The sequence below is a fragment of the Cupriavidus sp. GW821-FHT07C08 genome (assembly GCF_059419025.1).
Genome location: NZ_JBWKQZ010000027.1, coordinates 1 through 55,980 on the forward strand (window position 1 = coordinate 1; position 55,980 = coordinate 55,980).

Here is a 55,980-nt window from a genome sequence, read left to right on the forward strand (position 1 = left end):
ATATGCCTGCGACTGAAATCCAATACTGAAGGGGCTTGACAACCTCGCCCCCATAGAAGAACCCGTTTCAGAATGAAGCGGGTTCTTATTGCCCGGCCAGCCTGAGGCTCCTGGCAATGCGGGTCAGCTTGGCGTGTTCGTTGCTCAGGAAAGCTTGCGCCTGGGCCATGGTCATCGGCTCGATCGCGCGCTGGAGATTGACGGCGCGCCGGGTACGGTTTTCCGGGCTGCCCACCCACGCATTCATGGCCTCCACCACCCGTGCCGTCACGGCATCCGGTGTATTCGGCGGAGCCAGCACGCCCGCCCACTGGCTGTACTCGAAGTCGGCCAGGTCCTTGTATTCCGACAGCGCCGGCACATCGGGCAACGACGGATGCCGGGCCTTGCTGGCGACACCGATCGGCCGGAAGCGGCCGGCCTTGATCATCCCGTAAGTCGGACCTCCCATGGGAATGAAAGTCAGGTCTACCTGTGCACCGGCGATGTCGCTGGTGACCGGCGCCGCGCCTTTGTAGGGGACTTCCAGGAAGCGCACGCCGGTGCGGGCCTGGAAGTCGGCACCGACCAGGTGGGGTGCCGAGCCGGGGCCCCAATGCGCCAGCGACAGCGGGCGGTTCTTCGGGTTCTTCGCGTAGGCAATGACCTCGTCGACGTTCTTGAACGACAACGAGGGATTCGAGACCAGGATGAAGTCCGAAATCCCGCTGAAGCCCGCCAGCCTGAACTTCTCCGGCGAATACTTCGCCGATGCGATGGTAAGTGGCGCGACCAGGAAATCGATGCCGGTCGTGCCCAGCAAGGTGTAGCCATCGTTGGCGCCGCGCAGCACGTTCATGGCGCAGATCGATCCGCTCGCGCCGGGAAGGTTGTCGGCAATGACGTTCTGCCCCAGGCTCCTCTTCATCACAACAGCCGCAGCGCGAATCGAATCGTCCGCCGGGCCGCCAGCGGGAAATGCGACCTTGACGACAATCGGCTTGCCCGGATAGGGCGCTTCAGCCCGCAGCAAGGATGGCACAAGCATTGCCGGCACGGCGCCGCACGCCGCCTGCAGCAGGCGCCGGCGCGAAAGCTGGATAGTCATGGTTGTCTCCATTATTGGTTCTGCAAGCCGGCAGCTCATACCCGTGGTGACGGATACGTCGGGGTGAGGCGCTGCCGGCCTGCACTGCCTCTGGCGAGGCCCTGCTTCGGTGAACGGGCTATTCGTAGACCACCGCGTATTTGATGGTCAGCGTCGAGAACGCCTTGCCGATGGTTGCCACCGCGATCTCCCGATCTTCGTTGCTCAGGGTGGCGGGCAGCACCAGCGTGGACAGGATGCCCTGGTCGCCCCGGTCTTCGATACGGATATCAACCAGGGGCACCGGCGTATCCGCGTTGACCTCGGCAAGCATCTGCCGCTGCGCCCGCAGTACTGCGTCGCTGCGCAGCGTGTTCTTCTGGATCTTGCCGACGGCAGTCTTGGGGATGGCGTCGACCAGGTAGAACTGCTTGGGCACGGCGGCGCGTTCCGGGATCACCTCGTAGGCGTAGTGCTTGATGCGGCCGAGCGGGAAGGTGCTGCCCGGCCTGAGCGCGATATACGCGACCGGCAGTTCACCGGCATGCGCGTCAGGCAGGCCGACCGCGGCGGCATCGAACACCTCGGGGTGCCGATACAGCGCCTCTTCGATCATGCGCGGATCGATATTGTTGCCGCCGCGGATGATCAGGTCCTTGGCCCGGCCGGTCAGCCAGAAGTAGCCATCCTCGTCCACATAGCCCAGGTCGCCCGTATTGAACCAGCCGCCTTCGAACCAGATGCTCTTGTTCTGCTCGGGGTTCAGGTAGCCGCCGAAGACGTTGGGACCGCGCACCACCACGATGCCAGGTTCGCCCGGCTCGCATTCGCGCTGGATGTGTCCGGCGGCGACCTTGACGACCTTCATCTCCTGGTAGGCCATGGGCAGGCCAATCGAGCCGATGCGCCGCTGGCCATAGCGCGGGTTGGTTGCACTGAGCGCGGTGCCTTCAGTCAGCCCGTATCCCTCGAAGATCATCGCGCCGGTCTTCTGCTCGAACGCCTCGGCGACGGCCACCGACAGCGGCGCCGTACCGCAGCTGGCCGCCTTGAGGGAGCTGATGTCGGCGTCGCCGATCGGAATATTCAGCGCCATGTTGACCACGCTGGGGACCATGCCCAGCGCGGTGACCCCGAAGTGATCGACGATCTGCCAGAGATTGCGGATCACCGAGGGATCACGCCAGCCGCTGGACGTCAGCAGCACCACCGATGCGCCGCGGGCCAGCGGCATCAGGCAATTGGTAAGCACCCCTGTCACGTGGAACATCGGCACCCCGCAGACGCGTACGTCCTCAGGCTGCACGTCGATCTGCATCGCGCTGACCCATGCCATCGACACTTCGTTGCCATGCGTGTGCAGCGCAAGCTTGGGCGTGCCGGTGGTGCCCCCGGTATGGAACATCGAAGCCGTATCCTGCGGCGAGAACACCCGTCTGCTGTCAAGCGCCTCGTCATCGAAACGGTCAACGCTGGCGTCGAGGTCGAAGATACCTTCCTCGCTTGCCTTACCGCCGCCGGCCTTGATCCAGTGCTTCACGTCAGGCAGTTCACGCCGTACCAGCATGGCCTTGTTCCAGGCTTCGATATCCGGGTCGGGGCCATAGGCGATCACCGCCTTGGCTCCGGCATTGCGCAGCAGCGCCGCGATAATCTCGGGCTCCAGCATCCAGTTGACCGGGCAGGCGATGCCGGTCGCTTCGCTGCCCCAGATCGCATACTGCGACTCTGGCGTCACGGGCATCAGCACCCCGATGACGTCATCCGGACCCAGGCCAAGCGAGTGCAGCAGGTTGGCGGTCTGCGTGATGCGTCCGAACATCTGCGCATGGGTGATGGTGACCGACCGGGCCAACTCGTCGCCGGAGGTGAAGTAATGCAGCGCGGGCGCCTCGGGCGCACGGTCGCGCGCCAGGCGCAGCAGCTCGTAAGTGCTGTCGGGCAGGCGCCGGTCGGAAAGCGGTGTCTGCTCGAAGCGCCGGATATCGGCAAGCGCGGTCACTGTCAGCCGGGGGCGGTAGGGGTCTGGTTGCGCGAGGGTGGCCGCAGCCTGCACACGTGTGTTGAGCTGGGTCATGATCAGACTCCCCGGTAGACCGGACGGCGCTTGTCGAGGAACGCTGCGCCGCCTTCGTGCATGTCTTCCGTGCTGAAGAGCGTGGCAAAGGCCAGCTGTTCCAGCATCAGCGCCGTATCGAGCGTGGCATCCTGGCCGTTGTTGATCATCAGCTTGGCCATCGCGATCGAGTGCGGAGACTTCTCGGCAATACGGTGCACATAGGCCTTCGCCTCTGCCAGCAATTCGCCCGCAGGCACCACCTTGTTGACAAGGCCGATGCGGTAAGCCTCGTCCGGCTTGATGATTTCGCCGGTAAAGATCATTTCCTTGGCGCGCGTCGCGCCAACCAGCCGGGTCAGCCGCTGGGTACCCCCGCGTCCCGGTATCAGGCCAACGTTGGTTTCGGTCTGCCCGAGCTGGGCGTTGTCCGCAGCCACGCGCAGGTCGCACGCCATCGCGAGCTCAAGGCCACCGCCAAAGCAAGGCCCGGCAATGGCGGCGATCACGGGGATGGTGCTGTGGTGGATCAGCGCCCACAGGTCGGGCGCGCCGCTGGTCGGGACGAAGGCTTCAATCGGACGGCGCGCCAGCATTTCAGGGATATCGCCGCCGGCCACGAAGGCCTTGGTGCCACCCCAGAGAACGATCCCTCGGACCGTCCGGTCGGTCATCAGCGACGACAGCGCCGCGTAAAGGTCGGTGCGCAACCCGGTGTTGAGCGCGTTGTACTTTTCCAGCCGGTTCATGGTGACGACGGCGCAGGGACCGTCGCGGTCGATAAACACGGTGTCGTATTCGGTGATGTCGGTCATCGGTGTCTCCGTTGTCTCTCTTGGATGCTTAGTGGATGAACTCGAACAGGCCTGCCGCGCCCATGCCGCCGGCGGCACACATGGTCACGACGCCATACTTGGCTTTGCGGCGGCGTCCTTCCAGCAAGATGTGGCCGGCCTGGCGCGCGCCCGTCATGCCATACGGGTGACCGACGGCAATCGCGCCGCCGTTGACGTTGACGCGCTCCAGCGGCAAGCCAAGCTGGTCAATGCAATACAGCGCCTGGCAGGCAAAGGCTTCGTTGAGTTCCCACAGGTCGATGTCATCGATGGAAAGCTCGTTGCGTTCGAGCAGGCGCGGGACTGCGCGGACCGGGCCGACGCCCATTTCGTCCGGCTCCACCCCAGCGGTGGCCAGGCTGACGAAGTAGCCCAGCGGTTCCAGGCCACGCCGTTCGGCCTCGCGTTCGGACATCACCACCAGCGCCGCGGCCCCGTCAGACAACTGGCTCGAATTGCCGGCCGTCACCTGGTAACCCTCGCCCTTTACGGCAGGCAGCACGCTCAGTCCTGCCAGCGTGGTGTCGGCACGGACACCTTCGTCCGCCTCGAGCAGGAACTCCGCCGTCGACGTCTCGCCGGTCACCTTGTCCTTCACCGACTTGACCGTTGCCAGCGGAACGATTTCCTCCGCGAAGCGGCCGGCCTTCTGAGCTGCCACAGTAAGTTGCTGGCTGCGCAGCGCGAACGCGTCGGAGCGCTGCCGCGACATGCCGTAGCGCTCGGCGAGGATTTCGGCCGTATCGATCATGTGCAGGTAAACATCGGGGCGATTCTTGGCCAGCCACGCTTCCTGCTGGGCAACCTTCAGCGTGACCGGTTGTGACAGGCTGATCGATTCGACGCCACCCGCCACCATTACCGGCACCTTGTCGATCAGCACACGCTGTGCGGCAAAGGCGACTGCCTGCAAGCCGGACGCGCAGAAGCGGGTCAGTGTCGTGCCGCTGACGGACACCGGCAGGCCCGCGCGGATGCCGCCTTGCCGGGCGACGTTGCCACCGGTGGCGGCGATGGGCTGGCCGCAGCCGAAGATGATGTCCTCGACTTCCGCGCCGTCAATCCCCGCACGCTGGACGGCATGCTGAATGGCATGACCGGCCATGGTTGCGCCATGGGTCATGTTGAAGGCGCCTCGGGTGGCTTTGCCGATCGGGGTGCGGGCAAATGAAACGATCACTGCACGAGACATGGGTTCTCCTTTGACGTGGATGGGGCCGGCGTTCTAAGTCGGCTGAATCGAATATAGACAGTGGATACATTGGAGCGTGCGCCGGGGACTGAAACAAAGGTGGGCAGGGTTGAAAGGGCTGGACGCCTGGCCTGCCTTGCCGCGCTAGTCGCGGTCGGTGTTGGTGCTCGGTGTATCCACTGTCTACATCCTAGGATTGCGGTCTTGGCCGCGTCAAGAAGTCTTTGGGCAATTTCGGGTTTACCAGCCTGTTCCTGTATGGGCACTGCAGTGCCAGCCAGATGAGCGAAAGGGCTTTCGTTGCTAGGGTTACCACTAGGCGTAAATGGCTTCCCGTTCCTTGACGCTCGCTGACGCGCTCCCTACGATATAGACGCTGGATAGATTGATGTTCGGCCATGCGGTGACGAAGCGGCGCGGAGGTTCGCGGTTTCGGGCCGGCCGCTGTGACGGAAGTAGCAGAAACCGAAAGGGGGAAACATTGGAATTTACTGGCGCACAGGTAATCAAGGCTTCCAGGGCAGAGGTCTGGAAACGTTTGAACGATCCGGCGACATTCCAGCGGTGTTTGCCGGGATGTGAGCAATACCAGCAGGCGGATGACGGAGACTATGACGCAGTCATCGTGGCGGCCGTCGGACCGATCAAGGCACGCTTCAAGGGCACGGCCCGATTTACCGGCCACCAGGAGGGCATCGGCTATCACATCGAAGGCAGCGGCAGCGGTGGCGTCGCGGGATTCGGCAAGCTGGGCGCCGATATCCGTCTGGAAGACGTCGAGGGCGGCACTTCCCTGCACTACGTGGCCGCAGCGCAGATGGGAGGAAAGCTCGCACAGATCGGGTCCCGTCTGGTGGGTTCAGTGGCGAACAAGTTCCTGGCGGAGTTCTTTTCCCGCTTTGAAAAGCTGGTAAGCCAGGAGGCAAGTCCCGGTGGTTCGCTGGCAACTTCCGCTGAATGAGCTTCGGCAGCTCTGGGAAGAACACCGGAATTTTTTTTGCCCCTTTAGTATGATGATCGTAATACTATAGGCACCACGGGTGCCGATGCTGAAGGTGCTAACGGAGACACAGAGGCGACTGTGAAAATTGAAAACACCATCAATGGCGTAACAGGTACCACCGAGATAGAGCCAAGGCGGCTGCTGGTGCACTTGTTGCGGGACCAGAAACGCCTGACCGGCGTTCACATCGGTTGCGACACCTCCCAGTGCGGAGCCTGCACGGTGCTTGTCGACGGAACGACCGTGAAGTCGTGCACCGTACTTGCCGCCCAGACTGACGGCTGCGAGCTGCACACGATTGAAGGCATGGAGCACGACCACACGACAGCCGTGCTCAAGCAAGCCTTCAACGAACTTCATGGCTTGCAGTGTGGCTTCTGTACGCCGGGAATGCTGCTTGCGGCACGAGCGCTGCTTGCGCACCAGCCTGCGCCGGCCGAAAGCGATGTCAGGGAAGCGCTGCACGGCAACCTGTGCCGCTGCACCGGGTATCAGAACATCGTCGATGCTGTTCTTCTTGCCGCGACCCGGCTGCAGCGAACGCCGTCCGCCACACATGAGGAGGCCTGAGATGAGCGAAGCACTGAACGGAAGTGCAACGAAGTACATTGGCAAGTCGGTCAGCCGCCGTGAGGACAAGCGCCTGATGAGCGGCCAGGGCAGGTTTACGGATGACCACCAGTTCCCGGGCATGGTCTTCGCGGCCTTCGTCAGATCGCCCTATGCCCATGCCGTTGTCAGCGAGATCGATACCTCGGCCGCGCGCGCGCTTCCCGGCGTGATCGGTGTTCTGACCTATGCGGACATCCAGGGCAAGGTTGGCGACATCCGGCCGAACTGGGTCGTGGGCAATTCGAAGGTGCCGCCGCATCCTCCGCTTGCGGCCGAGCGGGTGCGGTACGTAGGGGAAGCCGTGGCGATGGTGGTGGCCCGGACCCGCGAGATTGCCGCGGACGCCGCGGAACTGGTCGCAGTCGGTTACGAAGCGTTGCCACCTGTCGTCGATGCGGAAGCAGCGCTGTCAGACACCGCGCCCCAGCTTCACGATAACGTGCCCGGCAATCGCATCGGCGTATTCCGGCTCAAAGGCGGCAGCTACGAGGATGCATTGAAACGGGCCGACCGGGTGGTCTCGATCCGCCTGGTGAACCAGCGGCTGATTCCAAGCCCGCTCGAACCGCGCGCCTTGTGCGCGAACTTCGACCCGGTCGACGAGCGCCTGACGTTTATCGTCCCGACCCAGGTTCCGCATATGTCGAGACGCTGGCTGGCGGAGACCCTGCGCTGGCCCGAGCACCGGGTCCGGATCGTGGCGCCCGATATCGGTGGCGGATTCGGCGCAAAGATGCACTTCTATGCGGAAGAGGTGCTGGTGGCGTTCGCCTCCAGACATTTCGGGCTTCCGGTGAGCTGGACGGAGACGCGCAGCGAGAACTTCGTCGCGACCACCCATGGCCGCGCGCATACCGAGTATGTGGAGGCGCCCGTTACCAGCGACGGCAAAGTGCTGGGGATCCGCTTGCGGTCGTTCGCCAACCTCGGCGCCTACCTTTCGAACATGGCGACGGGGATCCCTACCATCAATACGGTCAACTACATCACGGGCAACTACCAGATAACGTCAGTCGACGCGGAAGTGAATCTGGTGACAACCAATACCACGCCGGTCGATGCCTATCGCGGCGCCGGACGGCCAGAAGCCGCATACATCATCGAGCGGCTGATGGACGCTGTAGCGGGGGAGCTGGACATGGATCCGGTCGAGTTGCGGCGCCGCAACCTGGTGCAGCCCGATCAGTTTCCCTATTTGCCGCATGACGGCGCGCGCGGCAAATGGGACTCCGGCGACTACGAAGCCTGCCTGAACAAGGCGACCGAGCTGATCGGCTACCGGCGCTGGCGTGAGGAGCAGGTGGCGCTGCGCGAGCAGGGCAAATACATCGGCATCGGGGTGACCTGCTATCTCGAGCTGGTCGGCATGGGCATTTCGCCGATGCTGGAAAAGGTCGGGTTCAATCGCGGCGGCTGGGAGAGCGCGCATATCCGCGTGCATTCCGACGGCAAGGTCACGCTGTTCAGCGGCTCGATGCCGCAAGGCCACGGCCATGCCACCAGCTTCGCGCAGATCGTTGCGGAAGCCCTGCAACTGCCGATGGAAGATGTCGATGTCGTGCAGGGCGATACGGATCGCGTGCTGGCGGGTCATGGCACGTTCAATTCACGCTCCATGCCCGTAGGCGGCAGCGCTGCCTATGTGGCAGCGGGCAAGATTCTCGCCAGGGCAAGGCGGATCGCCGCCTTCATGCTCGAAATCCCGGAAGAGGACGTGCACTATGCAGATGGCCATTTCTCGAGCACGGCAAATCCGACCGTCATCCCGTTCTCGCAGGTCGCAAGGATGGCATACCTTGCGCACAAGCTGCCCCGGGATTTCGAAGCAGGGCTGGATGAGCGCGTCTTCTATGAGCCGGTCGCCCTGGGTGCGCCGAATGGCTGCCATGCCGTGGTCGTGGAGGTCGATGCGGAGACCGGGGTGGTGACGATCCTGGACTATGTGGCAGTCGACGACGTGGGCGTGATGATCAACCCGATGCTTTGCCATGGCCAGATGCACGGTGGCATCGCACAGGGCATCGGCCAGGCCCTGTTCGAAGAAGCCACGTACGACGACTCCGGGCAACTGCTGTCCGGCTCGCTGCTTGACTACGGCTTTCCGCGTATCGAGCAGATCCCCCGCATGCGCACCGGCTTCCATGTCTCTCCGGCGCCGTCGAATCCGCTCGGCGTCAAAGGTATCGGGGAGGCGGGTTGCGTCGGTGCGCCGCCCGCGATCGTCGCCGCGGTATGCGATGCACTGAAGCCATTTGGCATATCCCATCTCGATATGCCGCTGACGCCGCCGAAAGTCTGGCGAGCCATCCAAGAGAGCCGGAGCGCGACATGATTCCGTACGAAGTCGAATACCTCAGGGCGAGCAGCGTGCAACAGGCACTTTCCATCCTTGCCCAAAACCCCGAGGCGAAGATCCTGGCCGGGGGTCATACGCTATTGCCGATGATGAAGCTGAGGCTGGCGAGGCCTGGACTGCTGGTGGATATCGGTCGCCTGCCTGAACTTCGTGGCATCGTGGTCCATGAGGACTCCGTTTCCATCGGCAGCGCCACGACCCACGCCGAACTGGAGGCGAGCGCGGAACTGAAGCAGCTGGCCCCGCTGTTCCCACTCGCCGCCACAGTGATTGCCGACCCGACAGTCAGGAACCGTGGCACGATCGGTGGCGCGCTGGTGCACGCCGATCCGTCGGCCGACTGGCCGGCGGTCGCGCTTGCGATGGATGCCGAAATGGAAGTGGCAGGCGGGCAAGGCAGCAGGCGCATTCCCGCGCACGAGTTCTTTGCCGGCTTCATGTCCACAGCCGTTGAGCCGGACGAGGTCCTTACGCGCATTCATGTGTCATTGCCGGCACCGGGCCGGGTTGCATACCGCAAGTTCCGTCATCCGTCGTCGGGCTATGCGGTGGCTGCGGCGGCCGTTGCCATCAACGTTGCAAAAGATGGCTATACCTGGGGACGGATTGCCATCACTGGCGTTGCGGATGCGGCATTCCGCGCCTGGGAGGCGGGGGCTTTGCTGGAAGGCAGCTTCGCCGACCTGCCGGACAAGGTCGATGCCATTGTCGACGCCACGTTCACCAACGTGACGCCGCTGGAGGACAACTTCGCCGATGGGGCATACCGGCTGCAGCTTGGCCGGGTGATGCTGAAGCGGGCGCTGGTCGATGCGCTGGAGCCGCGCCGCGGAGACTGAAACTCCGGGGGGAGGCTTACGCCCGCGCTGCGCTGCGTGACCTCGCCTTCGGTTTGCTTGCGGCGGCATCGGTAGCCGCCGCGGCCTTGTTCTGGCCTGCTGCCAACAGGCCGGTCAGCACGAATTGCTGTACGCTCTGGCGCCATTGGGCCAGCGCGACGCGCGGGCGCGGGCTGGGTCCGGTCGGCTTGGCACTGAAGAACATGCTCACGCCGTGCATGGCCGACCACGCGCAGCGCACCATCATGTCGTCGAACTGCTCGGCAAGATTGTTTTCCCGGAAATAGTCCTGGACTGCACCCGACAGGAGCTGGTAAGACGCGCTGCCCGCCTCCAGCAGTTCGGGGTACCTCTCCTTGTCCTCGATCTGCGGCCCGAACATCAGGTAGAAAAGCGCGGGATGCTTGACGGCGAACTCGATATAGCCGTCCATGATCGTGAGCAGCCGCGCCTCGGCGCTCATCTCCGGCGAGAGCCGGGCCCGCCGCACCGCGACCAGTTCACGGAATCCTTCGGCGGCGATGGCGGCAAGCAGGCCCTCCTTGTCGGCAAACTGATTGCGCGGCGCGCCGTGCGAGACCCCGGCCAGCTTTGCGGCGGAGCGAAGGGTCAGTCCATGGACGCCCTTGAGAGCCAGGATTTCCCGGCCACAGCGGATCATTTCTTCCCGCAGGTTGCCATGGTGATAGCTTTGGCGGGCCGGGCGCGTGGTGGAGGTGGTCATGAAATGGCGGGTCGCGATGTCGTCAGGCCTCCATATTAGCGCTAACCCATCCGGTGACCCGCGGACGGCAGCTGGCAGCTACCGCATCTGGGCGTCGATGACCTGGACGTCTTCGAAGGGGATAGGCGATCCATCGGCGCGCGTCAATGGTGGCGCCACGATCTCGTTTCCCGTGTGCTTGTCCACGAAAAGCTTGGCGCGCCGCTTCGGTTCCGCCACCCATCGCTCTGCCCACGCCTTGAGGCTCAGGTAGGTCGGCAGGAAATCGCGTGCGCTGTCGCTCAGGAAGTAGGCGCAGCGTGTGCTGCCTTCGATCGGCCTGCGTATCAGCAGGCCATGATCGGTCATTGCCTGAAGCCTGGCGCTCAGGATGTTGGAAGCAATGCCGAGCCGGCGCTCGAACTCCTCGAATCGCGTCGCCCCGTAATACGCTTCACGCAGGATCAGGATGACCCAGCGCTCGCCCAGCACCGCCGAGGCATGTGCAACGGGACATGGCATCTTGAGGAAGCGGGATTGGCTCATATCGGCTCCGGCGCTGGTGCAAGGGCGGCCGCACTACAGGGAGGTCTGGAGTGCGTCCAGAATCTCGGTGGATAGCGCTTCCGAGCGCACGGAGCGCGCCAGCACCATGCCGCCGACCATGGCCGCCAGCGTGACAATGGCGTCCTTGCGTGCTGTCTCATCATCGCCCCCTGCAATGGCTTCGATGAGCGATGTCACGCGCGCCTCGAAACGCCGCCGCGTCTTGGTATCCAGGCGCGACACATCGGCACCGAGCGCCGCGATGGCGCAACCCGATCCGGGATGGTCGCGGTGCCTTTTGTTCACATACGCCTGCACGACGGCTTGCCTGCGCTGCCTGGGCGATGCCACCGACGTCGCCTCTTGCAGGAGTTCCATGGTCTGGTCGAAGGCTGCGTCGATGGCCTCGGCAACCAGGGCGTCCTTGGACTCGAAGTGCGCGTAAAACCCCCCATGGGTCAGGCCGGCGCTCTTCATCAACTGGGCTACGCCGATGCCGTTGACACCGTGCTTGCGGAATTGCGTCGAGGCAGCCTTGACGATGTGCTTGTGGGTTTCAGCCTTTTGGTCGAGCGAGTAGCGCATGATCAGGTGACAGGAAGAGTCGGGCGTGTGTGTCTCTGCAATATATAACATTACGATCATCATTGCATCGGGTGCTTGCCGCGGGGTTGTCGGCCGCGTCGTTACATGTGGGGGCCAACGGGCGCGCGCCACGTGATTCACTAGGGATAGCACCAAGGCAGCAGCAGCGTGTTCCTCCTTGACCATGCCGGTCCGCCTGACTAGCATGTAGACGCTGGATACATAGGCGGGTGTGGCAATCGCTTGACTGGGAGCGTCATGGCCACTGCGACCGTTCGTCATGTTATATGACGACCATCATTTCATAAGCGCTGCCTTGAAAGGGAGGGAGAGGAATGCGAGGGCGGCGCGCAAGGTTCACGAGCAGAGAAAACCATCAATGACATGGAGCCACGTGCTCAGATAACGGAGACAAAGTGCATGAAACCACAGCAATCCAGCTCGCCGGGGACCATAGATGTCCAGGCATTCATCGACAACCAGAGATTCTCGCCCTATCAATGGATGCTGCTTATTGTTTGCTTTCTGGTGGTGGCGGCGGATGGCTTCGACACGGCTGCAATCGGCTATGTGGCGCCATCGTTGACCACGGAGTGGGGCGTTTCGAGGCTGGTGCTGGGCAATGTGCTGAGCGCTTCGCTGGTTGGCCTTGCGCTCGGCGCGCTGGTCGCCGGACCCTGTGCGGACCGGTTCGGACGCAAGCCTGTGCTCATCGTATCGGTGGCGGCCTTTGGTCTGTTCAGCCTCGCCACTGCGTCCGCTATATCCGCTGCAGAGCTGTCCTGCTGGCGCTTCCTGACGGGTATGGGGCTAGGTGCCGCGATTCCCAACGCGACCACGCTGCTGGCCGAGTACGCCCCCGCCAGGCGTCGGGCCTTCCTGGTGAACAGCATGTTTTGCGGCTTTACGCTTGGCGCCGCGGGCGGTGGCTTCCTGGCGGCGGTCATCATTCCCGCATTCGGATGGCGCAGCGTGTTCATCGTCGGCGGAATAGTCCCCCTGGTCCTTGCCATCATTGCGCTTGCACTGCCGGAATCGATCCGGTTCATGGTGCTGCGCGATTGGCCGGCGCAGAAGATCAGAACGGTGTTGAGACGGCTGGCAGGTCCCGCGGAAGTCCACGCGTCGCGGTTCACCTTGCCGGATGATCAGGCCGACAAGTTGCGCTCGCCGCTCGGGCTCATCCTGTCGCAAAAATATCGGATGGGAACGTTCATGCTCTGGACCACCTATTTCATGGGTGTACTGGTCTTCTACCTGGTGACCAGCTGGATGCCGACCCTTGTCAGGGAAGCCGGTGCGACCCTGGCGGAGGCCTCCTTGATCGCTGCGCTGTTCCCGCTCGGCGGCACGCTGGGCGCCATGGCTTGCGGCTGGCTGATGGATCGCATCAATGCCCATTGCGTCATCGGCTTCGCCTATTTCTTCACCGCCGTATTCACGCTGGCGATGGGACACGCGACCAGTGGTGCATACCTGGTGCTGCTGACGCCGATCGCCGGGCTGTTCATGGGGGCCGGCCTGGTATCCATGCCCGCGCTGGCGGCTTCGTTCTATCCGACCCAGGGCCGTGCCTGCGGGGTAGGTTGGATGCTTGGTATGGGGCGTTTCGGTGGTGTCCTCGGAGCCGTTTCCGGTGGCACGCTGCTGCAGTTTGGCCTGGGCATGAGCTCGATCCTCAGCATCCTCGCCGTGCCATCCTTGCTTGCGGCCATCGCGGTCGCCGCGAAGGGAAGGGCGGGCGCGGCGAAGCCGTCGGAGCAAGCAACCGTTGCCAGCGAAGCGTGATCTGGCGCCTGGCCCCGGGTTATTGACTGGACCTCGGCCTGCTACGTTTGACCCGGGGCAGCGGATGCAGGCTGGACGGCAGGAAGAATCATGGAAAGCGTGGATCTCGAAGTCTTGAGAAGCAGTGTTCGCTGGGACGAGCAAGGACACCGTTGCCTGTTGGTGACGGTCGTTCATACCTGGGGTTCGTCGCCACGGCCGGCCGGCGCGATGCTGGCCGTGCGCGACGACGGCCTGGTAGTGGGTTCGGTGTCGGGCGGCTGCATTGAGGACGACATCATTGACCGAACCCGCCGCGAAGGCATTCGCTGCGGTAGTCCCGAGGTGATCCGGTACGGCGTCAGCGCCGAGGAAGCACACCGGTTTGGCTTACCCTGTGGCGGAACCATCGAATTGGTGGCGGAGCCGGTATCTGCGGCGAGCGGATTGCGCGAATTGCTGCAGGCGGTGGAGGGCGGCCGACTGGTGACACGTACGCTCGATATCGCCACCGGCATCGCGACGCTTGGGCCGGCGGCGGCCGCTGATGGCCTGACCTTTGACGGCAAGTCGCTGTCAACCGTCCATGGGCCACGCTATCGCATGCTGGTGATTGGCGCCGGGCAGCTTTCGAAGTATCTCTGTGAGATCGCCGTCGGGCTCGGCTTCGATGTGACCGTGTGCGATCCGCGCGAAGAATATACCGAGTCCTGGGCCGTTCCCGGCATTACCATGGTGCGCACCATGCCGGATGACACGGTGGTGGAGATGGCCTTGGACGAACGCTGTGCGGTGGTTGCGCTGACACACGACCCCAAGCTCGACGACCTGGCGCTGATGGAGGCGCTGCGCACCCGGGCCTTCTACGTCGGTGCGCTGGGCTCGCGTCGCAACAACCAGGCGCGCCGCGAACGCCTGAAGGAATTCGACCTGACCAGCCAGCAACTGGCCCGTATGCATGGCCCGGCCGGCATCTATATCGGCAGCCGTACGCCGCCGGAAATCGCCATTTCGATCCTTGCCGAGGTGGTGGCAGCGCGCAACCACGTCCGCTTGCCCGATGACCTGAGGGTCGAACGTGCCAAGTCCGTACGGGAGGTGCCGGCAGATACCAGCGGCGCATGCGCGATATCGGTCGATGCGTAACGGCGCCCCGGCGCCTCGCATGCAGTGTGGGCGCGGTAGCGCCCACACTGCCTTTTGTCGCCACCAACCGGCCGCGGCCTTGCGCTGACGGCCGCGGCTTGCCGGATCAAGTGGTGGCCGCGGGCGTGTTCGCGCCGCTGTCGTTCATATCGGCGGGTGTCATCTCGTTCGCAGCGGCAGGCATCCTGATCCGGTACCAGATGGCATACATCGCTGGCAGGAACACCAGCGTCAGCACCGTGCCGGCGAAGGTGCCGCCGATCAGCGTGTAAGCCAGCGTCCCCCAGAACACTGAATGCGTCAACGGTATAAAGGCCAGGATAGCCGCCAGCGCGGTCAGGATCACTGGCCGGGCACGTTGCACCGTGGCTTCGACAACAGCGTCGAACGGCGCCAGTCCCGCGCGCTTGTTCTGGTGTATCTGCCCGATCAGGATCAGCGTGTTGCGCATCAGGATGCCAGACAGTGCGATCAGGCCGACCAGGGCGTTGATGCCGAATGGCTGCCGGAACAGCAGCAAGGTCGGGACTACGCCGATCAGTCCCAGCGGGCTGGTGGCAAGCACCATGACCATGGCTGAGATCGAACGCACTTGCAGGATGATGATCAGCAAGGTCAGGGCAAGCATGATCGGGAACAGCGGCAGCAGGGCCTTGGTGGCCTTGTCGGATTCCTCGGTGGCGCCTGCCTGCTCGATCCGGTAGCCGGCCGGCAGCCTGGCGATGATCGGTTGCAGTTGCTGCAGGACGGCCGCGGACACATCGGGTGGCTGCAGCCCCTCGGCGATGTCGCCGCGCACCGTAATGGTAGGCGTTCGGTCGCGCCGGCGCAGGATCGGGTCTTCCATACGCACATCGACGGTGCCTACCTGCGAGAGCGGAATGCGCTGTCCTGCCGCACCGATCAACGTGAAGCCGGAAATCTTCTCCGGGTCCAGGCGTATGTCTCCCGCGGCGCGAGCAAGGACCTGCACCGAGCGAATGTCCTCGCGGACTTCGGTGACCGGCAGGCCGTTGAGGAGAAGCTGCAATTGTTGGGCGACGCCGCTGGAAGTCAGGCCGACGGCCTGCAGCCGATCCTGCTGCAGCGTAAAGTGCAAGGCGGGCGCGCGTGGTCCCCAGTCGGTATTGACGGTTCTCATCTGTGGGCTGGCATCCATCACCCGGCGCACGTCCGCCGCAATGGCACGCAGCTTGTCCGGATCCGGCCCCGCGACGCGGAATGCCACCGGGAAGGGCGAGTAAGGACCGAATACCAGTTGATTGACGCGCACGCGGGCCTCCGGCGCCAGTCCGGTGGCGATCGCCTGGCGCAGCCTGAGCTTCAGTGCCTCGCGTTCGTCCTGGTTCTCAGTCCGCACCACGATCTTTGCAAAGGAGGGATCCGGCAGCTCGGGCGACATGGCGAGATAAAACCGGGGCGCGCCCTGGCCGATGTAGGCCGTCACGATCTTCGCCTCTGCCTGCCTGGCGAGCCACGCTTCCACCTTGGACGTGGCCGCGCTGGTTTGGGCGATGGAAGTGCCATAAGGCATCTGGACTTCGACCAGCACCTCGGGGCGGTCGGAAGTCGGGAAGAATTGCTTTTTCACCATGCCCATGCCCAGCACGGACACCACAAAGCTGCCAACCACGACGGCGGCCACGATCCATTTGCGCTGGATGACGCGCCCTAGCAGGCGTCGGAAGCGGTTGTAGTTCAAGGTGCCGTAGATGGCATCGTGGCCGCCTTCGGCCTTGCCGATCTCAGGCAGCATCTTGACGCCCAGATAAGGCGTGAAGGCGACGGCGACGATCCAGGACACGACCAGTGCAATGCCCACGATCCAGAACATGTTGCTGGTGTATTCGCCGGCCGTGGAACGGGCAAAGCCGTTGGGCATGAAGCCCACCGCCGTCACCAGCGTGCCGGACAGCATCGGCGCGGCAGTGTGGCTCCAGGCATAGGCGGAGGCGGCAACGCGGCTGTAGCCTTCCTCCATCTTGACCACCATCATCTCGATCGCGATGATGGCATCGTCCACCAGCAGTCCCAGCGCAAGGATCAGCGCGCCCAGGGTAATGCGGTCAAAGTTCTTGCCAGTGGCCGCCATGACGACGAACACTGCGGCCAGCGTCAGCGGCACAGCCGCTGCCACGACAATGCCGACGCGCCAGCCCATGCTCAGGAAACACACCGCCAGCACCACCAGCAGGGCGACAAAGAACTTGACCATGAACTCATCGACCGATGCGCTGATGTTGACGGACTGGTCGGTCACTTTGGTCAGGCTCATGCCCAGCGGCAACGCTTCATTGATTCCTGACACTTCCGTATCCAGCGCCTTGCCCAGGTCCAGGCCGTTCCAGCCGTCGCGCATGACGATGCCCAGCAGCAGTGCGGGCTCGCCATTGTTGCGGATCAGGAAGGTCGCCGGATCCTCATAGCCGCGTTCAACCGTGGCGACATCCGAAAGCTTGAGCGTCCGACCCTGCGCCACCACTGGCGTGTCGCGGATCTTCTGCAGTTTGTCGAAGGCGCCGTCGAGGCGAATGAAAACCTGGGGACCCGAGGTGTCGATCGAGCCGGCCGGCGTGAGGGCGTTCTGGCTGTTCAGGGCGGAGAAGATGTCCTGTGGCGAGATACCCAAGGTGGCCAGGCGATCATGGGAAAAGGAAACGAAGATACGTTCGGACTGTTCCCCGATGATGTTCACCTTCTTCACACCCGCGACGTGCAAAAGGCGCTGCCGCAGCGTTTCGGCGTCGCGGACCAGCACCCGCTGTGGCTCGCCTTTCGCCTTCAACGCAAACAGGGCGAAGGTCACGTCCGAATACTCGTCGTTTACGATCGGGCCGATCACGCCGGCAGGCAGGCTACCCGACTCGTCCCTGAGTTTCTTGCGCGCCTGATAGAACTCTTCCTGGACCTCCGAAGGCGGTGTGCTATCGAGCAGGGTCACTGTGGTGAACGCCAGGCCAGGTCGCGTGTAGGTTTCCGTGCGGTCATACCAGCGCAGTTCCTGCATGCGCTTCTCCAGCCTTTCCACCACCTGGTCCTGCATCTCCTGCGCCGTCGCTCCCGGCCAGGCCGTGATGACGGTCATGGTTTTCACCGTGAAGGCGGGATCTTCCGCCCGGCCCAGCTGGAAGAAGGCGATAACGCCTGCCAGCGACACCAGGATGATCAGGAACAGCGTGACAGACCGTTCACGGACAGCGAGTGCCGAAAGATTGAACCCACTCATTGCTGCACTCCATGACCAGGAATAGTGTTGGCTCCGCTTCCGCTTCCGCTTCCGCTTCCGCTTCCGCTTCCGCTTCCGCTTCCGCTTCCGCTTCCGCTTCCGCTTCCGCTTCCGTTTGCTGCGATGCGGACCTGCTCGCCTTCGTGCAGAAGATGGGCGCCAAGGGCAACGATCCGGTCCCCAACCCTGAGTTCACCCGCGACACGCGCGGCGTCGTCATCCAGACCGCGGACCTTCACCGGGCGCCAGGTGACGCGGTTGAGTTTTTCGTCCAGCACCCACACGCCGGGACCTTTGCCCGGATCGAAGAGGGCACCGATGGGTACCTGCAGATCGCCTTGCTTCGATGGGCGGATTTCCGGAATCTGGAGGGTAACGGTCGCGCCGAGCGGGGCCTCGGCCAGCGCGCCTTCGAGCACATACCTTGCTTCGTAGGTGCGGGTCAGCCGGTCCGCCGAGTCAGAAAGCTGCCGGAGTTTCGCCGGCACGGTCAATGTGTCATTGCCGTATAGCGTCGCCTGGCTTAAGGAACCGACCGGGGGCCGGAGGGTTTCCGGCAGGTGAACGATGGCTTCGCGCCGGCCGGCATGCGCCACGCGTACCACGACCTGGCCGGCGTTGACGACTTGTCCGGCATCGGCCAGCGTCTCCACGACTACGCCGTCGGCATCAGCGAGCAAAACCGCGTAGCCAGTTGCATTGCGTGCCACATCGGCCTGGGCTTCCGCTGCGTTGAGCTGTGCCCTGGCCGATTCCGCCGCGGCCTTGATCTGGTCATAGGACGATGCCGATACGGCGCCGGACCCGACCAGGTCGCGATACCGGGCCTCGTCCTCCGCGGTTTGCCTGGCCCGTGCCCGCGCCGCGACGACTGCCTCCTGCTGTGCGTGCGCCGCCAGCTTCAGGTCGTTCGGGTCGATGCGCATGAGCGGCTGGCCGCGCTTGACGGTCTGGCCGGTATCGACCAGACGCTCCAGCACTTTGCCAGAGACACGAAAGCCCAGGTCGCCCTGGACCCGGGCGGCAACGGTTCCCGTGAATGAACGTGTCGCGGCGGCCGGGTCCTGAACGGTCCCGATTCTGACCAGCGGCGGCTGGCTGCGCGGATCGGGGGGCGCTGTATCGCCGCAAGCGGCCAATACAAGTGGCAACACGCACGCGGCGGCGGATGAGGCAAATCGGCGCTGAAGCATAAGGTCCTCTCAAGCGAGACTGGACCTGGATTATTGTTCTAGTGACTATTTTAGTCAATGGTCACAAGCGAATACTCTGACGACGTGCGTCTTAAGGCGCGAGGCTGCGCAGTATCAGGCTGGAAAGCTGGACATGGGCTTCCGCGGCAAGATCGAGGTTGTGCTGTAGCAGCAGCGGATCGATATATGGACGCATGACGAGATAGATGCCCCTGGCAGTCTCGTCCAGTGGTGTCTTGCGCTCGAACTCCCCTGACTTGCGGCCTTCCAGAACAATCCGCATGACCACTTGCTTGATGTGGTCCTCATAGTTGAGAACAGGCTGCCACCGCTCCTGGGCTGCGGCCGAAGCAATGGCGTAGAGTTTGCGGTCCTGGAAGAAAAGGCGGGCGCCGGCCTCCACCAGGGCCTTGAACAGGCGCCGCAGACGTTCCGACGCGGTCGGGACGTCGGCAATGGCTGCATCGACCTCGTCCGTGATGGCGCACAGGCAGTTCGCGCAGATCACTTCCCCGATCGCCTGCTTGGAATCGAAGAACTTGTAGATGTAGGCCTTGGAAAAGCCGATCGCCTTGGCCAGGTCGGAAACCGTCGTCTTCTCGTAGCCATACAGGCTGAAGTGCTCGGTGGCCGCCTCCAGGATCTGGGAGCGGACATTGTGGTCGGCGGGCCCTCGGGACGGCAGGGCGGTGGGTGTGGTCTCAGTCATGCAGCGAGCTTAACGCTGCAGATGGCTGTTGACAACCAGTGACCATTTTATAATATAGTCACAACTTCCTGTTCGCCTAGGCTTCCGTGATACCCATGGTTACCCATCGCTTTCTTGCCCTGCTGCTGAGTGTCGGCGTATCGACGGGTTGCGCCGTCGGCCCCGACTACAGACAACCGGATGTCCCGCTCCCCGACCGCTACCTGGGCCAGTCCGGCGTTGAACAGAGGCATGCGTCATCCTCTGCCGAACTCGTCACGTGGTGGGAAGGATTCGGCGATCCGCTGCTGGCCCGGCTTGTGTCAGTGGCATTGGATCAGAACCTGGACCTGGCGCAAGCGTCGGCGCGCGTCACCCAGGCACGCGCGGGGCTCGGCTTGGCCAATGCGGCCTTGCTTCCTTCGGGCAGCGCCAGTGCGCAGGCGGCCAGAAACTATCAGTCGATCGAGACGCCCCTTGGGAAGCTGCTCGATGCAACGCCTGGCTTTGACAGGTATGGCAACAGCTATGAGGCCAATCTCGGCGCGACCTGGGAACTGGACGTATTCGGTGGGCTGCGCCGTGGGCGGGAAGCCGCCCTGGCGGAGTACCAGGCATCGACTGCGGGCGCGACCGCGACGCGTCTCGCTGTGGCCGCGCAAACTGCAGATCTCTATATCACCGTGCGCGGACTGCAGTCCCGCATTGCCATCGCCAGGCAGCAAGTGGAGACCCAGCAGAAGCTGCTCTCGACGGTGAGCCTGCTTTACAGCAAAGGGCTTGCCGCCGAACTGGAGGTACGACAGGCCGAAGGCGCGCTCGCTCAGGTCCGCGCGACCGTCCCGGTGCTGGAGACAGGCCTCGATGCTGCGTTGAATGGGCTGGACGTAATGCTTGGTGTTCCGCCCGGCACGTATCGCGTTGAACTGGCCGGCCCTAAAGCGATTCCCGCCGCACCGCAGCTCGCCGGAACGGGCTCGCCGGCGGATCTGCTGCGACGCAGGCCCGACCTCATCGTCGCGGAGCGCCGGCTGGCGGCGGCGAACGCACGAATCGGTGTAGCCATTGCGGAGTACTACCCAAAATTCTCGCTCAGTGCCCTGTTGGGCAGCGCCACAACCGTAGCCAGCGGGAACCTCTTTTCCGCGGGCGCAAGCCAGGCAGCAGGCGTGCTGGGCTTGCGCTGGCGTCTGTTTGACTTCGGCCGCATCAATGCACAGATCGAACTGGCCCGAGGGCAGGAGGCAGAAGCGCTGGCGGCATACCGTCAGGCTGTGCTGCGCGCGACCGAGGATGTCGAAAATGCCTTCTCCGCGCTGATCAAGCGTGAAGATCAGGCAGGCACGCTGGCACAAGGCGAGACCTCGCTGACCCAGGCGCGCAATGCCTCATTTGCCGCCTACCAGAAAGGCGTGGTCCGCCTGATTGAGGTCTTGCATGCTGACGAGAGTCTTCTGCGGACGTCCGACGCCAGAGCGCAGGCACAGACCGAATCAGCCCGCGCCGCCGTGGCGGCATTCAAGGCGCTCGGCGGGGGGTGGGAACCGGCAGCTGCCTTATAGGGCAATACGGCTTCAGTTGCCGGCTTTCTGGTAGTCGCGCACTGGCGTCAGAAACTCCAGCGTGCGTGGTGCTTTCAGGAGATCGGCCAGCACCGCCTCGTATTCGCGCCGGTAGGGCGCTTTCAGGTGGTGGTCCCTGAAATGCTGCTCGCTGCAGGCCCAGTTCTCATAGAGAACAAGCGTGTCAGGATCTTCGCGCGAGCGGTGCAGATACGTGTTGATAAAGTCCGGCTCCTTCGACATCTGGTCGAGGACATAAAGCAGTTTCGACTCGAGCTCGGCGCGCCGCTCGGGCTTGCCCGGCAGATGGACGATAAAGGCAATGGATTGGTTCATGGTATTGCTCCAGGCAGGCGTGGGCCGCGCCATGCGCGGACCGCGCCCACGCCGCGGCCCGCAAAGGCATTGACTTACAGTTGGCTCATGCCACCGTCGGCGATGATTTCCGTGCCGACTATGAAGGCCGATTCGGGCGCCGACAGATGCAGCACCGTCGACGCAATCTCGGCCGGCAGGCCGAAGCGGCCCAGCGGGATCTGGCTCTGGATCTGCGCGGCAGTGGCCGACAGGGTGTCGGCTTCCAGGCCCAGCTTGCCGTACAGCGGCGTTGTCACCGGCCCGGGGCTGACCACATTTACCCGGATGCCGGAGCTGACCAGCTCACCCGACAGGGTCCGGGCCAGCGAGATCAGTGCTGCCTTGCTGGCGGCATACACGGAAGACATCGGCATGCCGATGCGCGCATTGATGGAGCCATTCAGCACGATCGACGTGCCCGGGTTCAGCAGCGGCAGCAGCGCCTGGAGCTGGAAATACGCACCCTTCACGTTGGCGTTGAAGGTGGCGTCCCACAGTGCCTCGTCCACATCGGCAACGGCGGCAAACTTGGCAATGCCGGCGTTGATGAAGACGGCGTCCAGGCGGATGCCGGCCTCGGTCAGCTGGCGAGCCAGGTCACGCGCGGCCTGCACGGTGCCGGTTTCGTTGCGGATGGCGATGGCCTCGTTGCCGAGCGTGGCGCGGGCGACTTCCAGTGCCGCTGCGTCGCGGCCGGTGATGACCACGCGGGCCCCTTCCTGGGCGAATGCCTGGGCAGCCGCCAGGCCGATGCCACTGTTGCCGCCAGTGACCAGAACGGTCTTGCCTTCGAAGCGATTCATGGTGTCCTCCGGTTGGGAAAGTTGAACTTGAACAATCGCGTGTGTGGAGTATGGGCGCTGGCCTGTGCTTTGCCATACGATCAATCCGACGAACACGTTCGAAGGAGTCGCACATGTTGTCGGAAGACGAACTGGCCCTGCTGGAGGCCATCCGCGAGGCTGGCAGCCTGTCGCGCGCGGCGGCCAGGCTGGGCAAGGCGCCGTCCACGGTGTCGCACGCCGCGCGGCAGCTGGAGCAGCGCTTCGACGCACTCCTGTTTGACCGCCGCCGCTACCGCCTGCAGTTGACGCGTGCCGGCGAATTGCTCACAGAAGAAGCCGCCCGGCTTGCGCAGGATGTCGCGCGCGTCACACAGCGCGTGCGGCAGGTCGCCAACGGCTGGGAAGACCGGTTGTGGATCGTGACCGACGAGCTGATGGAATTCGAGACCCTGATGCCCATCATGCACGCGTTCGACGCGCAGGAATCCGGCGTGGCGCTGCGTGTCACGCACGAAGTGTTGGCCGGGACCTGGGAAGCGCTGCGGGACGGCCGCGCCGACCTGGTCATCGGTGCCACCAACGAGCCGCCCGCCATCCCTAACCTGGGGTGGTTCGAGCTGGGCGTGGTCGAATGGGTGTTTGCGGTCTCGCCCCGGCATCCGCTGGCGGCCGCCCGCCAACCATTGACGCGTGAGGAGATCGCCCGCCATCGTGCCGTGGTGGTGGCAGATTCATCACGCCTCACGGGCGGCCGCGCTTACGGCATGGTGGGCGGACAGCGCTTGCTGGCCGTGCCGAGCATGCGAGCCAAGACCCTGGCGCAGCGCGATGGCCTGGGGATCGGCTGGCTGCCCAGGCACCGGGTCGGCTCGCTGCTGCAGCGCGGCGAACTGGTAGAGAAGCGCACCGCCGACCCGCGCGAGCCCAACACGCTCTACGTGGGCTGGCGCGGCGATCACGAAGGCCGCGCGCTGCAATGGTGGCTGGAGCAGTTGCGACGGCCCCGGCTGGCCAGGCTGCTGGTGCGGGGCGTCGACGCCTACGCGTAGCTGGCAGGGCAGCGTCCTACCACCTAAAGTAGCTTGTGGCTTTGCGGTACCAGGCAAGGAGAATCGTGATGGCCCAAGGATTCGACGCGATCATCATCGGCACCGGGCAAGCCGGCCCCGCACTCGCTGCGCGGCTGGCCGGCGCGGGCATGAAAACGGCCGTCATCGAGCGCGCGCGTTTTGGCGGCACCTGCGTGAACACCGGCTGCATTCCCACCAAGACCCTCATCGCAAGCGCGTACGCGGCCCAACTGGCGCGGCGGGCTGCCGAGTATGGCGTGACCATCGGCGGGCCGGTCGCCGTCGACATGAAGCAGGTGAAGGCACGCAAGGACGAGATCTCCGGCCGTTCCAGCAATGGTGTGGAACAGTGGATGCGCAGCCTGGAGAACGGCACGGTCTATCAGGGGCATGCCCGCTTCGAAAGCGCGCATAGTGTGCGGGTCAACGGCGAACTTCTGGAAGCCGACCGGATTTTCGTGAACGTCGGCGGCCGGGCCCTGGTTCCGCCCATGCCCGGGCTGGACCAGGTACCGTACCTGACCAACTCGAGCATGATGGCGGTGGATTTCCTGCCGGAGCACCTGATCGTCATCGGCGGCAGCTACGTGGGTCTGGAGTTTGGCCAGATGTACCGGCGTTTTGGCGCCAGGGTGACCATTGTCGAAAAAGGCCCGCGCCTGATCCAGCGCGAAGACGAGGATGTGTCGCAGGCAGTGCGGGAGATCCTGGAAGCCGAGGGGATCGAAATCCGGCTCAATGCCAACTGCCTGAGCGCGCGCAGGGAAGGCGATCACATTGCCGTCGGGCTGGATTGTTCGGATGGGGCGCGCGACGTCCACGGCTCGCACCTGCTGCTGGCGGTTGGGCGCGTGCCCAACACGGAGGACCTGGGGCTGGACCAGGCAGGGGTCGAGACCGACGCTCGCGGTTATATCCAGGTAGACGAACAGTTGCGCACCAACGTCCCCGGCATCTGGGCGCTTGGCGATTGCAATGGCCGCGGTGCGTTCACGCATACGTCATACAACGACTATGAGATCGTCGCCGCCAACCTCCTCGACAACGATCCCCGCAAGCTGACGGACCGCATCGCGGCCTATGCCATGTTCATCGACCCTCCGCTCGGCCGCGCCGGCATGACGGAAGCAGAAGCCCGGCAATCCGGACGCAGGCTGCTGGTCGGCTCTCGCCCCATGAGCCGCGTCGGGCGAGCCGTGGAGAAGGGCGAGAGCCAGGGCTTCATGAAGGTCGTGGTCGACGCCGATACCCGCATGATCCTGGGTGCCGCGATCCTCGGCTTGACCGGCGACGAGGTGATTCACTCACTGCTCGACAGCATGTATGCCAAGGCACCCTATACCACCATCAGCCGCGCGATGCACATCCATCCCACGGTGTCCGAGCTGATACCAACGCTGCTGCAGGAACTGCGGCCACAGGCCTAGGTACCGCCTCCTTCAGAGCAGTTTGCACGCCTCGTCGAATTCCAGGCGGGGGCTGCGCGGAAACAGCTTGGCAGGGTCGCCATAGCCGAGATTGCACAGGAAGTTCGATTTCACGTGACTGTCCGGGAAATGTTCGAGCTGGAAGGCATTGTCCTTAGGGTCCGCCGGAAAGAATTCGTGATCGACCTTGGCATTGTCGAAGCCGGACATCGGCCCGCAGTCGAGCCCCAGCGAGCGGGCGGCGATGATGAAGTACGCGCCCTGCAGGGAACTGTTTCGCCTCGCGGTAGTTAGGGCGAGCTCCGGGGTATCGGAGAACCACGAGCGTGCGTCCGCGTGCGGAAACAGCTTGGGCAGAAGTTCGTAGAACTTGACGTCATAAGCGATGATGGCGGTGACCGGTGCGGCCATGGTCTTTTCCACATTGCCCGGCGCCAGCGCGGGCAACAGGCGCTGCTTGGCCTCAGGGGTACGCAGGAACAGAATGCGCGCGGGAGAGCAGTTGGCGCTGGTCGGCCCCCATTTCATCAAGTCATAGAGCTGCCGCAGGGTTTCGTCGCTCACGGGCTGGTTCAGCCATGCGCTGTGCGTGCGAGCCTCGCGAAAGAGCAGATCCATGCCTTCTTCACTCAAGCGCTTGTTCATGGTTATCTCCTGAATCGAAATGCGACCACGCGGCTGCCCGGCCGGGGCGCCGCTCCTGTCTAGCATAGGCAGCGCCGCTCGTCGCCGCGCCGCCGGCTTTCGCATGGATCCGCAGGGCTTGTGCGCGCCATCGGCGTGTGCCAGCGCGGGCAGGGGCCCAGGTATCCGAAACGCCGCTTTGGCACGCCGGACGAAACGTGAAGTGATCCGATCGAAGTGACGATTGCCGGCCCTGGTGCTTGGGGCGATACTGGCGAACATTTGGCGCACCTGTGCCACGAAAAATAGGGGAGCAATGGGCGAGAAGACAAAAGCTCGTAAAAACACATACGCCGCGCGCGAGTCCCCCTGCACCAGCTACCCATCCGGGTGGTGCGCGGCCGTCGCGCGCCTGTCATTGTGAAACCACTCGTCTACGCTTGCCTGCCTGGCTTCTCAAGCTGGCCGGGCGCGCGACGCATCGGTTCACGTAGCAAATGACAGGAGTCATCACCATGGAAACCTCAGCCCCCAGCGGAAATCCCTTGCAGGATCTTTCCGCCAACCTGGCAGCCATTGCCGAGCGCGTCGGCCAGAGTGTCGTCGCGGTGCACGGGCGGCATCGCTTTCCCTCCAGTGGAGTCATCTGGCAACCCGGCGTGGTGGTCACGGCCGCGCACACGCTCAGGCAGGAAGAAGACGGCATTGAAGTCACCCTGGCCGATGGCCGTACCGTGGCGGCCGTCCTGGCAGGACGGGACCCTGGCACCGACCTGGCCGTACTGAGGCTCGATGGCGTGGCGTCGAACCCGGTCGAGACCGGTGATGCGCGCGCCCTCAAAGCGGGCCATCTGGTGCTCGCGGTGGCGCGAGTGGACCGGCTCGGCACCAGCGCGGATTTCGGCGTTGTCGGCACTGCCGGCGGTCCATGGCGTACCTGGCGAGGCGGGCAGTTCGACGCCTTCGTGCGGCTGGACGGCGGCCTGCGCCCCGGTTTCTCCGGAGCGGCCCTGGCGGATATGCAGGGGCGGGTCATGGGCCTGTGCACATCGGCGCTCGCGTCTGGCGCTGGCATCCTGATTCCGGCTGCGACCGTGGCGCGCGTGAGCGGCGAACTGCTAAGCAAAGGACGCGTCTCGCACGGTTACCTTGGCGTGGGCACGCAGCCGGTGAACCTGTCGGATTCTTGGGTGACGAAGCTGAATCTGGCGTCCGGGCGCGGGTTGCTGGTGGTATCGCTTGCCGCGGGCGGGCCCGCGGAGCAAGCCGGGGTGCTGATCGGGGATGTGCTGGTCGAACTGGATGGCAAGCCATGCCAAGACATGGACGACGTCCATGCCGCGCTGGGCGGCGACCGCATCGGGCAGTTGCTGAAGATCGGGCTGATCCGGGGTGGCGAGCGCAAGGAGTGCTCGGTCATGGTGGGCGAACGCCAGCAACGGAAGTCGTGCGGCTGAGATTCATGCCAGCCATCGCATGCCGGATGCCAGGATGACACCGATGAGCCCGGTCAGGGTTGCCGTGGTCGCCGCCTCGCCGCAGGCGCGGGCAAGCCTGCAGGCGCTTGTCGAGGCGGCGCCGGCGCTGGATTTCGCAGGCAGCGCGGCCGACACCGCAGGGATCGCCGACCGCTTTGCCGGCGACGTGCCGGATGTGGTCGTGGTCGAACTTGAGCCGCAGGCCGGTGACCTGCCGGCGCCGGAGGCGGGCCGCGATCCCGCAGCGCCGGCGCTGGTCCTGCTCACCGACGAGACGGACAGCGACTGGATCCATGACGTGCTGGGAGCCAGCGCCACGGCACTGCTGCCGCGCGACGCGACGCCCGGCGAAATCATCGCCGCAATTGAAGCTGTGGCCGCGGGACTTTGCGTGCTGTCCCCGGAGATCCTCGCCAGGCTGCTGGCGCAGCGCAGGGCACCTCGCCAGACGGCATCCGCGGCTCTGACCGAAACGCTCACCCCACGCGAGCTTGAAGTGCTGGCCATGCTCGCCGAAGGGCTTGGCAACAAGGAAATCGCGCGCCAACTCGACATATCGGACAACACGGTGAAGTTCCACCTCTCCGCCATTTTCGGCAAGCTCGGCGCAAGCAGCCGCACCGAGGCTGTATTGCAGGGCATGCGGCACGGCCTCATCATGGTGTAGGAGGCTCAGCCCGGAGTCACATCACCAGCGCATCAGAGGAACGGCGAAATGTTCGCCATCGCGCGCGTCACGTAGGCCTCCTTCTCGCCCACTGGCGCCACATAGTCAATCGCGCTGCGTGCAGCCTCGACGCCTTCCAGGCGGGCGATGAACCAGGCGGCCAGGTACTGCGACGCCAGGCACCCGCCGGCGGTTGCAACGTTTCCCTTGGCGACAAACGGCTGGTCGAGCACAGCCACGCCGGCCTCCACTACCCATGGCTTGGTGGTCAGGTCCGTACAGGCCGGAACGTCGTTCACCAAGCCCAGTTTGGCGAGTATGAGCGTGCCCGAGCATTGCGCGCCCAACAACTGACGCGTCGGGTCGAAGCGGAGTTGCGACATCAGAGCGGCATCGGCGACGACGTCCCGGGTTCGGATCCCACTACCCACCAGCACCGCGTCCGCGTTGCATGCGTCCTCCAGCGATGCTTGCGCCTCCATCACCACACCATTCAGCGAACGCACCTTGGCCGCCGGACTGGCGATCGAAACCCGCCAGCCGGGCCGCCTGACCCGGTTGAGGATGGCGAGCGCGATCAGCGAGTCGAGTTCGTTGAAACCTTCGAAGGTCAGGATGGCGATGTGCATGGCGGGCCTCGTGGGAGTGGAGACGTTGGATTGCGCCATCGTAGAGCCGACAGTCAGTACATTCAAATAATTGTTATAGATACGCTCAGGCTGCGTCCTGCGGGTCCGCAAACGTCGCCACTCTGAGGACCGCTTCCCTGAGCTCCGACCTGAGTTGCGCCACCAGCTCCGCGGCCGGAAGGGACCTGGCCAATGGCGCTGCCTGCCCGGCCCACTGCGCAGCGTACTCCGCGCTGCCCGTGGCCTTGGCCGCGGCGTGAAGCGCCTTTCCCGCGTCATAGGCGATCGGGTAGTCCGGCACCGGAGGTGCGTCGGCGGCGATGCCGAGTGCCGTGAGCCGGTTGGTGAAGCCCCTGGCCGCGCGGCCCGATATGGCGCGGGTGAGCGTGGTCGGGCGCGGTTGGGGCGCGGTCAGCGCCGCGCGATAGGCGGCATCGGCAGATGACTCCGGGCAGGCGACGAATGCCGTGCCAAGCTGGGCAGCTTCCGCCCCGAGAGCCAGCACCGCGGCAATGCCTGCCCCGTCCATGATGCCGCCCGAGGCAATCACCGGAAGCTTCGTGCCCAGGACCAGAAGACGCACCAGAGCCAGCGTGCCGAGGCCTTCGTCGTAGTCATCGGTGTCGAAGGCGCCGCGGTGTCCGCCAGCTTCGATGCCTTGCGCGACGATGGCGTCCACGCCGGCGGCCTCTATCTGGCGGGCCTCCTGCAGGGACGTCGCACTGGCCAGCAGCACAATGCCGACACCGCGTAGCGCGTCAATTTTCTGCTGGGAGGGAAGGCCAAAATGGAAGCTCACCACCGCTGGCTTTTCTTCCAGCAGCATCTGGAACATGGTGTCGTCGGCAACGAAACTCTTGTAGATCTCCCGCAAGCTCGTGGGTGCTGTCCCGCCGTGCTCGGCAAACTGGGCGGCAAGGTAGGTGAGCCAGGCCTGCTCGCGCACCACATCGGCCTTGGCCGGGGCGTGGCAGAACAGGTTGACGTTGAATGGCTTGCCGGTCAGCGCTCTTGTCTCGCGGATTGTCTTTCGCGCGGCTTGCGCGTCCATTGCCCCGACGCCAAGCGAGCCCAGCCCGCCGGCCTCTGACACGGCGGCAGCCATGGCCGCTGTGCTGACACCGGCCATGGGCGCCTGGATGATGGGCGTGGCAATGCCCAGAATCGAAAGAAGGTTGCGGCGGTGGCTGGAAGGCCTGGAAGTGTCCATTAGAGTCTCTTTCTCTTTGAAGTGCAGGATTCCGCTCGGGAAATGATCGAAGGCGACGCTGTATCGGAGGGTATCGAGCATGCCACGAAATCTGGCAGCGTGAGATGTTGCTGCGGCTTCGCAAGGCATTGTTCATCGCGCGACGCATCCGGAGCTGTCGGTGCGGGGCAAGGTGGCTTACCGCACGCGCCCCGCATTGCATGCTTGGGATACCCGGCAACTATCGACTAGCTTGGAAGCCTTGGGGCCGCTTCGATGGGGCATCATGATGAAGAGGATCACAGGGCGCCTGGTCACGATTGTTTCCATGGGCATAGCAGCAGGCCTTTCTGCCGCAAGCGGCGCGTGGGCCTCTGACATCGTCTGCAAATCAACTGCACGCGAATCCCCCGTACGCTGCAACAACCCGGATGGCTCCGGGGTGAGATGCAACCTTGCGACGGACGAGGCCGGTCCGCGTGCGCGCCCGCGGCATCTGATCTGCGATTCGTCCAGGCTGTCAGAGCGCTACGAGCGCATTTACGCCGAGCAGCAGAGGATGCTGCGCAAGGGCAGGATCCAGGACTCGGACATCGCGGCGTGGCGCAGCCGGCGCGATGCCTGCGACTCGGTACGATGCCTGGAAAGCATGTTCGCCAAATTCTGGCGGGAGCGGGATTCGATGCGAGTCGCACCGGGCCGGTCCGATTCGGCGAATCCAGCTGCAACGGCCAGGTCGACCCCGGCCAGCCAGGAGGCGGCGCCGCCGCCTGCTGCGGCTTCCGCACCGGCCCCACAGGCCCCACAGGCCTCAACGCAGATCCCTGCGCCGACGCAGCGCGTGCCAGAAGAGCCGCCGCCGGCAGTGCCGCTTGCCACGTCGGCCGGACCGGAACCCGTCGAACCAACACGGCCGACGGCTCCCGCTGTCGAAGCGCTGCCTGTCTGGCAAGGCACCACAGCGCCTCCCGTTGCCGGGAACAAGAACAGCAGCCCAGCCAAGCCCTATCCGGCAGCCCTTGCGGTGGAGAGCCTGCTATCCGGACTTGCCGTGATGGGCGCGGGTTTCCTGTGGACGCGCCGTGCCGCGCGCGCCCAGGATCGGACGCGTTTCGCCATCCCGGCGGCGGTGGTGGTGGTCTATGGCTTGCTGCTTGTGAATGCGCTGCTGCTGCCGTTTACGCTTGCCGTGAAGTGAGGACACCACATCTTGAGCAGGCAGTGGCCATCGGGGCCCGGCGCGCAGCAGCTACACATGGATACGCTCTGCGCCGGCGTTCAACGCCCCTTGAAAATCGGGTGCCGGGCGCAAACCGACAGCACGATGCGCTCGGACTGCGCCAGGTAGTCGTTGAGGGCTGCGGCACACTCTGCGAGCTTGCCCGACTCGAACAACTGCAGGATGTGCTGGTTCATCTCGACATATGGGCCATGCAGGAATTCCGGGTCCTGCAGCAGGCCGAACGCCAGGCGCAGCTCGGCGAGCAGGTGGGAGAACATCACGTTCAGCCGCTCGCTGTCGGCCAGTTCCACGATGGCCATATGGAACTCCATATTGGCGGTGCCCGCGCCTTGCCAGTCGCCGCGGTCGCGGCAGCGCAGTCCCGTTTCCACCGCTTCGCGCAGGTGCTTCCTGGCCGGATGGCTGGGGTAGGCCTGGGCGATGGCCTGGCACTCGATCATGCGGCGCACGCGGTAGATGTCGATGATGGCCGCGATGCTGGGAATCGCCACGGATACCCCGCGGTTGGGTTCGTGCTTGAGCAGGCCTTCCTTGGTCAGCACGCGAAAGGTCTCGCGCAAGGTATTGCGCGAGATCTGCAGGCTCTCGCTAAGCGCGGCTTCCGACAAGCGCTGCCCGGGCGCGAATTCGCCATGCACGATGCGCTGGCGAATCTGCTCCGTGACCCGCTCGGCCAGATTTCTTACGTCAGTACTGGATGTCATGTTGGCTTGCGTCGGGGCGACAGGTTCCGGCATGCCCCATGCTGGGATGTTATCTCACTTTGTTGAACAATAGGCACAAGATTGGTGCGAAGGATGCCCTGTTAACGTGACTTAGGTGTATACCACGATCGAACAACAACCAATATTGTTCAACAATAAGTCATGGTGGTTGAGTCATACGTGCATATAAATGAACATGGCATGTGTTTTGCTAAACAGCGGTTGGGGTGCAGGGCCGCTGATTAGCGGTCTTGCTCGCTACCGGAACTTCGTCGTGAAGACAGCGCGACGAGCCTTGTCCACGCTTTGTCCTTATCCATAGTGAGCGCAACCATGTGGCTTAAAGAAACAAACCAGGCGGAGCGCAAGACGCTCTTTGCCGCCTTCGTCGGCTATGGGGTCGATGCCTTCGACTACATGATCTACACCTTCATGATCCCGACCTTCATCCTGGTGTGGGGCATGACCAAAGCCGAGGCGGGCTACATCGCGACGGGCGCGCTCATCAGCTCGGCCATCGGCGGCTGGCTGGCCGGCATCCTGGCCGACAAATATGGTCGCGTGCGGGTCCTGCAGCTGACCGTGCTCTGGTTCAGTTTCTTTACGTTCCTGAGCGGCTTCACCCAGTCCCCCGAGCAACTGTTCCTGACCCGCATGCTGCAAGGCCTGGGCTTTGGCGGCGAATGGTCGGTCGGTTCCTTGCTGATCGCCGAGATGATCCGGGCCCGCCACCGCGGCAAGGCGGTCGGACTGGTGCAAAGCAGCTGGGCCATCGGCTGGGGCCTGTCGGCGATTGCATTCTGGGCGGTCTATGCCATGTTCGAGCAGCAATACGCATGGCGCGTGCTGTTCTGGGCCGGCGTGCTGCCGGCGATCTTTATCCTGTACATCCGCCGCAATATCTCCGAGCCCGAGGTGTACCAGGAAACCAGGGCCAAGCTGGCCCGCACCGGGCAAAGCAATAACTTCATGCTGATCTTCAAGCCCGGCGTGCTGCGCGTGACGGTGCTGGCAAGCCTGCTGGCGACCGGCATGCAAGGTGCCTACTATTCGGTGACAACCTGGCTGCCCACCTACCTCAAGATGGAGCGCAATCTCTCCGTGCTCAACACCAGCGGCTACCTGATGGTGCTGATCGCCGGGTCCTTCGCCGGCTACCTGACCAGCGCCTGGCTGTCCGACCGCCTGGGGCGCCGGCGTTGCTTCATGCTGTTTGCGGTGAGCGCGGCCTTCCTCGTGATCTGCTACACGCAGTTGCCGATCACCGACGCTGCGATGCTGGTGCTGGGTTTCCCGCTGGGTTTCTTCCTGTCCGGCATCTTCTCGGGGATGGGGGCGTACCTGACGGAGCTATATCCGAGCCATATCCGCGGCTCCGGCCAGGGCTTCTGCTACAACTTTGGCCGTGCGGTCGGTTCCATATTCCCGGCCATGATCGGGCATATGAGCGCATCGATGTCGCTGGGTGTTGCCATCGGCTATCTTGCCGCCGGCGCCTATGGGCTGGTCGTCATCGCCTGCCTGCTGCTGCCGGAAACGCAAGGGCGCGAACTGCTCGCCGAAGCCGGGGCCGAGGCTGCGCATTGAGCATTGAGATTCGCGCGTTCGCCTGATCCAAGACACTGGAGCAACACTCATGCAAGATTCCGCACTGGAACGCGCCCGCATCGCCGCCGTGAATGCCGCGCGCGAAGCGCGCGCAAGCTACCGTGCCGGCACGGTACAGCCTACCGCCGGCATTGCACCGGGGATGACGCAAGCCAACATGATCGCGTTGCCGCGCGACTGGGCCTGGGACTTCCTGCTGTATGCGCAACGCAACCCCAAGGCCTGTCCCGTCCTCGACGTGATCGAAGCGGGTGCACAGCAGACCGTGCTGGCGCAAGGGGCGGATATCCGCACCGACATCCCGCTGTATCGCGTGTGGCGCGATGGCAAGCTGGCGGAGGAGGTGGCGGATGCCACGCCGCTGTGGACTGAGCACCCGGATCTGGTCACCTTCCTGATCGGCTGCAGCTTCACCTTCGAGACGCCGCTGCAAGAGGCAGGCATCGAGGTGCGGCATATCGCCGACGGTTCCAACGTGCCGATGTACCGCACCAACCGCCAGTGTCGCCCGGCTGGCCGCCTCCATGGCGAGATGGTGGTGTCGATGCGGCCCATCCCTGCGCATCGGGTTGCCGATGCGGTTTCCATCAGCGGACGCTTCCCGTCGGTGCACGGCTCGCCCGTCCATGTCGGCGATCCGGCCGCGCTCGGCATTGCCGACCTCGCCAGGCCTGACTTTGGTGACGCCGTGCGTATCGAGCCGGGCGAGATCCCGGTATTCTGGGCTTGCGGCGTCACGCCCCAGGCGGCCGTGATGGCGTCGGGCGTGCCGTTCGCCGTGACGCATGCGCCGGGCCACATGTTCATTACCGACGTGCCAGACAGCACGTATCACGTCTAGGACCTCCGGGTCATTGCGGAGCTCGTTTTGCGTTTTCTGCCCGTCACTTCGAATGCACTGCTGGTGGAACTGGCCGACCTGGACCAGACCCTGGCCTTGCTTGCCTCGCTGCAGCGCGATCCCCTGCACGGCGTGGCGGAGCTGGTGCCCGCCGCGCGCACCATCCTCGTTCACTTCCGCCCAGTGGCAACCAGCGCCGCCGCACTGGTGCGGGCCATCGCCGCGCGCGACCTGTCGCAGCGCGTCGAGCGCAGCAACATCCTGGTCGAGATTCCGGTGCGCTACGACGGCGAGGACCTGGCCGAGGTGGCCCAGCTGCTTGGCATCACGCCCGCGGAAGTGGTGCGCCGCCACACCGGTAGCGAATACACCGTTGCCTTTACCGGCTTTGCGCCCGGCTTTGCCTACCTCAGCGGCGGCCATCCCAGCTTCGACGTGCCGCGCCGCAGTACGCCGCGCACGCGTATTCCCGCCGGCGCCGTGGGCCTGGCGGGCGCCTTCAGCGGCGTGTACCCGCAAGCCAGCCCGGGCGGCTGGCAGATCATCGGGGTCACCCCCGTGGCCATGTGGGACCTGAATCGCGAACAGCCTGCGCTGCTGCAGCCCGGCTATCGCGTGCGGTTCATCGACATTGCCACGCTCGATGGCGTGCTCGATGCGGGCAGCGCCATCGCCGCCGGCGCCCCGGCGCGCCAGCCGTTGCGGATGGACCAGGCGCCTGCTGCCGCGGCGCTGAAGGTGAAGGCCACCGGGCTGCAGACCGTGTTCCAGGACCTGGGCCGGCACGGCCAGGCGGGGCAGGGCGTTTCGGCCTCGGGTGCGATGGACCAGGCCGCCCTCAAGATGGCCAACCGCCTGGTCGGCAACCGCAGCGACGGCGCGGCGCTCGAGACCGTGGGCGGTGGCCTGCAACTGCAGAGCGTGGGCGAAACCGTGCTGGCTGTCACCGGCGCCGATGCGGCCCTGACGGTGCGCACTGCCGATGGCCGCCAATGGAGCGTCCCGAACCACCAGGCCGTGGCGCTGGCCGATGGCGACACGCTGAGCATCGGTCAGCCTCTTGCCGGCGCCCGCAGCTATGTGGCTGCACGCGGCGGGTTTGCCGTCGCGCCGGTCCTGGGCAGTTGTGCGACTGACACCCTGGCCAAGGTCGGCCCCGCGCCGCTGGCCGTGGGCGATGTGCTGGACCTGCTGCCGGCAGCGGCCGGCGCCGTGGTGGGCACCCCCGAGTTGCCTGCCGCCGACCTGCCCACGTTGGAGCAGGACGTCGTGCTGGACGTAGTGCTCGGTCCCCGCACCGACTGGTTCACTGCCGAGTCCGTGGCGCGCCTTGCCGCGCAGCGCTGGCAAGTCACCCCACAGTCCAACCGCGTGGGCCTGCGCCTGGCCGGCGAGGTGCCGCTGGAGCGCGCCATCACCGGCGAGCTACCCAGCGAGGGCACCGCCCTGGGTGCGTTGCAGGTGCCGCCAAGCGGCCAACCCGTGCTGTTCCTGGCCGACCACCCGCTGACCGGCGGCTACCCCGTGATCGGGGCCGTGGCGCCTTACCACCTGGACCGCGCCGGACAGATTCCGGTTGGCGCCTGGCTGCGTTTCAACCCGGTCGGCGCCTTCGAAGAACTTCAACCGTCGGCGCAGCGACCGTCTGCCGCCTGAGCGCACAAGCCCCAACCGAGATTTGCGATGAAGAAAGTCCTGATTGCCAACCGTGGCGAGATTGCCGTCCGCATCATCCGCGCCTGCGCCGACTACGGAGTCGGGTCGGTGGCCGTGTATGCCAATGCCGATATCGACGCGCTGCACGCGCGGCTGGCCGACGAGGCCTACGGCCTGGACGGCGACCGTCCGGCCGACACCTACCTGAACATTCCCAAGCTGCTCGAAATCGCCCGGCGCAGCGGGGCAGATGCCGTGCATCCAGGCTACGGCTTCCTGTCGGAAAGTGAAGCCTTTGCCAAGGCAGTGATCGATGCCGGCCTGGTCTGGATTGGCCCGTCGCCCGCCACGATTGCCCGGCTGGGCGACAAGGTGGAAGCGCGCAAGATCGCCTTGCAGGTTGGTGCCCCGCTGGTCGCCGGCACGCCCGACCCGGTCGTGGACGCCAGCGAGGTACTGGCCTTTGCCGAGCAGAACGGCCTGCCGATCATCATCAAGGCCGCCTTCGGCGGTGGCGGCCGCGGCATGAAGATCGCATGGCGCATGGATGAGGTTGAAGAGCTGTACGCCTCCGCCGTGCGCGAGGCTGTCACTGCCTTTGGCCGCGGCGAGTGCTTCGTTGAGCAGTTCCTCGACAAGCCTCGCCATATCGAAGCGCAGGTACTGGCCGACCAGCATGGCAATGTCGTGGTGCTGGGCACGCGCGACTGCTCGCTGCAGCGCCGCAACCAGAAGCTGGTCGAAGAAGCCCCAGCGCCGTTCCTGACCGACGCGCAGCGCGCGCGTATCCACGCCGCCGCCCGCGACATCTGCGCGGCGGCCAACTACACCAGTGCCGGCACCGTGGAATTCCTGCTCAGCGCCAGCGGCGCGATCTCCTTCCTGGAGGTCAACACCCGCCTGCAGGTGGAGCACCCCGTGACCGAGCAGACCACCGGCGTGGACCTGGTGGTCGAGCAATTGCGCGTGGCGGATGGCTTGCCGCTATCCATCACCGAAACCCCGGCGCCGCTGGGCCATTCAATCGAGTTCCGCATCAACGCCGAGGACGTGGGCCGCGGCTTCCTGCCCACGCCCGGGCCGGTGCAGACCTTCGAGGCTCCGTCGGGTCCCGGGGTGCGCGTGGACTCGGGCGTGCAGTCGGGCTCGGTGGTCCCCGGCACATTCGACTCGCTGATGGCCAAGCTCATCGTCACCGGTGCCACGCGCGAACAGGCGCTGGCGCGCGCACGCCGTGCGTTGCGCGAGTTCCGTATCGAGGGGGTGGCGTCGGTGTTGCCGTTCCATCGTGCGGTGATCGACCACGCAGATTTCCTCGGCGCGGATGGCTTCAAAGTCCACACGCGCTGGATCGAGTCCGACTTCGCCGAGCCGCTGGCGGCGGCCACCCGTGCCGAGCCCCGGCACGATGCCAGCCTGCTGCGCACCGCCATCGAGATCGACGGCCGCCGCATGGTGCTGGGCCTGCCGGCGCAGCTGCTGCGCGGCCTCGCCGACGCGCCCGGGCAAGCCAGCGCCGCGGCGCCGGCCCAGGCCGCCGCTACCGACCCGGCCGACCTGCCATCCCCGATCGCCGGCACCGTGCAGACCTGGAAGGTGGCAGTTGGCGACGAGGTCAAGGAAGGCGATCTGATCGCCGTGATGGAAGCAATGAAGATGGAGATGCAAGTCCATGCTCATCGCGGCGGCCGCGTAACGTGGCAGGCGGCCGCGGGCACTTTCCTGACGGCGGGGACGCGGCTGGTTAACATTGTGTGAATTCACCAAGAATGCCGGCCAAAGGGTAGGGCGTGCCGCTCAGTTCAGCGCAAGCCCCGCGTGCGCCAGCAAGCGGCGAAACACCGCCAGGCGTGTATCGCCGGTCTCCGCCAGCCGGTCGCAGACATGGAGGTATTCAGGCATATCGCTGTGTCCGCGCAGCGCATCCTTGCACTCGCGCTCGGAGATCTCCAGGTGGACGCCGGCGAGCACCGCGCGGCCCTTGCCAACCCGTGAACTGACGATGGCGGGCGGCGTGCCATCGATATCCGCATAGACGGCCAGGACCTGCGTGTCGGGGCCGGGGGCGTCGCCGAAGTCAAAGCGGCAGCCGCCATGGTAGTGGGTGTATAGCGATATCGGGGCATCGGTCAGGCTGTCCGTGGTGCGCAGTTTCACCGCGGCCGTGGTGCGCGGCGTGCCGTCATACAGCATGCCGTCGGTAAGTTCCGGCAGCGAGCCCACTGCCACCGCGTCGACAAAGCTCAGCTCGCGCGGGCCGCAGATTGCACCCCTGGTGCCGGCGTGAAACGCCAATTCCCGGCATGCGTAGTAAGCGCCCGCGCAAATCCCGAGGTAGGCGCCGCCCTGCTCGACGAAATGCCGGATGCGCGCGTTCGGGGCCCCGTTCAGCATTGCACAGTAGGGAAGGTCGGCGCCTCCCGGCATGACAAACAGCACCGCCCCATCGAACAGCGTGGCGTCGTGCCGGATGTCGTCCGCCATCACCGCACGGATCTCGTAGGTGCTGGCATGGAGTTGGTGCCCGATGGTCCGCATCAGGCATGCGGTCCAGTCGGAAGCGCCGGCGTCGACATAGGTCAGGATCTGGGGCCTTGGCATACCGGCATCCGTTTTTGAATAAGGAACGGGAACTCACGGGACGGCTCCGGTACCGGTCTCGGAGAGGAGGTTGGGTGATTCAGGGTGCTCTTATTGTGCATCGGCAAGGCATATCGTTGCCCTGAATGGATTCAAGCATATCGCTGCCGATCGGCAAGATTTCGGTGACATCGCCAACCGGGAAATTCGGAGAATCGTGGCCGCGAAGCGTCGCGCCAACATCGGGTGGCCAGGCGGCTGCTCTTCCGACACATCCCTTAGTGCTGCAGGATCTTGTCCAGGAAATCCTTGGTCCGAGGCTTGCGCGAGTTCGGGTCACCGAAGAATTCTTCCTTGCTGCAGTCTTCAAGGATATGGCCACCAACGTCGATGAAGACAACCCGGTTGCTCACCTTGCGAGCGAAGCCCATCTCGTGGGTGACGACCATCATGGTCATGCCCTCATTGGCTAATCCCACCATTACGTCGAGCACCTCGCCTACCATTTCGGGATCGAGTGCCGACGTCGGCTCGTCGAACAGCATGACCACAGGATCCATGGACAATGCTCGCGCGATGGCCACTCGCTGCTGTTGGCCTCCCGAAAGTTGACCGGGAAACTTGTCCTTATGTGCAAGCAGGCCAACGCGGTCGAGCATCTTCAGGCCACGGGCCTTGGACTCTTCCGAACTGCGCCCCAGCACTTTCATTTGCGCAATGGTAAGGTTGTCTGTCACCGACAGGTGCGGGAACAGTTCGAAGTGCTGGAACACCATCCCGACCTTGCTTCGAAGTTTCGGAAGGTTCGTTTTCGGATCGTGCAGCTTGATGCCATTGACAGTAATCTCGCCCTTCTGGAAGGGTTCAAGCGCGTTGACTGTCTTGATAAGGGTGGATTTGCCAGAGCCAGAGGGGCCGCATACCACTACCACGTCGCCCTTGTTGACGCTGACTGAGCAGTCATGGAGTACCTTGGCGGAGCCATACCATTTGGAGACGTTCTTAATTTCGATCATGGATTGAGACATAGCTGTTTCCTCAACGTCCGCTCAGCGGATGATGGCGATTTTCCGATGCAGGCGCTTGACCAGGCAGGACAACGCAAAGCAAACGACAAAGTAGAAGACGGTCGCCAGCACGTAACTCTCCACCGGACGGCCCCTGGTTGTACCAGCGACTACAAATCCCTTGAGGGCGTCGTTGGCACCGATGGCGTAGACCAGCGAGGTGTCCTGAAACAGGATGATCGTCTGCGTCAGCAGAACGGGGACCATGTTCCTGAATGCCTGCGGCAGGATTACCACACGCAAGTTTTGTGCGTAGGTCATGCCTAGTGCGTGACCGGCAGATGCCTGGCCGCGGGGAATGGATTGAATGCCGGCTCGCATGATCTCGCTGAAGTACGCAGCTTCGAAGGCGACAAAGGTGATGACTGCAGCAACTTCTGCGCCAATCGGTTTACCGATCAGGAGCGGCACGAGCAGGAAAAACCAAAGCAGCACCATGACGAGCGGGATGCTGCGCATACCGTTGACATAGACCGTCGCCGGGATTCCGAGAACCTTCGAGCCCGACATGCGCATGAGGGCCAGAAGGGTGCCGAACAGGATGCCGCCTGCCGTAGCGACCACGGTCAGGATCACACTGAAGTACAACCCCTTGAGGACGTAGTTGCTGATGATCTCCCAGCTATAGAAGGAAAGGTCGAGTTCCATCGTTCAATGCCCTCCGCTGCCTGCCAAGGAGATAAGGCCTGGAACGCGGGAACGCCTTTCGACGATGGCCATGATCCGGTTGATGGAGAGAGCGGAGATGATGTAAAGGACCGTCACCGCAGCATAGATTTCGATAGGACGTGATGTTTCTTCGCCTGCCTGCATGGCGAACCAGGTCAACTCGGTTACCGACACAGAGAAAGCCACCGAGGAGTTCTTAAACACGTTCATGGCCTCGCTCGTAAGCGGCGGGATGACGATCCGATAGGCCATCGGCAGCAGCACGTAGCGGTAGTACTGCAAGGTGCTGAACCCCAGCGCCATGCCGGCGTAGCGTTGGCCGCGCGGCAACGATTGGATCCCTGACCGAACCTGCTCGGCAATCCGCACCGAGGTATAGACGCCCAGCGCGATGACCACCAGGGTGAAGTTGTCGAAGCCCTTCATCGCGGGCACGACGACCGGCATGACGTGGTACCACAGGAAAATCTGCACGAGCAGCGGAACGTTTCGAAAGAGCTCCACCCAGGCGGCGCCGAATCCAGACAGCACGGGGCTGTCGGGAAGCGTGCGCAAAATGCCGATAATCGACCCCAGGAAGAAGGCGATAATCAGCGCCAGCACGGCGACAGAGGCAGACCAGCCCCAGGCCGACATCATCCATTGCCAGTACGTGGGAAATGTTCCGGGGTCCTGAAAATAGACTTGCCAGTCCCAATCGATTCCCATAGGACGCTCCTGATTATGTTGGTAGTGTGGCGTGCCCGCGAGGGCACGATGTCGCAGCACGCATGCACAGCCACCACACCCGGCTGGTGGAGTGGGTGTGTGGCGCTTCTACCTGCAACGCTTCGGCTCAGCCTGGTGTGCAAGTAGCAGCCGGACCCGTCTAGTCGGCCTTGTAGGCCTCCGCGGGTTTGTCGTTGGGGTTTTCCCACGCGGCCTTCGTGGCGGCCGATGCTGGCAGATTGAGCGAGGTGTTCGAGGGAGGGATGGCCCTCATGAACCACTTGTCATAGAGCTTGGCGACCGTGCCATCCTTGACCTGGCGAGCGATGCTGTCGTTGACCGCCTTCTTGAAGGCGGGGTCATCCTTGCGGATCATGATGGCAATAGGCTCGACCGACAGAGCCTCACCGACGATCCTGAAGCTCTTTGGGTTTCTCGACATTGCGATACTGCCGGCCAGGACCTGGCTGTCCAACACAAAGGCATCGGCGCGACCGGTTTCGAGGAGCAGGAAACTATCGGAGTGATCCTTGCCGCTGATTTCACGGAAGTCGATGTTCCTGGCACGCTTGTTCTGGCGCACCACTTGCAACGCCGTCGTACCGGTGGTGGTAACGACCGTCTTGCCGTTGAGGTCGGCTAGTGAGTGGATACCGGAATCGGCTCTGACGGCCATGCGTACCTCCTCGACATAGAGCGTATTCCCGAACGCCACTTCTTTCTGTCTGGCCTGGGTGTTGGAGGTCGATCCGCACTCGATGTCGACGGTACCGTTCTTCACAAGAGGTATCCGATTGGCCGAAGTCACAGGAACGTACTTGGTTTCCAGGTGCGACAGACCCAGCTGCTTCTGGATATCGCGGATGATGTTGGTGCAAACGTCATAGTGAAAGCCGGTATATACACCGTTGCCCAAGGTATAGGCCAGGGCACCTGAAGCCTCGCGCACGCCTTGGGTAATGCTGCCCGAGGCCTTGATCTTGGCAAGCGTGTCGTTGCTCTGCGCACAGGCGGCGCCCATGGTCAGCAGGGTCACCGAGAAAGCAAGGATATGTTTTTTCATTTCTGAATGTCTCCGAGATGATGTATGCGTCGAATGCGTTTATCCGGCTGTGGTTGAATTCAGTCGTGCCTGGATACGGTGGAGGTGTCTTCCTGCGACACCCCCTGGCAATCGGTGGACAGGCTTGCGGCAGTTCATACGCTCCTTTCGCTTAATCCTTTACGAGAAATACCGCTTCCACCTCCACCGTCATTCCATGTGGGAGAGATGCCATGCCCACGGCAGAGCGCGCGTGTTGACCAGCTTCTCCAAATACGGCGACCAGCGTGTCTGAGCAGCCATCGATCACCTTCGGATGCTGTTTGAAATCCGCGGTGCAGTTGACAAGCCCCAGGACCTTTAACACGGCCTGCACCTTGCCAAGGTCGCCCACCGCCAGCTTGACGGCGGCCAGCATGTTAAGTGTCGCGAGTTGAGCAGCCGCATAGCCGGCCGGCACATCGTCAGGCGTAACGAGGCGGCCAGCAACGTAGGTTCCGTCATCGCGCCGCGGTCCATGGCCGGAAACGAAGAGCAACTGTCCGGCGCGCCTGAAGGGAAGGTAGTTTCCCGACGGCGAGTAAGCGGCGGGCAGCGACAGGCCGGCAGCCTGGAGTCGTTGTTCAGGGTTCATGATGGTTTGAGTCGTTTGCGATTGAGAGTGTCTGCGGGTCGGATCTGGCGACAAGGCGCGTCAGTACCGTTCCAGTGCCGAGGAGAAGACGGCGGGATCAACGTTTCCACCAGAGGCGATGACCACGACGTTCTTTCCCGCGACATCGACCTTTCCTGCCAGTACGGTGCCCAGTGCCGCGGCACCGCCCGGTTCGACCACGATCTTGAGCATCTTGAAGGCGGCGGCAACGCCGGCCAGCCCTTCGCCATCGCTTACCCCTATCCCCTTGGCCTGGTGTCGACGCAGCACCGCGAGCGTTTTCTCGCCTGCCGTCGGACCGGCAATGCCGTCGAGAACCGTCTTCGGCACCGAAGGATTGCGCTGCGGTATGCCAGTAGCCAGGGAGCGCGCGACTTTCTCGTAGCCGAGCACCTCCGCAATTAAGATCTTGGTGTCAGGAAAAGCATCCTTAACAGCTTCAGAGACACCGGAGGCCAGCCCGCCGCCGCTGCAGTTGATAACGATCATGTCCGGCGTGACATGTAAGTCGTTCAACTGTTCGACGATCTCCAGGCCACACGTCCCCTGGCCGGCCATGATGTCGTAGTCATCGAATGGCGGAACAACAGTCATTCCACGTAGCCGGGCGACACCTTCGGCGACCTCGACACGGTCCTCCGTTTGCGGGTCGTAGGTCACCACTTCCGAGCCCCACCACCGACAGTTATTCATCTTGATACGCGGAGCCGTATTTGGCATCACGATCACGGCGGGGCAACCAACTGTGCGGGCAGCTGCGGCAACGCCTTGACCATGATTGCCTGCGGAGAAGGCGACGATGCCAGCGCCCCGTGAAGCCTCATCCATCGACAGTATCTTGTTGAGCGCGCCGCGGATCTTGAAGGAACCCGTCAGTTGCAGGGCTTCTGCCTTGACGAATAGACGACAGCCCGAGCGCTCGCTGAGCATCGGTGACTCGAGCAGCGGGGTGCGCACCACTCGCCCTTGCAAACGAGACGCGGCCTGGCGGATTGCTGCAATATTGAACTCACTCATGCCAGCCTCCTCGGTGGCTGGGCGCTGGTACTGCTTTCCGTGTTTGCAGGAGCTGTAGTTGCCTATTCATCAGACGAGCCCCTGGCAGAATCCCTGGATTGCCTCGCATGCCTGTCTCAGCGAAGCATCGTCCAAGGCGTAAGCGATGCGGATATAGGGGCCCAGACCGAATGCGCTGCCGTGCACCGCTGCCACGCCAGCTTCATCCAACATGGCGTTGACCACGTCCTCGTCGCCCGTCAAACGCGTGCCAGCCGCCGTTGTTTTGCCGAGGAGGCCCTCGCACGAGGCGAATACGTAGAACGCGCCTTGCGGCATTTCACAGTGCAGACCCGGCGCCAGATTCAACTGCTCAACCACCAGGTCACGCCGGCGCTTGAAAGCGATACGAGATCTCTGAATGAAATCCTGCGGTCCTGTCAGCGCAGCCAAGGCTGCGTGTTGAGAGATGGAGGAAGCGCCGGAGGTCTGCTGCCCCTGCAACTTCTCCATGGAGTCAATCAGCCACCCGGGGCCCGTGCCGAAGCCGATGCGCCACCCGGTCATTGCGTAGGCTTTCGAAACACCGTTCATGGTGAGAACGCGCTCGCGCAGTCTGGGCTCGACCTGAGCGATGGTGAAAAATTCAATACCATCAAAAATCAGATGCTCGTAGATGTCGTCGGAGAGCACCAGGACATCGGGGTGAGCTAACAGCACTTCGGCCAGCGCCTGAAGCTCCTCGCGGCTGTACACCGCACCTGTCGGATTGGAGGGCGAGTTCAGGATCAGCCAGCGCGTGCGGCCGGATATGGCAGCTTCCAAGGCATGGGGAGTGAGCTTGAACCCGCTATTGGCGCCGCACGACACCACGACGGGCTTGGCTCCACAGAGTTGCACCATCTCGGGGTAGCTGACCCAGTAAGGCGCGGGCACGATGACTTCGTCGCCCTCATTGAGCGTGGCTGCCAAAGCGTTGAAGATCACTTGCTTGCCGCCGTTGCACACCAGCGTTTCGCGCCAGTCAACATTCAAGCCGTTCTCGCGATGAAATTTGGCGGCGATGGCCTCGCGCAATGCGCGCAACCCTGCCACTTGTGTGTACCGGGTGTGTCCCGCTCGGATGGCGGCGATACCGGCGTCAAGCACATGCTCCGGCGTGTCGAAGTCCGGCTCCCCTGCGCATAGCGAGATGACCTGTGCACCGCTGGCACGGCGCATTGCCACGCGGTCCATGACCTTGTAGGTCGCCGATGGATGCGCCGCAGCGAGGAACCGGTTCAAACCGTAGCCCGGCGCGGTCATTTCTCGTCCCTCCAGCCTGTAAGGCCCATCAGCTCCAGCGTGCTCTGGCCGTCGCGCAGGGCGGCCATCATCTTCGCCTCCTTGTCGGCGCGGGCCTGGCCCTGAGCCAGCGTGTATTCGACGTAGGCCGCCGGAATGACCAGCACGCCGTCATCATCGGCCACTGCCAAATCACCGGCCGCTACCGGCGTACCCGCAAAGCTGATCGGCTGGCCGACCGATGGCGAACTGGCTTTAATTGTTCCGCGCATGGAGATGCCACGGGTGAACACCGGAAAGCGGCGCGCCGTAAGGGCTGCGATGTCCCGCACGCCACCATCAATGACCAGGCCAATCACGCCGGCGGCTTCGGCGGCCACAGTCAGCACTTCGCCCCAGTAGCCAGAAACGAAGCCGCCGGTCGAGACAACGAGCACGCTGCCACGCGGCACCTTTTCCATGGCAATGTGGATGGACAGATTGTCACCGGGCGAGCATTCCAGGGGATATGCGGGGCCGGCGATCGATGCGCCAGGCCATACCGTGCGGATAGCCGGGTCGACGGAACCGGTGGTCAGGCCGGCAGCCTCGTACAGCGTGGAGGTGCCCAACCGGCATGCCTGCTCCAGCGTTGCTGCTTCATAGCTCTTGATCGTAGGCATCAGGCCTTCCTTTGCAGTGTGTGGTAACCCAGCGCCGCCCGAGCCTCGCCCAGCGTCTTGCCCTGCGCCAGTTGCTCGCGAATGCGTGATTCGGTCTCTTCAATCTTGCGAGCTGTCTCGGCGACGTCGCGCGCCCGGCTGCGCGGCACGATGACGACGCCGTTGGCGTCCGCCACGACGATGTCGCGCGAAGCCACACGCACGGTGCCAATCCCCACCGTGGTGTTTACCGATTCGACCTGTACGCGGTCCTTGCCGGTACGCATGAAGCGGCCTGCAGTAAACAGAGGGTAGTTGTCGCCCAGCGCCTTGTTCACATCGCGGCAGACCCCGTCGATGACCGTGCCAGCGATGCGGCGCAGCCCTGCGTACTGGGTCATGATGTCGCCCCAGACCGTGCAATCCGTGCGGCCGTCGTTGTCGATAACCACCACATCGCCTTCCGCGACTTCATCGATGAAGTCTCCGACGGTGCCCGGCGGCACGCTGGCTGGCACGTACTTGACGGTGAACGCCGGACCCACAACAACCTTCGTGTAGTCAGTCAGGGGCATGATGCCGAGGGCTTGGCCGTGCAGGCCCAGCTTGTCCATGGCGTCCGAGACGCCGGGGGTGTCCAGGCCGGCGAAGAGGGCGACCAGTTCCTGGTCTTCGCCACTGGCTTTGAGGGAATTTGTCATGGGAGCTCCAGGGAAAGTCTGTTATTGGGCGCGGATGGCTTCGAACTCCTTGTCGTGCATGACCTCGGCCACAGAGCGGCCGGCGCAGACAGCGGCCACCATGCCGTCTTGTCGCTTGGCGATGCGCTCGCTCAGGTCAAGGACTTCTTCAATGCGCGAGGCGGGAACGAACACCGTGCCGCAGCGGTCGGCAATCACGTAATCGTCTTCATGGACGGTTACGCCAGCCACCTGGACAGGCGTGCCGGAGTCAACTTGAATCACCCTGTTGCGAGCACTGATCATGGTCACGCCCCGCCCATAGACCGGGTATCCGATGGCCTCGCTGCCCTCGATGTCGCGGCTCATGCCGTCAATGACCGATCCGCGGACCTGCTTGACATGCGCCGCGTTGGCCAGGATGTCGCCCCAACAGGAGATGCCATCCATGCCTCCGGCGATCACCAGCACGCGGTCATCCGTGGTTACCGCGTCGATAACCGGCGAGATGAGATGTACCGTGGGATTCGCATCGGCCTTCGGGCCGAGCTGGATCGTGCTGGCGCGTCCGACGATCTTTGGGCAGTCCCAAAGAGGGCGAAGCCCGTAAGTCGCGCCGGAAATTCCAAGAAAATCGAGCGCATCGGAGACGGTGTTCGTGTCTAGCGATGCAAGGCGGTCGAGTAGCGGGAGCTGGGTCATTGCACTGGGTCTCATGAAGGTACCCAGCCATAATCGGATCGACCTGCTAATATGTAAATTCTGAACTAAATATCTCTGTGATACGATTTTCGGAACAGGACAGATGGGGTTGGCGCGCGCCTGGACGCATCGCCTGTTTCAGATTCCGAGCCTGGAGCCTGCGCAAGGCCGTCGCGTAACACCTATGAACAATACGATCGACTTTCGCCTGATACGGCAACTGTGGATGTTCCTGGCAGTTGCCGAAGAGCAGCACTTTGGGCGCGCAGCGCAGCGACTAAACATGTCGCAGCCCCCACTCACCGAGCAGATCAAGGTGCTGGAGCAGGCGCTCAAGCTGCAACTGTTCGAGAGATCCCGGCGCGGCACCCAGCTTAGTCCTGCGGGCGCGGCGATCCTGCCGGCCGTGCGTCAGTTCGCCGGTCAGGTCGAGCGATTGGAGCGGGTCGTGCGCGAGGTCGCCTCCGGCCAGTCCGGCGTCCTGCATATCGGCGCCGTGACCTCGGCTATGCTCGAAACGCTGCCCCCTTTGCTTGAGGCGCTCAAGCAGGCGCACCCGCATCTGACGGTGTTCGTCAAGGAAATCGACAGTGTGGAAGCAATCCCGGCCCTGGAGGCAGGGGAGCTTGACCTGGCTTTCGTGCGCCTCGATGGCGAGGTGGGGAATGGCATCGCCACGATGCCGCTGGCGGAAGACCGGCTCGCCGTGGCACTACCTAAAGATCACGCACTTGCTGCGCTGTCCAGGGTGAGTCTTCGGTCGCTGGCGACCGAATCGCTGGTGATGTCGTCCCGAGAGCGGAGCCCTGTCTACTTCGATCTGTTGACGTCAGTCTGCCGTTCCCACGGGTTCAATCCACGAGTCTTGCATGAGGTCCGCTCAATCACTTCTCAGATCGCTTACGTTGGATGTGGCCAAGGCGTGGCCTTGGTGCCCTCGTCAATGCGCAAGCTGGCCCCGGAGAGCGTCGTCGTTCGTCCGTTGAAAGAGCGCATCATGGTGGTGGCAGCGGCGCTGGCGTGGAATGCCAACCGCTACCACCCGATGGTCGAGGTGGCAGTGGGGTGGCTGAAGAAGCAAAGTGACCGGCGATGATCCACAGTTGGTAGCTGAGGAAAGACTCGACATTTTCGCTTTGTCGACGCGCCCCGGGTGCAAATCAAGGCAACAGCAAGAAACGCTGCATCATCTCCGTTAGTTTTGCCTCGATTAAATCCCCGTCAAAACGTAAAGGCCCCGGGTCGGTCAGCAGGGTCAGGGTAAGCGTGCCCACCACCATCTGCATGGCGATCCGGACTTCTGTCTCGGAAGCCTTCAGGCCCTGGGCCTTCATCTTCTGCGCGAGGGTCGGCGCGACCACGCTCTGGATGTTGCGATTCAGCCGGCGCATCGGGTTGGCTTCCGGCTCGAGCGCGCCGAAGTGGCGCAGCACGGCCTTGAACATGCCCTGGTTCCGTCGGCACATGTCGACGTAGTAGCGGACGATGAGGGCGGCGAATTCCGTTGCCGTGCCTTGCGCCCAGGCCTCGTCGTCCCGGATGGTCTTGTCCGCCTCGGCCTCCATTTCCACAAAGGCGGCCTCCAGGACCGAGTCAATGAAGGCGTCCTTGTCCTTGAAGCGGCCATAGAACGCTCCGGTAGAGGTGCCTGCGGTGCGGATGACATCGCTGATCAGGACCAGATCGAAATTCGCGTGCTGCTGGATCAGGTCCCGCCCGGCCAGGATCATCTTGGCAAGGGTTTCCTCGCTGCGTAGCTGGCGGGGAGGGCGCAGCGCCGGCGCCGTTTCTGCCTGGCTTGCGGCATGCGCGGCGCGGGGCTGGCGCCTCTTGTGATCGTCTTGGCGCTTGAGGGTGGCAGCCATGGGAACGGCAATCCTGATTCTGGACAGGCCAGCATTATGCAGCACAGGCGCCACATGGCCCGGGAGACGCATCTGCTCGCGGTCGCGCCCACCTCGATTTCTGCCGTAGGGGAAAGCCCGCATTGAAGCGGGTTCGCCGTCTTCCAATAATAGAACCAGAGTTCTGATTCTAAAAAAGCAGCGGGCGGGCCACGCAGCCCAGCCAATAAAACCACGCGGAGACACCATGAAAATCACTGCTGCAGTGACACGGGCGCCGTGCGCGCCGTTCGTCCTCGAAGAGGTCGAACTAGACCCTCCGGGGGCAGGGGAAATCCTGGTCAGGATTGTCGGCGCCGGGCTTTGCCATACCGATCTTGTCGCTGCCGAAGGCATGCTCCCCGTCGCCATGCCGGCCGTGTTCGGGCACGAAGGCGCCGGCGTTGTCGAGAGGGTCGGCGCCGGCGTAACCAAGGTGAAGCCCGGCGACAACGTCGCCATCACGTTCTCCTCCTGTGGCCATTGTCCGCAGTGCGATCGCCATGCGCCAGCCTATTGCCATGCGATGGCGGCGCTGAATTTCATCGGCCAGCGCGCCGATGGCTCCAAAGCGATGCGCGACGGCAATGGCGAGATCTCCGGCAACTTCTTCGGCCAGTCCTCATTCGCGACGCATGCAGTGACGACCGAACGCAACGTGGTGAAGGTGCCGGACGGCGTTCCGCTCGAGATCGCCGGCACCCTTGGCTGCGGCGTCCAGACCGGCGCGGGCGCGGTCATGCGCTCGATGGCATGTCATGAAGGCGCATCGCTGGTGGTGCTGGGCGCAGGCGCGGTCGGGCTCAGTGCCGTGATGGGCGCCGTGCTGCAGAAATGCGGGACGGTGGTCGTGGTCGAGCCCGACGCCAGCCGGCGCGACCTGGCCTTGTCGCTCGGCGCCACGCATGCAATCGATCCGGGCCAGAGCCCCGACCTGGCTGCCGCGGTGCGCGCCATTGCGCCCCATGGGGTCGACTTTGCGCTGGATACCAGCGGCATCCCCGCGGTCATCGCAGCGGTGCCCAAGCTGCTGGCGCCGCGCGGCACCTTCGGCATTGTCGGCGTGCCGCCCGCGCATGCGACGAGCCTGGGCCTGCCGGGCACGCTGCGCGAGGTCATGCGCGGCGGCTTCACCTATCGCGGGATCATCGAAGGCGACAGCGATCCCGATGTGTTCATCCCGCAGTTGATGGCCCTGTACCTCGAGGGACGCTTCCCCTTCGACAGGCTGGTCAAGACCTATCCCCTTGCCGACATCAACCGTGCCGTCGCGGAGCAAAAGCAGGGGCTGTGTGTCAAGCCCGTGCTGCTGCCCTGAGCCCCAACCCCACTATCCAGTTCGATACCATGAACCACACCGATTTCGATCTTCCCGGCGACGTGGCGCAAGTCCTGGTCGATCCCGGCGCCTATGCCGATCCCGCCCGGCTGCACGCGGCCTATACGTGGGCGCGCGAGAACAATCCGCTGGGGCGCGCCGTCAATGACGGTTTCGATCCGTTCTGGGTCGTGACCAAGCACGCCGACGTGACCGCCATCTCGCGCGACCACAATCTCTTCCACAACGGGGACTACTCCGTCGTCTGCCGGCCCAAGGCTTCGATCGACCATGTGATCGCGACCACCGGCCGCCCGAACATCGTCAAGGCGCTGGTCCACGTGGATGGCGACGAGCACAAGGGCCTGCGTGCGCTGACGCAGTCATGGTTCATGCCTAACAGCATCCTGAAGCTGGATGAGCGCATCCGCGGGCTGGCGCGGCAGATCGTTGACAAGCTGCAGCAAAGCGATGGCAACACCATCGATTTCGCCAAGGACATTGCCTTGCATTATCCGCTGCACGTCATCATGGACATCCTCGGCGTGCCGCCTGAGGATGAGCCCCGGATGCTGCTGCTGACCCAGGAGCTTTTTGGTAGCGAGGATCCTGAACTCAAACGCGCCAAACAGGAAAAGAGCGCGGATGACGGCGCCATGGCAAAGAATCTGATGGCGGTGGTGGCGGACTTCCGGGACTATTTCGAAAAAGTCACCGCCGAGCGGCGGGTCAATCCGCGCAATGACGTGGCAACGCTGCTCGCCAACGCCGTCGTCAACGGCGAGCCGATCAGCGAGGTCAGCCGGCTGGGGTATTACGTCATCATTGCCACCGCAGGCCACGACACCACATCGTCCTCGTCCGCGGTTGCGATGTGGGCGCTGAGCCAGCATCCGGAACTGCTGCCCCGGCTCCAGGCCGACCCGTCGCTGATTCCGCAGTTCATTGACGAAGCAGTGCGCATCGCCTCGCCGGTCCGGCATTTCATGCGGACCGCGACGGCAGACACCGAGATCCGCGGACGCACGATTCGCAAGGGCGACTGGCTGATGCTGTGCTACGGCTCGGCCAATCGGGATGAAGAGGTCTTCGACCAGCCCTTCGACTTCAACATCGACCGCAAGCCCAACCGCCACCTGGCGTTCGGCTTCGGCGCCCATGTCTGCCTGGGCCAACACCTGGCCAAGATGGAAATACGCATCCTGTTCGAGGAAATGATTCCGCGCCTGCAACGCGTGGAAGCGGCGGGCGAGATGGAGATGATCGCCTCCTGCTTCGTCGGCGGACCCAAGCATCTTCCCGTTCGCTGCGTCATGCAGTAGCCATCCCATCGCAGTCTGCAGCAAGGCATCGCGCCATGAATACCCAAGACACACTTTTCGTACGCATTGCGCAACGCAACCGCGAAACCGACGACATCATCAGCCTGGAGCTGCGCGACCCGAACGGGGGAGAGCTGCCACCGTTCGAGGCCGGCGCCCACATCGATGTCCACGTCGCTCCCGGAGTCGTGCGGCAGTATTCGCTTTGCAATGCGCCGTCTGATCGCCACCGTTACCTGATCGGCGTGCTGCGGGATCCCGCCTCGCGCGGCGGTTCGGTCGCCATCCATGAGCGGCTGGAGGCGGGCGCTCTCGTCGAGATCAGCGCACCCCGGAATCACTTTCCGCTGAAAGCGGACACCCGCAGCATCCTGATCGCCGGGGGGATCGGCGTCACGCCGATGCTATGCATGGCCGAGGCCTTGCATGCGTCGGGAACCCGCTTCGCCGTGCATTACTGTGCGCGCAGCGAGGACAGGGCAGCGTTCCGCAGCCGTATCGAGCAATCCCCGTACAGGCAGCAAGTCGCCTTCCACTACGACGATCAGGGCGATGCGCAGAAGCTGGATCCCGTCATGCTGTTCGCCCAGGCGGGAAGCGATGACGAGATCTATGTCTGCGGCCCCTCCGGTTTTATCGAATGGGTTTGCCGCGCGGCCGAGCAAGCGGGAATCCCGAAGCAGCGGGTGCGATACGAGTACTTCAGTGCCAGGCCCGTCGATACCTCGCATGACAGCACCTTCGACGTCAGGATCGCCAGCACCGGCCAGGTCTACCATATTCCCGCGGACCGTTCGATCACTTCGGTGCTGCTCGAAGCCGGCGTCGACATCTACACCTCGTGCGAGGAGGGCACGTGCGGGACCTGCGTGACGCGCCTGCTGGAGGGCGAGGCCGATCATCGGGACGTCTTCCTGACCGATGAAGAACACGCTTGCGGCAACCAGTTCACGCCCTGTTGCTCGCGCGCGAAATCCTCGTTGCTTGTCCTCGATCTTTGAAGCGCTAATCCGCCACCCGGCGACGCAGGCCCGGCTTCGGATAGCCGCGTGTCGTCGGTGTGGCCTGTCGAAATCCGTTTGGTTAAAAAGAGGTTCCAATCATCATGGGTGACACCGCTGGATTCAGCATGACCATCGATGGCAAAGCCGCGCCGACACTGGCCGGCTTAGATGTACTCAACCCCGCAACGGAACGCGTTATTGCCGAAGCCCCCGACGCGACGCCAGCGCAGCTGGACGAGGCCGTGGCCAGCGCGCGGCGCGCCGCGCCGGTATGGGCCGGCTTGCCGCTGCAGGCGCGGCAGCAATATGTCGTCAGGATCGGCGAGGCCATCACCGCCAACCTGGAGGAACTGGCGCAGCTGTTGACGCGGGAGCAGGGCAAGCCCCTTGCCCAGGCGCGGCAGGAGGTGCAAAGAGCGGCGTTCTGGTGCACCGAGATGGCCAGGCTCGAACTCCCGGTGGAGACGGTCAGCGAGTCTGCCACGGAGCAGGTTCGTGTCCTGCGCGTGCCGCTGGGCGTCGTTGGCGGCATCGTGCCCTGGAACTTCCCGCTGGCGCTGGCGATGTGGAAGGTGGCGCCCGCCTTGCTTGCCGGCAATACGATGGTGCTCAAGCCATCGCCGTTCACGCCGCTGACGACGTTGAAGCTGGGCGAACTGCTGCGCGACGTCCTGCCGGCTGGCGTGCTCAATGTCATCAGTGGCGGCGACGCCCTCGGGCCGTTGATGTCGGCCCACCCGGGCATCGACAAGCTGAGCTTTACGGGCTCGACCCAGACTGGCCGTGCAGTGATGTCCTCGGCGGCGGTCAACCTGAAACGGCTGACGCTGGAGCTGGGTGGCAATGACGCCGCCATTGTCCTGCCCGATGCCGATGTCGAGGCCATCGCGCCTGCGATCTTCTGGGGCGCGTTTGCCAACAACGCGCAGTACTGCCTGGCGATCAAGCGGCTGTATATCCATGAGGATGTCTATGACCGGCTGGCGCATGCCCTCGTCAGGCTGGCGCAGGAAACGCGCGTTGGCCCGGGTGACATGGAAGGCGTCCACCTTGGCCCGGTGCAGAACCGCCGCCAGTTCGAGCGGCTGAAGGCGCTGCTGGAGGACACGCGCAGTGCTGGCTATCGCATCCTTGCCGGCGGCGAAGTGGCGGACGGAAGTGGCTATTTCTTTCCTGTCACGCTGGTGGACAACCCGCCGGACAGCGCACGCGTGGTCCGCGAAGAACCCTTCGGCCCGATCCTGCCCTTGCTCAAGTTCCGCGATGTTGACGATGCCATCGCGCGTGCGAATGACAGCGAATACGGACTGGGCGGTTCGGTCTGGGGCCGCGACGCGCAGGCCGCCATGCAAGTCGCGTTGCGGCTCAACACCGGTACCGTCTGGGTCAACCAGATTCACACCCTTGGGCCCCACAAGCCCATGGCCGGCCACAAGCAGTCAGGCGTCGGCATCGAGAACGGCGTCGAGGGGCTGCTGGAATATACGGTGCCCCGGACGGTTTCGCTGAAGCGATCGCAATAAGAGAAGGACTTGCAGAACCACAGCATGACGCAGTCGCTGACCTCTGGCGCATCGCCATCGCATGCGGCTGCCCCCGTCATCCGCTTTCCGTTCTGGCGATGGTATCGGACGGCTACCCCATCTCTCGAGAGTTGCTGCGGTCTCGAATTTCAGTCGATGGGTTCGCCAATACAATGGCGTGAGTCCCACCCATTACGCTAATCGAGGCGAGCCGGACCAGTAGCCAGCAGGCTCCCTGGAAAAGGCGCGTACTGATTGACGTTTTCTGTCTATATGCCGGCTCAGTGGTCACCGGCGGTCCACATGATGCGTTTCACCGTCAGCACGGGCTGCCAGGAGATGACGGCTCGCTTGGCGGCTAGTCACGCAAATGCTCGTCCATGAATTTCCGGAATATTTCCATGCTGGGTGCCTCGGTTCGCCCCGCCAGGGTAAAAAAGGCATAGCGGGGGCCATCATCGACCGCTGGGGTCGTGACCAGTTCGCATAGCTTCCCTTCGGCAATCTCCGCACGCACTGCGGCGACGATGCTGAACAGTATCGCGTCGGAATCCAGCACAGCTTCGACCAGGCTCCGGACATTCTCGCACCTGAGGCTAAGGCAATGCTCCGGATCCGCGCGTGGTCCGAAGCGCTTCACAAGGTTGCGCGCGACTTCCGTGCTGAGCGGGGCGGAAGCCAGCGGATAACGCATGACATCGTCAAACGATACGGCGTCTCCGCCGGCAGCCTGTTGCACAAGCGGATGTCCTGTGCGGCAGATAAAGCGGCCTTGCAACGCGTTCAGCAGTTCGTGGCGAAGGTCCGTTGCTGGCGCCACGCTGCTCACCTCCACGATGACTGCATCAAGCGATCGCTGACGCAGCTGGATCATCAGCGCATCGGAAGTACCAAGCGACACGCTGACCTGTATGCCGGGATGGTGCCTGGCCATGTATCGGAGAAACGGCGTCGCCAGCACTGCGCCCGGCCCCGCGCCCAGCCCGACGCGGATGGTACCCAGGTGGTGGTGGTGGAACAGTTCGACGCTGCGGTGCAATTCCGCTTCTTCGAACACGATGCGCCGGGCCCGGTTTGCAGTCAGCTCCCCCAATGGGGTCAGCACATTGCGCTTGCCGTGCCGGTCGATCAGGCGGCCTCCCAGTTCGTCCTCCAACGTCTGGATGCTCCTGCTCAGCGCGGACTGGGTCAGGTGCAGGCGTTGTGCCGCCTGGCTGAAGGACGCCATATCCGCCACCATCAGCAGATGCTTGAGATGTTTGAGATGCATTGTGCACTTATAGATGAGATTTTTGAATAAATTTTAGACTGATAATGCATTGGACGCATGCTGGACGGCGCTTTACGATCCGATTCCACAAGAACACGTATTGAGGAGACCGCCATGACCCGATTCAAGAACATTGGCCGCCGTTGGTTCGGCGGCTTGGTTGCAGCACTGCTTTTTGCCGGGCTGGCGCCGGCACACGGCTTTCCTGACCGGCCGGTAACGCTGATGGTGCCGTTCCCGGCGGGCGGTCTCTCCGACGTTGTTGCCCGGAATCTGAACGGGTCCCTCGCCCGGCAGTTCGGGCAGCCGGTCATTGTCGAGAACCTCGGGGGAGCTGGTGGAGCGATTGCCGCGCAGAAGGTCCTTCATGCACCGGCCGATGGCCACCTGCTATTGCAGGCAGGGCCCGGCGAACTCATTACTACCCCGCTGGCCAATGCCGCAATCAAATTCAGGAGCGAAGATTTCAGGCTGGTGCATATGGTCGGCACTGTCGATCTTGCCATCCTGGTGCGCAGGGATCTGCCGGTAAAGGATGTCGACGAACTCGCCGCCTATGCCGCGCAGGCAGCCAAGGCCGGCAAACCACTGACGTATGCCAGCGTCGGCATCGGCTCGCTCTATCACCTCCTGGGGGCGCACATGTCCCAGACCATCGGAGCGCCGATGACTCACGTGCCTTACAAGGGCGGCGCGCCCGTGATCCAGGACCTCGTTGGCGGAATCGTCGATATCTTCATCTCGCCGTTTGGCAAGCCTGATATCGAACGCATGCGCACCGGCCAGGTCCGGATGCTGGCCGTACTGTCGCCTACGCGAGTGGATGCAGTGAAGTCGGTACCCAGCGTCAATGAGAGCAAGGCGCTGCGAGGCTTCAACTATTCAACCTGGGCTGGCATCTTCGTGAAGAAGGACACTGCCGAGCCTGTCGTCCAGGCGGTGCACAACGCGATTGTGCATGCGCTGGCCGACCCCTCCGTGC

General features: G+C 63.8%; 51 protein-coding genes (1 of these 51 only partly in view). 22 read left to right on the plus strand and 29 right to left on the minus strand.

Annotated features, from left to right (window positions below; all coding sequences use genetic code 11):
* Positions 1 to 85: 85 nt before the first annotated feature.
* The 4 genes from AC07UK_RS27740 to AC07UK_RS27755 all read right to left on the minus strand — a co-directional run bounded on the left by AC07UK_RS27740 (position 86) and on the right by AC07UK_RS27755 (position 5,150).
* Complete coding sequence (locus AC07UK_RS27740; RefSeq protein WP_436225184.1) at positions 86 to 1,087, minus strand: tripartite tricarboxylate transporter substrate binding protein; 1,002 nt, start codon at positions 1,085 to 1,087, stop codon at positions 86 to 88.
* Positions 1,088 to 1,205: 118 nt separating this feature from the next.
* A complete protein-coding gene (locus AC07UK_RS27745; RefSeq protein WP_494686839.1) occupies positions 1,206 to 3,143 on the minus strand; it encodes an acyl-CoA synthetase in 1,938 nt (645 codons plus the stop codon).
* A 2-nt stretch (positions 3,144 to 3,145) separates the two neighbouring features.
* Entirely contained in the window at positions 3,146 to 3,937 is a 792-nt protein-coding gene (locus AC07UK_RS27750; protein WP_436225186.1) for an enoyl-CoA hydratase/isomerase family protein, read from the minus strand.
* Positions 3,938 to 3,965: 28 nt separating this feature from the next.
* The gene (locus AC07UK_RS27755; protein ID WP_494686840.1) at positions 3,966 to 5,150 is read right to left on the minus strand and encodes an acetyl-CoA C-acyltransferase; all 1,185 of its coding nucleotides are present in this window, start codon (positions 5,148 to 5,150) and stop codon (positions 3,966 to 3,968) included.
* Between the two features lie 481 nt (positions 5,151 to 5,631).
* Between AC07UK_RS27755 and AC07UK_RS27760 the strand changes: the two genes are divergently transcribed.
* The 4 genes from AC07UK_RS27760 (at position 5,632) to AC07UK_RS27775 (ending at position 9,960) form a co-directional block, all read left to right on the plus strand.
* Positions 5,632 to 6,111: an SRPBCC family protein gene (locus AC07UK_RS27760; RefSeq protein WP_494686841.1), complete on the plus strand. Its 480-nt coding sequence runs from the start codon at positions 5,632 to 5,634 to the stop codon at positions 6,109 to 6,111.
* Positions 6,112 to 6,231: 120 nt separating this feature from the next.
* Positions 6,232 to 6,723 carry a (2Fe-2S)-binding protein gene (locus AC07UK_RS27765; RefSeq protein ID WP_492378100.1) on the plus strand — a complete coding sequence of 164 codons (492 nt, stop codon included), beginning with the start codon at positions 6,232 to 6,234 and terminating at the stop codon, positions 6,721 to 6,723.
* Between the two features lies 1 nt (position 6,724).
* Positions 6,725 to 9,097, plus strand: a complete 2,373-nt coding sequence (locus AC07UK_RS27770; RefSeq protein WP_494686842.1) for a xanthine dehydrogenase family protein molybdopterin-binding subunit — start codon at positions 6,725 to 6,727, stop codon at positions 9,095 to 9,097.
* A complete protein-coding gene (locus tag AC07UK_RS27775) occupies positions 9,094 to 9,960 on the plus strand; it encodes an FAD binding domain-containing protein (RefSeq protein ID WP_494686843.1) in 867 nt (288 codons plus the stop codon). Before AC07UK_RS27770 ends, AC07UK_RS27775 begins: the two co-directional genes overlap by 4 nt.
* 16 nt (positions 9,961 to 9,976) lie before the next feature.
* Here AC07UK_RS27775 and AC07UK_RS27780 read toward each other — a convergent pair whose 3' ends face one another.
* From AC07UK_RS27780 to AC07UK_RS27790, 3 genes are all read right to left on the minus strand, one after another.
* Positions 9,977 to 10,684, minus strand: a complete 708-nt coding sequence (locus AC07UK_RS27780; RefSeq protein WP_436225192.1) for a TetR/AcrR family transcriptional regulator — start codon at positions 10,682 to 10,684, stop codon at positions 9,977 to 9,979.
* Positions 10,685 to 10,762: 78 nt separating this feature from the next.
* Positions 10,763 to 11,209, minus strand: coding sequence for a winged helix-turn-helix transcriptional regulator (locus AC07UK_RS27785; protein ID WP_436225193.1), 447 nt, complete (start codon positions 11,207 to 11,209; stop codon positions 10,763 to 10,765).
* 33 nt (positions 11,210 to 11,242) lie between these two features.
* A complete protein-coding gene (locus AC07UK_RS27790; protein ID WP_249221300.1) occupies positions 11,243 to 11,857 on the minus strand; it encodes a TetR/AcrR family transcriptional regulator in 615 nt (204 codons plus the stop codon).
* A 357-nt stretch (positions 11,858 to 12,214) separates the two neighbouring features.
* Here AC07UK_RS27790 and AC07UK_RS27795 point away from each other — a divergent pair, with 357 nt between their 5' ends.
* Both AC07UK_RS27795 and AC07UK_RS27800 read left to right on the plus strand, forming a co-directional pair.
* Entirely contained in the window at positions 12,215 to 13,582 is a 1,368-nt protein-coding gene (locus AC07UK_RS27795) for an MFS transporter (protein WP_436225194.1), read from the plus strand.
* 90 nt (positions 13,583 to 13,672) lie between these two features.
* Positions 13,673 to 14,707 carry an XdhC family protein gene (locus AC07UK_RS27800; RefSeq protein WP_436225195.1) on the plus strand — a complete coding sequence of 345 codons (1,035 nt, stop codon included), beginning with the start codon at positions 13,673 to 13,675 and terminating at the stop codon, positions 14,705 to 14,707.
* Positions 14,708 to 14,813: 106 nt separating this feature from the next.
* Here AC07UK_RS27800 and AC07UK_RS27805 read toward each other — a convergent pair whose 3' ends face one another.
* The 3 genes from AC07UK_RS27805 to AC07UK_RS27815 form a co-directional block, all read right to left on the minus strand.
* The gene (locus AC07UK_RS27805) at positions 14,814 to 17,933 is read right to left on the minus strand and encodes an efflux RND transporter permease subunit (RefSeq protein WP_494686844.1); all 3,120 of its coding nucleotides are present in this window, start codon (positions 17,931 to 17,933) and stop codon (positions 14,814 to 14,816) included.
* Entirely contained in the window at positions 17,930 to 19,126 is a 1,197-nt protein-coding gene (locus tag AC07UK_RS27810; protein ID WP_494686845.1) for an efflux RND transporter periplasmic adaptor subunit, read from the minus strand. The genes AC07UK_RS27805 and AC07UK_RS27810 overlap by 4 nt, the downstream gene beginning before the upstream one ends.
* A 91-nt stretch (positions 19,127 to 19,217) precedes the next feature.
* Complete coding sequence (locus tag AC07UK_RS27815; RefSeq protein ID WP_436225198.1) at positions 19,218 to 19,835, minus strand: TetR/AcrR family transcriptional regulator; 618 nt, start codon at positions 19,833 to 19,835, stop codon at positions 19,218 to 19,220.
* Positions 19,836 to 19,930: 95 nt separating this feature from the next.
* Here AC07UK_RS27815 and AC07UK_RS27820 point away from each other — a divergent pair, with 95 nt between their 5' ends.
* Positions 19,931 to 21,376 (plus strand): efflux transporter outer membrane subunit, encoded by a 1,446-nt coding sequence (locus tag AC07UK_RS27820; RefSeq protein WP_494686846.1) that lies wholly within the window; start codon positions 19,931 to 19,933, stop codon positions 21,374 to 21,376.
* Positions 21,377 to 21,388: 12 nt separating this feature from the next.
* On the opposite strand, the gene AC07UK_RS27825 is transcribed toward AC07UK_RS27820, so the two are convergent.
* Positions 21,389 to 21,712, minus strand: coding sequence for a putative quinol monooxygenase (locus AC07UK_RS27825; RefSeq protein ID WP_436225200.1), 324 nt, complete (start codon positions 21,710 to 21,712; stop codon positions 21,389 to 21,391).
* 74 nt (positions 21,713 to 21,786) lie between these two features.
* The gene (locus AC07UK_RS27830; RefSeq protein ID WP_436225201.1) at positions 21,787 to 22,536 is read right to left on the minus strand and encodes an SDR family oxidoreductase; all 750 of its coding nucleotides are present in this window, start codon (positions 22,534 to 22,536) and stop codon (positions 21,787 to 21,789) included.
* 113 nt (positions 22,537 to 22,649) lie between these two features.
* Here AC07UK_RS27830 and AC07UK_RS27835 point away from each other — a divergent pair, with 113 nt between their 5' ends.
* Both AC07UK_RS27835 and AC07UK_RS27840 read left to right on the plus strand, forming a co-directional pair.
* Complete coding sequence (locus AC07UK_RS27835; RefSeq protein ID WP_436225202.1) at positions 22,650 to 23,567, plus strand: LysR family transcriptional regulator; 918 nt, start codon at positions 22,650 to 22,652, stop codon at positions 23,565 to 23,567.
* A 68-nt stretch (positions 23,568 to 23,635) separates the two neighbouring features.
* Complete coding sequence (locus AC07UK_RS27840; protein WP_494686847.1) at positions 23,636 to 25,015, plus strand: FAD-containing oxidoreductase; 1,380 nt, start codon at positions 23,636 to 23,638, stop codon at positions 25,013 to 25,015.
* A 12-nt stretch (positions 25,016 to 25,027) separates the two neighbouring features.
* On the opposite strand, the gene AC07UK_RS27845 is transcribed toward AC07UK_RS27840, so the two are convergent.
* The gene (locus tag AC07UK_RS27845; RefSeq protein ID WP_494686848.1) at positions 25,028 to 25,660 is read right to left on the minus strand and encodes a malonic semialdehyde reductase; all 633 of its coding nucleotides are present in this window, start codon (positions 25,658 to 25,660) and stop codon (positions 25,028 to 25,030) included.
* A 494-nt stretch (positions 25,661 to 26,154) separates the two neighbouring features.
* Between AC07UK_RS27845 and AC07UK_RS27850 the strand changes: the two genes are divergently transcribed.
* Both AC07UK_RS27850 and AC07UK_RS27855 read left to right on the plus strand, forming a co-directional pair.
* The gene (locus AC07UK_RS27850) at positions 26,155 to 27,096 is read left to right on the plus strand and encodes a S1C family serine protease (RefSeq protein WP_494686849.1); all 942 of its coding nucleotides are present in this window, start codon (positions 26,155 to 26,157) and stop codon (positions 27,094 to 27,096) included.
* Between the two features lie 43 nt (positions 27,097 to 27,139).
* A complete protein-coding gene (locus AC07UK_RS27855; protein WP_436225372.1) occupies positions 27,140 to 27,784 on the plus strand; it encodes a response regulator transcription factor in 645 nt (214 codons plus the stop codon).
* A gap of 32 nt (positions 27,785 to 27,816) precedes the next feature.
* On the opposite strand, the gene AC07UK_RS27860 is transcribed toward AC07UK_RS27855, so the two are convergent.
* Both AC07UK_RS27860 and AC07UK_RS27865 read right to left on the minus strand, forming a co-directional pair.
* A complete protein-coding gene (locus tag AC07UK_RS27860) occupies positions 27,817 to 28,413 on the minus strand; it encodes a DJ-1/PfpI family protein (RefSeq protein WP_013953351.1) in 597 nt (198 codons plus the stop codon).
* Positions 28,414 to 28,498: 85 nt separating this feature from the next.
* On the minus strand, positions 28,499 to 29,623 hold the full coding sequence (locus tag AC07UK_RS27865) for an NAD(P)H-dependent flavin oxidoreductase (protein ID WP_494686850.1): 1,125 nt from the start codon (positions 29,621 to 29,623) through the stop codon (positions 28,499 to 28,501).
* A gap of 538 nt (positions 29,624 to 30,161) precedes the next feature.
* Here AC07UK_RS27865 and AC07UK_RS27870 point away from each other — a divergent pair.
* Positions 30,162 to 30,800, plus strand: coding sequence for a hypothetical protein (locus AC07UK_RS27870; RefSeq protein ID WP_494686851.1), 639 nt, complete (start codon positions 30,162 to 30,164; stop codon positions 30,798 to 30,800).
* Positions 30,801 to 30,880: 80 nt separating this feature from the next.
* On the opposite strand, the gene AC07UK_RS27875 is transcribed toward AC07UK_RS27870, so the two are convergent.
* On the minus strand, positions 30,881 to 31,549 hold the full coding sequence (locus tag AC07UK_RS27875) for a GntR family transcriptional regulator (RefSeq protein ID WP_436225208.1): 669 nt from the start codon (positions 31,547 to 31,549) through the stop codon (positions 30,881 to 30,883).
* Positions 31,550 to 31,882: 333 nt separating this feature from the next.
* Between AC07UK_RS27875 and AC07UK_RS27880 the strand changes: the two genes are divergently transcribed.
* From AC07UK_RS27880 to AC07UK_RS27895, 4 genes are read left to right on the plus strand one after another with little or no spacing between them, the layout of a single operon-like run.
* Positions 31,883 to 33,136: an MFS transporter gene (locus AC07UK_RS27880; RefSeq protein ID WP_494686852.1), complete on the plus strand. Its 1,254-nt coding sequence runs from the start codon at positions 31,883 to 31,885 to the stop codon at positions 33,134 to 33,136.
* 49 nt (positions 33,137 to 33,185) lie between these two features.
* Positions 33,186 to 33,998 (plus strand): putative hydro-lyase, encoded by an 813-nt coding sequence (locus AC07UK_RS27885; protein ID WP_316157017.1) that lies wholly within the window; start codon positions 33,186 to 33,188, stop codon positions 33,996 to 33,998.
* Positions 33,999 to 34,025: 27 nt separating this feature from the next.
* The gene (pxpB, locus tag AC07UK_RS27890) at positions 34,026 to 35,654 is read left to right on the plus strand and encodes a 5-oxoprolinase subunit PxpB (protein ID WP_494686853.1); all 1,629 of its coding nucleotides are present in this window, start codon (positions 34,026 to 34,028) and stop codon (positions 35,652 to 35,654) included.
* Positions 35,655 to 35,681: 27 nt separating this feature from the next.
* The gene (locus tag AC07UK_RS27895) at positions 35,682 to 37,412 is read left to right on the plus strand and encodes an acetyl/propionyl/methylcrotonyl-CoA carboxylase subunit alpha (protein ID WP_436225212.1); all 1,731 of its coding nucleotides are present in this window, start codon (positions 35,682 to 35,684) and stop codon (positions 37,410 to 37,412) included.
* Positions 37,413 to 37,451: 39 nt separating this feature from the next.
* Here AC07UK_RS27895 and AC07UK_RS27900 read toward each other — a convergent pair whose 3' ends face one another.
* From AC07UK_RS27900 to AC07UK_RS27950, 11 genes are all read right to left on the minus strand, one after another.
* Positions 37,452 to 38,255, minus strand: a complete 804-nt coding sequence (locus AC07UK_RS27900) for a BPL-N domain-containing protein (protein ID WP_436225213.1) — start codon at positions 38,253 to 38,255, stop codon at positions 37,452 to 37,454.
* A 257-nt stretch (positions 38,256 to 38,512) separates the two neighbouring features.
* Entirely contained in the window at positions 38,513 to 39,250 is a 738-nt protein-coding gene (locus AC07UK_RS27905) for an amino acid ABC transporter ATP-binding protein (RefSeq protein ID WP_436225373.1), read from the minus strand.
* 33 nt (positions 39,251 to 39,283) lie between these two features.
* Complete coding sequence (locus AC07UK_RS27910; protein ID WP_436225214.1) at positions 39,284 to 39,949, minus strand: amino acid ABC transporter permease; 666 nt, start codon at positions 39,947 to 39,949, stop codon at positions 39,284 to 39,286.
* Positions 39,950 to 39,952: 3 nt separating this feature from the next.
* Positions 39,953 to 40,678, minus strand: coding sequence for an amino acid ABC transporter permease (locus AC07UK_RS27915; RefSeq protein ID WP_494686854.1), 726 nt, complete (start codon positions 40,676 to 40,678; stop codon positions 39,953 to 39,955).
* 160 nt (positions 40,679 to 40,838) lie between these two features.
* Positions 40,839 to 41,741, minus strand: a complete 903-nt coding sequence (locus tag AC07UK_RS27920; RefSeq protein ID WP_436225216.1) for a transporter substrate-binding domain-containing protein — start codon at positions 41,739 to 41,741, stop codon at positions 40,839 to 40,841.
* 151 nt (positions 41,742 to 41,892) lie between these two features.
* Positions 41,893 to 42,354 (minus strand): RidA family protein, encoded by a 462-nt coding sequence (locus AC07UK_RS27925; RefSeq protein WP_436225217.1) that lies wholly within the window; start codon positions 42,352 to 42,354, stop codon positions 41,893 to 41,895.
* A gap of 60 nt (positions 42,355 to 42,414) precedes the next feature.
* Positions 42,415 to 43,392 (minus strand): threonine ammonia-lyase, encoded by a 978-nt coding sequence (locus tag AC07UK_RS27930; RefSeq protein ID WP_494686855.1) that lies wholly within the window; start codon positions 43,390 to 43,392, stop codon positions 42,415 to 42,417.
* A gap of 69 nt (positions 43,393 to 43,461) precedes the next feature.
* Positions 43,462 to 44,676 carry a pyridoxal phosphate-dependent aminotransferase gene (locus tag AC07UK_RS27935; RefSeq protein ID WP_494686856.1) on the minus strand — a complete coding sequence of 405 codons (1,215 nt, stop codon included), beginning with the start codon at positions 44,674 to 44,676 and terminating at the stop codon, positions 43,462 to 43,464.
* Positions 44,673 to 45,317, minus strand: coding sequence for an RraA family protein (locus AC07UK_RS27940; protein WP_494686857.1), 645 nt, complete (start codon positions 45,315 to 45,317; stop codon positions 44,673 to 44,675). Before AC07UK_RS27940 ends, AC07UK_RS27935 begins: the two co-directional genes overlap by 4 nt.
* Positions 45,317 to 45,997, minus strand: coding sequence for an RraA family protein (locus AC07UK_RS27945; RefSeq protein ID WP_494686858.1), 681 nt, complete (start codon positions 45,995 to 45,997; stop codon positions 45,317 to 45,319). Before AC07UK_RS27945 ends, AC07UK_RS27940 begins: the two co-directional genes overlap by 1 nt.
* Positions 45,998 to 46,018: 21 nt before the next feature.
* Positions 46,019 to 46,678: an RraA family protein gene (locus tag AC07UK_RS27950; protein WP_494686859.1), complete on the minus strand. Its 660-nt coding sequence runs from the start codon at positions 46,676 to 46,678 to the stop codon at positions 46,019 to 46,021.
* A gap of 184 nt (positions 46,679 to 46,862) precedes the next feature.
* Here AC07UK_RS27950 and AC07UK_RS27955 point away from each other — a divergent pair, with 184 nt between their 5' ends.
* On the plus strand, positions 46,863 to 47,774 hold the full coding sequence (locus AC07UK_RS27955; protein ID WP_035818859.1) for a LysR substrate-binding domain-containing protein: 912 nt from the start codon (positions 46,863 to 46,865) through the stop codon (positions 47,772 to 47,774).
* A gap of 64 nt (positions 47,775 to 47,838) precedes the next feature.
* On the opposite strand, the gene AC07UK_RS27960 is transcribed toward AC07UK_RS27955, so the two are convergent.
* Entirely contained in the window at positions 47,839 to 48,543 is a 705-nt protein-coding gene (locus AC07UK_RS27960; RefSeq protein ID WP_436225223.1) for a TetR/AcrR family transcriptional regulator, read from the minus strand.
* Positions 48,544 to 48,769: 226 nt separating this feature from the next.
* Here AC07UK_RS27960 and AC07UK_RS27965 point away from each other — a divergent pair, with 226 nt between their 5' ends.
* From AC07UK_RS27965 to AC07UK_RS27980, 4 genes are all read left to right on the plus strand, one after another.
* Complete coding sequence (locus tag AC07UK_RS27965; RefSeq protein ID WP_494686860.1) at positions 48,770 to 49,879, plus strand: NAD(P)-dependent alcohol dehydrogenase; 1,110 nt, start codon at positions 48,770 to 48,772, stop codon at positions 49,877 to 49,879.
* Between the two features lie 29 nt (positions 49,880 to 49,908).
* Positions 49,909 to 51,201: a cytochrome P450 gene (locus AC07UK_RS27970; RefSeq protein ID WP_494686861.1), complete on the plus strand. Its 1,293-nt coding sequence runs from the start codon at positions 49,909 to 49,911 to the stop codon at positions 51,199 to 51,201.
* A gap of 35 nt (positions 51,202 to 51,236) precedes the next feature.
* The gene (locus tag AC07UK_RS27975; RefSeq protein WP_436225227.1) at positions 51,237 to 52,202 is read left to right on the plus strand and encodes a PDR/VanB family oxidoreductase; all 966 of its coding nucleotides are present in this window, start codon (positions 51,237 to 51,239) and stop codon (positions 52,200 to 52,202) included.
* A 104-nt stretch (positions 52,203 to 52,306) separates the two neighbouring features.
* The gene (locus AC07UK_RS27980; RefSeq protein ID WP_436225228.1) at positions 52,307 to 53,728 is read left to right on the plus strand and encodes an aldehyde dehydrogenase family protein; all 1,422 of its coding nucleotides are present in this window, start codon (positions 52,307 to 52,309) and stop codon (positions 53,726 to 53,728) included.
* 358 nt (positions 53,729 to 54,086) lie between these two features.
* On the opposite strand, the gene AC07UK_RS27985 is transcribed toward AC07UK_RS27980, so the two are convergent.
* A complete protein-coding gene (locus AC07UK_RS27985; protein ID WP_436225229.1) occupies positions 54,087 to 54,998 on the minus strand; it encodes a LysR family transcriptional regulator in 912 nt (303 codons plus the stop codon).
* A 114-nt stretch (positions 54,999 to 55,112) separates the two neighbouring features.
* On the opposite strand from AC07UK_RS27985, the gene AC07UK_RS27990 reads away from it, so the two are divergent.
* Positions 55,113 to 55,980 carry the 5' portion of a Bug family tripartite tricarboxylate transporter substrate binding protein gene (locus AC07UK_RS27990; RefSeq protein WP_436225230.1) on the plus strand. It continues 131 nt past the right edge of the window, so 868 of the gene's 999 nt are visible here — the first part of the coding sequence; its start codon is at positions 55,113 to 55,115; the stop codon falls past the right edge of the window.

Excerpts from the sequence above, each read along its gene's own strand:
- AC07UK_RS27740 (WP_436225184.1), bottom strand. The coding sequence starts at position 1,087 with ATGACTATCCAGCTTTCGCGCCGGCGCCTGCTGCAGGCGGCGTGCGGC.
- AC07UK_RS27745 (WP_494686839.1), bottom strand. The coding sequence starts at position 3,143 with ATGACCCAGCTCAACACACGTGTGCAGGCTGCGGCCACCCTCGCGCAA.
- AC07UK_RS27750 (WP_436225186.1), bottom strand. The coding sequence starts at position 3,937 with ATGACCGACATCACCGAATACGACACCGTGTTTATCGACCGCGACGGT.
- AC07UK_RS27755 (WP_494686840.1), bottom strand. The coding sequence starts at position 5,150 with ATGTCTCGTGCAGTGATCGTTTCATTTGCCCGCACCCCGATCGGCAAA.
- AC07UK_RS27770 (WP_494686842.1), top strand. The coding sequence starts at position 6,725 with ATGAGCGAAGCACTGAACGGAAGTGCAACGAAGTACATTGGCAAGTCG.
- AC07UK_RS27775 (WP_494686843.1), top strand. The coding sequence starts at position 9,094 with ATGATTCCGTACGAAGTCGAATACCTCAGGGCGAGCAGCGTGCAACAG.
- AC07UK_RS27780 (WP_436225192.1), bottom strand. The coding sequence starts at position 10,684 with ATGACCACCTCCACCACGCGCCCGGCCCGCCAAAGCTATCACCATGGC.
- AC07UK_RS27785 (WP_436225193.1), bottom strand. The coding sequence starts at position 11,209 with ATGAGCCAATCCCGCTTCCTCAAGATGCCATGTCCCGTTGCACATGCC.
- AC07UK_RS27790 (WP_249221300.1), bottom strand. The coding sequence starts at position 11,857 with ATGATGATCGTAATGTTATATATTGCAGAGACACACACGCCCGACTCT.
- AC07UK_RS27795 (WP_436225194.1), top strand. The coding sequence starts at position 12,215 with ATGAAACCACAGCAATCCAGCTCGCCGGGGACCATAGATGTCCAGGCA.
- AC07UK_RS27800 (WP_436225195.1), top strand. The coding sequence starts at position 13,673 with ATGGAAAGCGTGGATCTCGAAGTCTTGAGAAGCAGTGTTCGCTGGGAC.
- AC07UK_RS27805 (WP_494686844.1), bottom strand. The coding sequence starts at position 17,933 with ATGAGTGGGTTCAATCTTTCGGCACTCGCTGTCCGTGAACGGTCTGTC.
- AC07UK_RS27810 (WP_494686845.1), bottom strand. The coding sequence starts at position 19,126 with ATGCTTCAGCGCCGATTTGCCTCATCCGCCGCCGCGTGCGTGTTGCCA.
- AC07UK_RS27815 (WP_436225198.1), bottom strand. The coding sequence starts at position 19,835 with ATGACTGAGACCACACCCACCGCCCTGCCGTCCCGAGGGCCCGCCGAC.
- AC07UK_RS27820 (WP_494686846.1), top strand. The coding sequence starts at position 19,931 with ATGGTTACCCATCGCTTTCTTGCCCTGCTGCTGAGTGTCGGCGTATCG.
- AC07UK_RS27825 (WP_436225200.1), bottom strand. The coding sequence starts at position 21,712 with ATGAACCAATCCATTGCCTTTATCGTCCATCTGCCGGGCAAGCCCGAG.
- AC07UK_RS27830 (WP_436225201.1), bottom strand. The coding sequence starts at position 22,536 with ATGAATCGCTTCGAAGGCAAGACCGTTCTGGTCACTGGCGGCAACAGT.
- AC07UK_RS27835 (WP_436225202.1), top strand. The coding sequence starts at position 22,650 with ATGTTGTCGGAAGACGAACTGGCCCTGCTGGAGGCCATCCGCGAGGCT.
- AC07UK_RS27840 (WP_494686847.1), top strand. The coding sequence starts at position 23,636 with ATGGCCCAAGGATTCGACGCGATCATCATCGGCACCGGGCAAGCCGGC.
- AC07UK_RS27845 (WP_494686848.1), bottom strand. The coding sequence starts at position 25,660 with ATGAACAAGCGCTTGAGTGAAGAAGGCATGGATCTGCTCTTTCGCGAG.
- AC07UK_RS27850 (WP_494686849.1), top strand. The coding sequence starts at position 26,155 with ATGGAAACCTCAGCCCCCAGCGGAAATCCCTTGCAGGATCTTTCCGCC.
- AC07UK_RS27855 (WP_436225372.1), top strand. The coding sequence starts at position 27,140 with ATGAGCCCGGTCAGGGTTGCCGTGGTCGCCGCCTCGCCGCAGGCGCGG.
- AC07UK_RS27860 (WP_013953351.1), bottom strand. The coding sequence starts at position 28,413 with ATGCACATCGCCATCCTGACCTTCGAAGGTTTCAACGAACTCGACTCG.
- AC07UK_RS27865 (WP_494686850.1), bottom strand. The coding sequence starts at position 29,623 with ATGGACACTTCCAGGCCTTCCAGCCACCGCCGCAACCTTCTTTCGATT.
- AC07UK_RS27870 (WP_494686851.1), top strand. The coding sequence starts at position 30,162 with ATGCTGCGCAAGGGCAGGATCCAGGACTCGGACATCGCGGCGTGGCGC.
- AC07UK_RS27875 (WP_436225208.1), bottom strand. The coding sequence starts at position 31,549 with ATGACATCCAGTACTGACGTAAGAAATCTGGCCGAGCGGGTCACGGAG.
- AC07UK_RS27880 (WP_494686852.1), top strand. The coding sequence starts at position 31,883 with ATGTGGCTTAAAGAAACAAACCAGGCGGAGCGCAAGACGCTCTTTGCC.
- AC07UK_RS27885 (WP_316157017.1), top strand. The coding sequence starts at position 33,186 with ATGCAAGATTCCGCACTGGAACGCGCCCGCATCGCCGCCGTGAATGCC.
- AC07UK_RS27895 (WP_436225212.1), top strand. The coding sequence starts at position 35,682 with ATGAAGAAAGTCCTGATTGCCAACCGTGGCGAGATTGCCGTCCGCATC.
- AC07UK_RS27900 (WP_436225213.1), bottom strand. The coding sequence starts at position 38,255 with ATGCCAAGGCCCCAGATCCTGACCTATGTCGACGCCGGCGCTTCCGAC.
- AC07UK_RS27905 (WP_436225373.1), bottom strand. The coding sequence starts at position 39,250 with ATGATCGAAATTAAGAACGTCTCCAAATGGTATGGCTCCGCCAAGGTA.
- AC07UK_RS27910 (WP_436225214.1), bottom strand. The coding sequence starts at position 39,949 with ATGGAACTCGACCTTTCCTTCTATAGCTGGGAGATCATCAGCAACTAC.
- AC07UK_RS27915 (WP_494686854.1), bottom strand. The coding sequence starts at position 40,678 with ATGGGAATCGATTGGGACTGGCAAGTCTATTTTCAGGACCCCGGAACA.
- AC07UK_RS27920 (WP_436225216.1), bottom strand. The coding sequence starts at position 41,741 with ATGAAAAAACATATCCTTGCTTTCTCGGTGACCCTGCTGACCATGGGC.
- AC07UK_RS27925 (WP_436225217.1), bottom strand. The coding sequence starts at position 42,354 with ATGAACCCTGAACAACGACTCCAGGCTGCCGGCCTGTCGCTGCCCGCC.
- AC07UK_RS27930 (WP_494686855.1), bottom strand. The coding sequence starts at position 43,392 with ATGAGTGAGTTCAATATTGCAGCAATCCGCCAGGCCGCGTCTCGTTTG.
- AC07UK_RS27935 (WP_494686856.1), bottom strand. The coding sequence starts at position 44,676 with ATGACCGCGCCGGGCTACGGTTTGAACCGGTTCCTCGCTGCGGCGCAT.
- AC07UK_RS27940 (WP_494686857.1), bottom strand. The coding sequence starts at position 45,317 with ATGCCTACGATCAAGAGCTATGAAGCAGCAACGCTGGAGCAGGCATGC.
- AC07UK_RS27945 (WP_494686858.1), bottom strand. The coding sequence starts at position 45,997 with ATGACAAATTCCCTCAAAGCCAGTGGCGAAGACCAGGAACTGGTCGCC.
- AC07UK_RS27950 (WP_494686859.1), bottom strand. The coding sequence starts at position 46,678 with ATGACCCAGCTCCCGCTACTCGACCGCCTTGCATCGCTAGACACGAAC.
- AC07UK_RS27955 (WP_035818859.1), top strand. The coding sequence starts at position 46,863 with ATGAACAATACGATCGACTTTCGCCTGATACGGCAACTGTGGATGTTC.
- AC07UK_RS27960 (WP_436225223.1), bottom strand. The coding sequence starts at position 48,543 with ATGGCTGCCACCCTCAAGCGCCAAGACGATCACAAGAGGCGCCAGCCC.
- AC07UK_RS27965 (WP_494686860.1), top strand. The coding sequence starts at position 48,770 with ATGAAAATCACTGCTGCAGTGACACGGGCGCCGTGCGCGCCGTTCGTC.
- AC07UK_RS27970 (WP_494686861.1), top strand. The coding sequence starts at position 49,909 with ATGAACCACACCGATTTCGATCTTCCCGGCGACGTGGCGCAAGTCCTG.
- AC07UK_RS27975 (WP_436225227.1), top strand. The coding sequence starts at position 51,237 with ATGAATACCCAAGACACACTTTTCGTACGCATTGCGCAACGCAACCGC.
- AC07UK_RS27980 (WP_436225228.1), top strand. The coding sequence starts at position 52,307 with ATGGGTGACACCGCTGGATTCAGCATGACCATCGATGGCAAAGCCGCG.
- AC07UK_RS27985 (WP_436225229.1), bottom strand. The coding sequence starts at position 54,998 with ATGCATCTCAAACATCTCAAGCATCTGCTGATGGTGGCGGATATGGCG.